Here is a 57671-nt window from a genome sequence, read left to right on the forward strand (position 1 = left end):
TCACAACTTCCAGTAAAAGTTTGTAAAGACTCAAGGTAGTAGGTTTCTCCATGAGTATGAGAGGTCAGAGTAAGAGCAGGAGCTGTGGTGTCCAGTTTATAACTTCCCACAGCCGTACAGCCACCCGCATTGGGTGTGCCATGAGAGTTGTGTAGAATAGCATAAAAATGTTTATCGCCGTCATCTGAGCCATCATTTTGATAATTAAGACTTGTGATATTCACATTCCCATTAGAAGGAACACTGTAGCTTTGCACTAACTGCGAACAACTGGGATCAGAATAAATAAAAAGAGTTCCTAAGGTGGCTAGAGACACTGTGCCCGTGATTGTAGGTGTAGTGTCGCGTGATGAAGGGGGAGTTGTGGTGTAAGTGGGGTGTCCTGCATCGTGATTTAAAGTTAAAGTCGTGGGATTAGCAGGGGCCACCTGATAGCTCACTGTGCTGGTGTAAGTTGTGTTGGTATCAGTTTTAATTTGTGTGGCAGTCAATGTGGGATTAGCTACAGTCGAAAATTGCAAGGAGGTGCTAAACGTTCCCCCATAAGCACTTCCGTCACTGATACAGTTCGTGGTTGTTGTGCCCACAACGCTTCCAGTAAAGGTGATGGTGCTATTCATCACAGGGTGAGACGTACACGTTCCTGACACTGTGACAGGATTAGAAACGTCAATCACGCTCCCTGAGGCGGGAGAAGTGATAGCGATTTCAGGATTTGTGGGAGGCCCTAGAGTGAGTGTGAAGGTCACAGACTCACTGGTGTTTAAATTAGCTAGGTCCGTTTGGGCAAAGGTCGCAGTGGTGGCGCCTGTAGATCCTGGTAAATTGAGCGAAGTGGAAAAGGCACTTGAACTGCATGGGGCCTGATGAGTGCTGCCATCTAAAGTGATGTCGACAGGAGTTCCATTCTCACAAGTTCCCGAAAACAGAAGACTGCTTCCTGCGTAATAAGACTGCCCATTTTGAGGTGAGGCCACAGTAATAACAGGAGGTGTGGTGTCCAATCTGTACGATAATAAAGTGCTATAGCATCCCCCTGGATTTTGCACTCCGTTGACGCCTGTTACTCGAGCATAAAATCTTTTAAGCCCATCAGCACTTCCATCGTTGGCAAAACTGATGTTGGTGATATTGAGATTTCCTCCCGAAGGAATGGTTTGTGAACCTATGACAGGAGTGGCACATAATGAATCGGCAAAGATCTCAATGCTTCCGCCGTCAGCATCTGCAACGGTACCTGTAAGAACAGGAGTGTTGTCGGCACTGACACGAGGGTCAGAAGGGAAATTGGGATTTCCTGCAGAAATATTTAATGTCAAAGTTGGATGTCCAGGGACTGTGTTGTCAAAATCATAAGTGGCGCTATCTGTTCCTGTGTTACCTGCAAGATCAGTTTGCGAGGCGATAAGTTCTCTTTGTCCCACAGTGGGCAATAAATTAAATTGGACTGTGGCAGTGAACTGTCCAGACTCAAGACAAGGGATGTTGATGCCGCTTTGTAAGTCCCCAGTCAGAGCCACCAGAAGACCTGCTTCACAAGTTCCAGACACACTCACTTGCACACCGACAAAACCACCATTAGCAGGATGAGTGATGCTCACTGCAGGAGGAGTGGTATCAAAAATGATTTGGGCTGTAGCACTGTACGTGTCTTGTGTGGCTTCTAGATCGGTTTGAGCTTGATCTACGGTGATATCAGCTTCGTATTGACCGTCTGTACACGTCAGTGTCAGAGGGGAACCCGTAAAATTGCCAGTGACTGTCACTGTTAAGTCGTCAAGTTTATCCTGACAGACCCCCGAAATATGAACCGCAGCCACATTGGTGTGTGAGGGAGCGACAAGAGTAAATCGTTCAGCGCTGTTATTACTAGTAAAGCCACCGCAACCAGTGACAAAGGATAAAAGTATTACTCCCCAGAGCAAACGGACCATAGCAACGTACCTCAGTGAATAGGTTATAAATATGAGATTTCATCGGAACTCTAGCGCAAATGTATTAGGTTTTGTGAATGAAGTTTTGGTAAATTATCAAATTAAGATTTTCACTTTTTCAGAGGCCACGTGTTGGAATTGAGTGTCTCAAAACACAGCACGACTTTGGGCTGTGCACAACATTTTTGAAACGCAGATCCTCTGCTGTACGGTGCTGAATTTATTCTTCTTCTGAAGAAAAATTGTCTGTTTGGGGGGCTTGAGTTTGGTGTTTTGCTTTGAGTTCTTTTTCCCAGATGAGGTAGTTTCTAAAGGGGAAAGCGATTTTTAAATTGTATCCTGTTTGGACAGGATGTTTTTCTAGGATTTGTCCTAGTTTGGTGATTTCGTAAATGCGATGTTCTTCTTCGTAGGGGATAAATGTTTCGACCTCTTTACTGATTGAATGAATTTCAGCCACGATTTTGGTTTTTAGAGCAGGAATGCCTTCTTCGGTTTGAGCACTCACCACGCAGAAAGGACGTTGTTTAATTCGAAATTGAGCTTCAATGGGAGCCGCATCTTTTTTATTAAACACATAAATGATGGGCTTTTCATTCCACTTAAACTCTTCGATCAATTTATTTACAGCTTCAATCTGAATTTCAAAATCTGGATTTGAAAGATCAATCACATGCAGCAAAATATCGGCTTCACTGGTCTCTTCCAAAGTCGCCTTAAAGGCTTCGATCAGATGAGTGGGAAGCTTTTGAACAAATCCCACAGTATCCGTTAGAATCACATTGGGGGCTTTATCCAAGTGCATTTTTCGAGTCAAAGGATCAAGGGTGGCAAACAGTTGATCTTCAATTAAGGGTTCAGAACGGGTCAACGCCTTTAACAAAGAGCTTTTCCCAGCATTGGTGTATCCGATCAAGGCCACTTGTATGGCCGCAGAGCGACTGCGGCGAATCTCCTTGCGATGCTTTCGGACTTTTTCTAATTGTTTACGGATGACTTGTATGCGTTCGCGAATACGACGGCGGTCCATCTCCAAAGCCTTTTCCCCTGGGCCCCGAGTTCCGATTCCCGCGCCTAGTCTGGAAAGTGAGCCTAACCATCCTCCCACCATACGTGGTAATTGATCAAGATGTTGAGCCAGTTCCACTTGCAGTTTTCCTTCATGAGTCTGTGCACGTTGAGCAAAGATATCAATGATGAGCTGACTGCGATCTAAAACTCGCACGCCAATTTCTTTTTCTAAGTTTCTTAACTGTACTCCAGAAAGTTCGTGGTCAATGATCACCACATCTGCGGAAAGATCAGAAGCCAAACGTTTGATCTCTTGTACTTTGCCTTCACCAATAAGTGTAGCTGGTTGGATCTTTTCGGTGTGCTGATAGACGGAGGCAATGACTTCGCCCCCAGCAGCCTCGATAAGCTGTTCTAATTCAATCAAATCCAATTTTACACGTTCTAAACTTTGGCTTTTTAAACCAAACCCGACAGCGATCACGCCATCAGGTGTGGGTTTATTATTTTTATTGATATGATCAGTGGGCATAGATTTCTGGTTGAGTCTGACGTTGGGTGATGTCATGAGCAACAAGAGCTAGGGCGTTGACAATGTCACCGACAAGACCTGTGCGCTGAACAATGTTGCAAGGTTTTTTCATACCTAATAAAAGCGGGCCCACCACTTCGGCGTGAGAAAGCTGCTGAATGATTTTGTAAGAGATATTGGCCGCATCCAGATTAGGGAACACTAAAATATTAGCACCACCATCTTTGAGTTCAGAAAATGGAAACAGACGGTTGAGAATGGTAGGGTTGACGGCAGCATCAGCTTGCATCTCTCCGTCGACAATAAGATCAGGACGATATTTTTTAGCAAGTTCTGCAGCAAATTTCATTTTTGCTGCCCCTTCTGTGTCGCCAGAAAAATTAGTGTAAGACAGCATAGCCACGCGTGGTGTTTGTCCATAACTGGTGGCAAGATCTGCGACATCTAAAGCAATGTGGGCTAAAGTTTCTGCATTAGGGTTAATGCACATGGTGGTGTCGGCAAAGAAGAACATTTTACCGTCAATCAAAACAATGTTAGCTCCCGCAGCGCGCCTGTCTTTACACACACCCACTGCTTCAAGAAGTGGTTTTACGCATTTAGCGTAACTTTGTGATGCTCCAGATACAACACCATCAGCGTCTCCCATTCTGACCATCATGGCTGCAAAATAATGGGGATCTTTAAGAAGCGAGTCCACTTCGGATTGTAAAAGTCCACGACGACAACGAAGTTTAAAAAGTTCCTGGGCGTACTCTCTAAATCTGGGATGATCTTCGGGGCTGATGATTTCAGCATTTTTGATCAAATACAGTTCGTTTTTATCGGCTCTTTTTAAAATGGTGTTTCTGTTTCCAATGATGACAGGGTGGGCAAAGCCTTCTTCTAAAACCTGTTGCACGGCGCGGAGTACTTTACGACTGTTTCCTTCTGGTAAAACAATGCGGGGTTTCGTTTTAGTTTTTTTATTATAACTTTTAACTTTGTTGATCAACGGTCTTATAAATGTTTTCTTTTGACTTAAGTAAGACTCAAGTTGATCTACATACTTATCAAAGTTTTCAATAGGTTTTTGGGCTACGCCAGTGTCCATGGCGGCTTTTGCTACGGCGGGAGCGACTTTTAAAAGTACACGAGTATCAAAAGGTTTGGGAATGATATAGTCTTTACCAAAGTGAAACTCTTGGTCTTTATAAGCTGAAGAGACCTCGTCTGGGACGGTTTCTTTGGTGAGTTCTGCTAGAGCACGAACAGCTGCAAGCTTCATCTCTTCATTGATGGTCGTGGCGCGCACATCTAGTGCTCCTCTGAAAATATAGGGAAAACCTAAAACGTTATTCACTTGATTGGGAAAATCACTGCGTCCAGTGGCCATAATCAAATCTGATCTTAAACTCATGGCGTGATTGGGATTAACTTCAGGGTCTGGGTTTGCTAGCGCAAAAATGATGGCATTAGAATTCATCGACATGATCATGTCATCAGTAAGAATGTTAGCAACGCTTAAACCCACAAAGACATCCGTATTTTTAATAGCGTCGGCTAAAGTTCTGTGTGGTGTTTTACGGGCAAACTCTTCTTTGTATGGCCCCAAATCAGTTCTTTCTGTTTGAATGACACCCTTAGAGTCACACATAATGATGTTTTCTTTTTGAATTCCTACTTTGACAAAAAGTTTAGCACAAGTTATTGCAGCCGCGCCTGCTCCGTTAATCACCACTTTGGTTTCATTCATTTTACGATTAGTCAGCTCACAGGCATTGGTTAAAGCTGCGGCAGAAATGATGGCGGTCCCATGTTGGTCATCATGAAACACAGGGATATTCATCTCTTCTTTAAGGCGTTTTTCAATTTCAAAACAAGCAGGTGAAGAGATGTCTTCCAGATTGATCCCTCCAAAAGTAGGTTCAAGACTTTTTACAATCTGGATGAATTTTTCAGGATCAGTTTCATTGATTTCAATATCGAACACATTGATATTGGCAAACTTTTTAAATAAAACACCTTTACCTTCCATAACTGGTTTTCCCGCCAAGGCACCAATATTGCCAAGGCCTAAAACGGCAGTTCCATTGGAAATGACTGCCACAAGATTACCTTTAGAAGTGTACTCAAAAGCAAGTCCAGGGTCTTTGGCAATTGCACGACAAGGCACTGCCACTCCAGGAGAGTAAGCAAGTGCTAGAGCATGCTCAGAACTCACATCTTTAGTGGTGTTGACTTCTATTTTTCCAGGATAAGGGTAGGTATGATAAGTTAAAGCCTCTTCTTCAAAGGATGCCAATTTAGATTTGTTCTCACTAAAGATCGTGGACATAAATTCTCCCAAAAACCGTGCATGTTTTAAAATTGCTTATTTCAAAACTGGTAATATAATCAATAATTACAGACTTAGCACCACTTATTCACTATTTTAAGAAACCAGACAAGGGCAATTCCTAATAATGTGTTTATCAAGCTACAGATTGACAGTGGGAATTAGAGTTTTGGACAATAGACACTTAAAGCATCCACGGAGGATAAACTATGAGCCAAAGAGAAGTTGTGATCGTTGAAGGTGTGCGCACTCCATTTGCAAAATCAGGCGCTGATCTGGCAGGGGTTCACCCCTCAGAATTGGGAACGGTGGCTTTAAAGGAGCTGCTTCAAAAAGTGGCTTTGGATGTGGGTCTCATTGATGAGGTGATCATGGGCAATACAGGGTCGCCTTCGGATGCGGTGAACATCTCAAGAGTAGTGGCCTTAAATGCGGGAGTCCCTCTTAAAACTTCGGCTTACACTGTGCATAGAAACTGTGCATCAGCCTTAGAAAGCATTGCCTCAGGTTATGAAAGAATCAAATCAGGCACTATGGATGTGGTGGTCTCTGGTGGAACTGAAAACATGTCTCAGATGCCTTTAATTTGGAATCATGAACACATGAAGCGTTTTAACAAACTTGCTGCGGCAAGAACGGGAGGGGCTAAATTGAAAGCTCTCTTGTCCCTACTGATGGCCAACATCGGTCAGGTGAAAGAGATTGCCACAACCTCACCTATGAAAAACACAAGACTCAAACCCCGCATCTCCTTAGTGGAAGGACTCACAGACCCTTTTGTGGGCATTAACATGGGACAGACTGCTGAGATTTTAGCCAAAGAGTTTGGTCTAAGCCGTGAAGAGCAAGATCGTTTTGCCATGAATTCTCATCACAAAGCGGGAAAGGCCCAAGAAAATGGAAACCTTGCTGAGGAGATCACCCCAGTTTATCTACCGCCTAAATATAATAAAATCGTAGAGCAAGATGTGGGTCCAAGAAAAAATCAATCGATGGAAGCTTTGGCAAAACTCAAACCCATTTTTGATCGCAAATATGGAACGGTCACTCCTGGAAACGCCTGCCCCATCACCGATGGCGCGGCTGTGTTGCTTTTGATGGACTCAGAAAAGGCCAAAGCCTTGGGTTACAAACCTCTGGCTAAAATTAGATCTTACGCTTTTGCGGGGCTTGAACCAGAGCGAATGGGACTGGGACCTGCTTACTCCACACCTATAGCTTTGAAGCGTGCGGGTTTGACCTTAAAAGACATCGACAGAGTGGAACTCAACGAAGCTTTTGCCGCCCAAGTGATGGCCTGCCAAAAGGCGATGGCCAGTGACAAGTTCTGCCAAGAAAAGTTAGGGCTCACTTCGGCTGTGGGTGAACTGTCAGATGACATCCTTAACGTCAACGGAGGAGCCATTGCCCTAGGACACCCCGTGGGTGCTACAGGTACAAGATTAGTTCTGACACTGATGAAAGAACTTAAACGCAGCCAAAAACAATTTGGTCTAGCCACCCTGTGTATCGGTGGTGGACAAGGTGGCGCTATGGTGATCGAAAACTTAAACTAGTGGAGTGGAGAAAGTAAAAGCATTGAGTGCGCGTCCAACCCCAAAATTGAAAATGTGAACAACTGGATGACAGAGTAAAAAAATAGTAAAAATTTATATCCAGATTAAAATTGAAGTGAAGCCAAAAAGGAAAGTCATATATGAGCATGGAAGAGAGTTTAAAATTAGTCAGTAAAGGCGAGTACGTTGTTTTAGAGTTAGATTTACAAGGGGAGAAAGTGAATAAGCTTTCCACTCCTGTGATGCTGCGTTTAGAAAAGCTCCTCGAAGAGGTCAAGAGTTCCAGCTATAAGGCTTTGGTGATTTTGTCCAAAAAGAAAAATATTTTTATCGCAGGGGCCGACATCGAAGAGATTAAAAGTTTTACCGACAAAGACGCTTTTTCTGAGGCAGTGGAGCGTGGGCAAAACATCATGAACCATATTGAAGACTTAAAAATCCCTGTGATCGCAGCCATTAATGGTGCCTGTATGGGAGGGGGTACAGAGTTAGCCCTAGCCTGTGACTATCGTGTAGCCTCCGATGCGGACTCGACAAAAATTGGTCTTCCTGAAACTCAGCTAGGGATCATTCCAGGCTTTGGAGGTTGTGTAAGGCTTCCACGTGTGGTGGGACTCATTCAAAGTTTACAGATCATTTTACCTGGAGGATCCGTGCGCGCGGATAAGGCTTATAAGATTGGTCTTGTCGATGAAGTGATCCCTGAGACCGTTTTTGAGTCTAAGGTGGAGGAGTTTGTAAATGCCATTCTTAAAAAAGGAGCTAAGAAACGCCGTAAGGTCTTTTCTCCTAGTTTGACAGGTAAGCTTATGGAAAGCCCGCTCCTTAAATGGAAGATCTTTTCTGAATCCAAAAAAGGTATAATGAAGCAAAGTAAAGGTCACTATCCTGCACCCTTAAAAGCCCTTGAGGTGGTGCAAAAGACCTATGGCATGTCTAATCGAACAAAAGCTTTGCGTATTGAAAGAGAAGGCTTTTTAGAAGTTGCACTCACAGACATCAGTAAAAACTTAATTCAACTTTTCTTTTGGATGGAGAACATTAAAAAACGCAATGGTCTTCCTGCGGGAGCCCCTGCTGTAAAGCCTCGTGAAATTAAAAACATGGCGGTTTTAGGTGCAGGAACTATGGGCGGAGGGATTGCTCAGCTCGCTGCTGATAAAGGGGTCAATGTGCGTATGAAAGACCTCTCTAACGAGGCTCTTAAAAAGGGCTTTGAGGCCGCTGCGGACATTTGGAACAAAAAGGTCAAGCGTCGTCGTATGACAGAAAAAGAGCTGCAAACTAAAATGGGACATTTGACAGGCACGATGGACTATTCTGGATTTCAACACATGGATCTAGTTGTAGAAGCCATTGTTGAGGACATGAACATCAAAAAGAAAGTGATCGCCGAAACCGTAGCTCAATGTCCTAAGGACTGTATAATTGCCACAAACACTTCGTCTTTAAGTGTGAATGAAATGTCAGAGGCTCATCCAAGACCTGAGAACTTTGTGGGTCTGCATTACTTTAACCCAGTTCATAAGATGCCTCTGGTTGAGGTCATCCGTGGGAAAAACACCAGCGATGAGGTGACTACAACAGTATTTGAATTCGCAAAACGTATGGGCAAAACCCCAGTGGTGGTGAATGATGGTCCTGGATTTTTGGTCAACCGCTTACTGTTACCGTGGTTGTCTGAAGCTCTCTTCATTCTTGAAGACGGCATGGATATCAAAACCGTGGATAAATATTATACCCATATTTTTGGTATGCCCATGGGGCCTTACAGACTGATGGATGAGATCGGCATTGATGTGTGCATGAAGGTGCTAAAGATCTTTAAATCATCGTTTGGAGACCGTATGGAAGTCTCAAAACTGGTAGAAAAGGTTTCACAAACAGATCGTTTAGGCAGAAAAAATAAAAAAGGTTTTTATAAATATGATGAGAAAGGCTTTGCCACTGAAGTGGATACGTCCGTGTATGCCGACCTAGGGCTACCAGCACCTAAAGCAAATATCCCAGCGGGCGAGGTGATTGATCGCGGTGTGTACGCTATGGTCAATGAGGCGGCTTTGGCTTTGTTAGAGGATAAAATTGTAGAGTCCGCAGAAGAAGTGGATGTGGCTATGATTTTTGGTACGGGTTTCCCTCCTTTCCGTGGTGGACTGCTGAAGTATGCTGACAGTGTGGGAGTGAAAAACGTCGTAGAGCGACTTGAAGCTTTTGAATCCAAATACAGCTCAAGGTTTAAACCCACAGAGCCTTTGAGAGAGCTTGTAAATAACAATAAAACGTTTTACTAAATGAATATGAGTCCATGTCCTGTTGTCGTCGTCGGCGATATTATTTTAGATGAATATTGGTATGGGGTTTCAGAGCGTATTTCTCCAGAAGCTCCTGTGCCTGTTGTTCTTAAAAAACAGTCCACGAGCCGTTTAGGTGGAGCCGCTAACGTCGCTTTAAATATCAAGACTCTAGAAGTTCCCGTGCATCTAGTAGGAGTTCTAGGCCAAGACGAAGCGGGGGCGAAAGTGAACGCTTTACTCCAAGAGCACGAGATTGGGACAAGTTTGGTGCAAGAACCAGGTTTAACCACGATTCAAAAGCTTAGAATTTTAGCCAACAATCATTACATTGGGCGAGTAGATTTTGAAGAGCCCTTTACGCCCGAGCCTCAAGAGCTTTGGGCTCGTATTCCTGAGTCTGTGGAGTATTGTGTTCTTAGCGATTATGGCAAAGGGACTTTGACCAGCAGCAAACATAAAAGCGTGGTGTCTTTACCCGAAGGCCTCATTCAAAACTTAAATGCTAAAGGCTGCAAAGTGCTTGTGGACCCCAAAGCCAGCTTTGATAACTACCAAGGGGCATGGCTGATCAAGCCCAATAAAAAAGAATTTGAAACCTATGTGGGTGAATTTTACTCCCGTGAAGACCTGATTCAAAAAGCACAAGAGGCTCTTAAAACCCATGGCATTAGTAATATGCTTGTGACTCTGGGTTCTGAGGGGATGATGCTGATCAGCGAAAACCAGCACCAGCACTGGCCTTCAGAGGCTTTGGATGTCTTTGATGTGACAGGAGCTGGGGACACGGTCATCGCCACATTAGCAAGCTTTATGGCAAAAGGGTCTTCACTGGTGGAAGCGGTGGTCCAAGCAGGTAAAGCCGCTGCCATAGCTGTAGGCAAGAAGGGTGTATATAACGTGAAATTACAGGAGCTTAGCTAACTTTTAAAGTTGATCTGGTTCCAAAATGGCACACAGCAAAAATCGCAAAAAAACCAAGCAAAGTTTTCACGACATGGAATTTAAGAAAACCCTTGTTTTTCTGTAACCCAGATGGATTTATCTAAGAAAAACAGTAGTTTAAGCGTAAAATTTCAACACATAATTATCTTTTATATCATCCATATAAATTTTGCTTATCTCTAAGCCCCTTATTTCTTGACAGAAACGCGCCCTTAAACAAAAACTCTGGTCTCAATTTGGGTTCATTTAAGAATCTGATTAGAAATTTAAGAACCAATAAAACCGTGAGGGGATAAAATATGGAATTTATAGCAAGCATGTCAGAAGCATTTGTAAAAGGTGGATTTTGGATGTGGGTGATTTTAGGTCTTCAATTAGGATCTTATGCCATCATCATCGAACGAACCATCTTTTTATACAGAAAAAGTAAAATTGGACAAAGAAAGCTTGTAGACAACTACGAGAAAGACATCAGAACTGGACGCTTAAATGAAGTCAAGGATGCTGCGCAAAAAACAGAAGAGCCTGTTGGCCAAGTTGTTGCTGCGGGTGTTGAAGCGGCTATCAACTGGGGTGGTAAAGATGAGATTCGTGGTAAAATGGACGAAGTGCTTTTGGATACCAACTCTCAATATGAAAAGCGCACAAACTTCCTAGCCATGCTTGCTAACGTTGCCACTCTAACAGGTCTACTTGGAACCATCACAGGGATGATTAAGTCATTTACTGCGGTATCTACTGCAAGCCCTATGGAAAAAGCAGTTCTACTTTCTTCAGGTATTTCTGAAGCGATGAACACAACAGCTTATGGTCTGATTGTGGCGATTCCAGCTCTTGTCGCTTTTGCGATCTTAGCTAACAGAGGAAACCAATTGTCTGAAGATTTAAACCAGGCTTCATTAAAAGTTTATAACTGGTTGAGCTACTCTTATGATCCAGCAGAAAGAGCTGTTGGCATTGATGCTCCTAAAAAACCTAAGGCTCAAACTGTAGACGCTTAATTTAAAACGAAAAAGGCCTATATGTGTCTAAAAGACCATGTGGGTGAAGGTCTAAGGAAGTATCTCTCACGGTTCAGTAAAAAACTTAAGAGATACAAGAAGAGAGAGTAAGAGCTTAAAAATCAAGCTCAAAAAAACGTCCTAGAGGGGTGTAAGTTGAAAAGAGATAAGAAAAACCTAGATGTGGAAGTGGATTTAGTATCCTTTATTTCGCTACTCTCAGTATGTATCTGTTTCTTGCTATTAACAGCAGTGTGGATACAAATTGGTTCTCTTAATGTAAAGCAAGCAGTAGGTGGTCAGTCTGCAGCAGAAACTAAAAAAGTTCCTGCAGTGTGGACGCAGATGCAGAAAGATGGAAGTTTGGTTCTTAAATTTCAAGATTTCCCCAACACAGCTTTACGTTCTTTAGGGAAGCAAACTGTAGTGAATCCTGGTGAAGAAGGAAAAATCAATTATGAAGAGCTTGAAGCCAAGCTCGCCTCTTTAATCAAAGTGGTTCCAGACCTTAACACAGGTTTGATTTTACCTTTAGGTGACACAGAATACGAAAATGTCATCCAGCTTATGGATAATTTAAAAAAATCAGGGCTTACTAACTTAGGCGTATCTCCGCTTTAAAAAGGAATGAGGGGTAATTGTGGCAGAAAGTGTTTTAGAACAAACAAGTTTAAACAGTCCTATTGAAGGAAGCTCAACGCTAAATCCAAAAGGACAAAGGTTCAAAAAGAATCTAGTCCAAACGGTGATGTTGACTTCACTAGTAGATGCCTTTTCAATTCTAGTGGTTTACCTGCTGATGAGTTATAGCAGTTCTGGTGAGATCATGTACATCTCTAAGGACATGGTGTTGCCCACGGCTATGGAAGCAGAGACTTTAAACCGTCAAATCACCATTAAATATGAGGATGGTAGCTACTTCGTTGAAGACATTCAAGTGACTAAGGATGAGCTATTCCCAACCTTACTAAAAATGAAATTAGACTTTAAAGAAAAGTATCCTGAGTTGGATTCAGAAAACCAAATCATTATCCAAGCGGATAAGGGCGAGAAGTTTATTGATTTAAATTGGATCATTCATGCCAGTGCACAAGCAGGTTTTGAAGAGATTAAATTTGCGGTGTTGACTGCAGGGTAAGGGGACATAGATGAAACAAGGGTTGATTTTCAGTCTTTTAGCGATCTTGATGATGCCTACTGCACACGCATCAATGGATGAGGCCACTCGTGAACGTCTAATTGAGAAGTTCACTAAGGTTTACCAGCAAATCGCTGATGAAGAAGAGGCTAAAGTGAATGTGACACTCAGATTGGGTGACATGTTGGCTGAAAAAGGTCGTGACCTTGCCAATAAAGAATTAGGTGAAGGTTGTGGGGTTTGTACTGCGGGTGATGAACCTCGAAAACAGGCTCTAAGATATTATAGCGAGGCTGTGGGATTCTTAAAAGATGACAGAAAAGCTTCAGTTCAATTGCAAATGGGACACTTACAAGAGCTTTTAGCACTAGAATTAGACGCTATTAAGTCCTATGAGTCTGTCTTTAAAAATGCAAAAAATGAAAAGCTCACGGCAGAAGCCAACTTTTCATTAGGTGAACTTTATTTTAAGAAAAGAAACTTTCCGTTAGCTGCATCCTACTTTCTAAAGGTGATGAATGCTTCAGACGGTGTAGGTAGAAAAGGTCTTTCTGCTTATAGAAAAGCATGGTGTGAGTTTAATGCTGGGAACTACTCTAAAGGCACAAATGAACTTGTAACGATATTGCAGTCACCCAAGTTTTTAACTCGTTCTGCGGATACAGGCGTTGTTTCTGTGGATGAAGAGTTTAAAGATGAGATCACTAGAGACCTAGTGGTTTTTATGGTTAAACGCGGCTACCAAGCTAACGATTTTGACGTCATTTATAAATTAGGAAAAGACGACACAAAGATTGATCACTTGACCAACTTTGCTGAAGAGTTAGAGCGACTAGGTGAAGTGAACAACTCTATTGAAGTTTGGAACAAATTATTAGGAAAATTAAAAGACCCTATTCAAAAATGGGGTGGACAAGTCAGATATGCGAACTTGTTAAGAGAAAATAAAAAAATCGAAGACTCTTTAAAAGCCTTTGACCGTGCGTTGTCTTTTGGGGCGGGTCAAGATTCATGTCAAACAGACACATGTAAAGAAATCAGACTTAGAGAAAGAAAGTATGTTTTAGATTGGCATAATAGCATTAAGAAGAATCCTACCGAGGATCTTTCTAAGGCTTATGCGATTTATAACCGTTATAATAAAAACGAGCCTGATATGATGTATTGGGCGGCTGAAATTGATTTGACTCTTAAAAAACCAAAAGAAGCTTTTACTGGTTTTGCTAAAACTGTAGAAATTTATCCTAAAGCACAAGCTGAAGATGAAAAGAAACAAAAAGAGTTAGCCCAAATGTATGAGGCTTCTTTGCTTAAAAGAATCGAGATTGCGGAAGATCAAAAACTTCCTGAGCTAGCAAAAGTGTATGAAGCTTACTTAGCGGGCTCTAAAGATAAAGCTCAAGACGTCAAAGTGAAGTATCAATTGGCGCGTTTGGCTTATGACAATAAAGACTACATCAAAGCTTTTAATCAGTTTAAAGATTTTGCGATAAAAACTAAATCTACTGATGCTGAGGATGTTAAGCTAAAAGAACAAGCGGCGGATTTGGCGTTAGACTCTTTGGTTCTAGCTAAAAGAGATGATCTTATGATCTCTGCTGCAGAAGAACTTTCAGAAGCTCTTCCGCAAAAATCAGCAGAATACCAAGGTATTGTTCGTAAGGCTGTGATCAACCAGTCTTTAGAATTAGCACAAGATAATGGTGGTAAGGCTCAGGCAGGAAGTAAAAAGGCCTTAGACTTACTTAAAAAAGCGGATTTTAGTGGTGCTACAGAACAAGAAAAAGAAGTGATTTTAAAGAACAAAATCATTCTTGCTGAACAGATGGGTCAGATCAGTGAAGCTATTGGTTATGTGAATCAATACCTCACTTTACCGAAGCTCTCTAAAGAAAATCAGCAGTTTGCATACACTAAAAAAGCATGGCTATCAGAGCTTGTATTTGATTTTTCTGGCGCACTAGAAGCCACAAAAAATATTGAAAGCTTAAAAGAGCCTGCACGTACATTACAATTAGCGCTTTTAACGGATTTAGCTGGCGGAGATTCTTCTGTTCTGTTTAAAGAGTATATTGAGAAGAACCCTAAAGCCGCTGAATCTCCAGAAATGGCTTTAGACCTTATTAAGAAATCAAATGCGGCGTGGGCAGAGTTTAATAAATACAAAACTGTATTGGAAAGTAATCCTGCACTTTGGAAAGACGCTTTGCTGGTCTCCTATGAACAGAATCCTTCTTTACCAGAGCTTGCTAAAGTTCTGAAATGGAACGAAACGGATAAGAAGTTCAGAGTTGAAATTTTACAGACTCAGATGATCAAACCTGAAATTGCCACTCGTGCTCAAGCTTTAGCGGCGATGGCAGTGGATACAGAAGATCAAAACAAAATGGGCAAAGACATTCAAGCAAGAACCAAAGCCATTAAAGATTATGAAGCCTTTGTGGCCGACATCTTAAAAGCGGATATTTGGTTTGGACAAGTCTATGCTCTTGATGTTTTGGCTAAAGAATCACAAAGATTCTATGAAGAGGTGATGAGCCTTCCTATTCCAGAGGAACTGACTCCAGAAGAGCAAAACCAGTATATGAACTTACTGGCTCAAAGTGCTTCTCCATACCAAGCTAAAAATCAACAGATCACAACAAAGCTTGCTGAGATTTGGAACGAAAAGAAGGCCGTAAAATCTGTGTTCTCTGAATTAGGTAAACAGCCTAAGTGGGTGCAAAACCTTTGGGTGAAAGAATATCAAGACCTAGCAGGTGTCGCTCCTAAGGAGTTCAACACTTTCGTGGCTTCTGAAGTGGGCAAGTTCCAAGGTGCTGAGGTTGTAGTGGCTAAAAAATCTGCGGATGTTCCTTTGAAAGACATGATGAAGGTGCGCTCCAAAGTTATGGCTGAGCCTTTTAACAAAGGTGTCTTAGGGCAATTATTAGATATCGAAAAACAAAGAAAACAAGACAAGATGGTCATTTATTTAGAACAAAGACTATCAAAGATTGATCAATTAAAAGGTGGGGTAACGAAATGAGGATACTAATCGCAATTCTATTGTCACTGAGCTTTGCAAGTGTAGGTTTGGCAGCTCCCAAAAAGAAATCAACAGAAGTCAGTTTTGATGAGCTGTTGATTCAAGGTCAGTACCACTTTTCTGATGAGATCGTAACTACAGTGGAACAAGATAAAGTTTTGGACGCGTTACTAGGTTTAAGAAAAGACTTTAAAGATAAAATGAAAAGATCGGCAAGTAGGTACTAACACATGAAGAATTTATGTTTAAAAAATAACGAAGGAAAGGTAGTCAGACTGATACCTGTAGATGCGGTGGACGAGATCTTAGTTGTAAGATCCCCATTGGATCAGCGGTTATTGTTTCGACCTGCTTATGAGCAAGAGCTTCTTGAGTCTGAAGGCTGGGAAGTTCTAAAGAAATTTTCTAGTGAACAGGCTTTAAAGTCTCCTATCGTCTTAACGCCACAGTTATCTTTGGCAGCTTGTGATACAGACGAAGTGATCGTGAATTCTGCTATCTCTGAAGAAGATAACAGAACGTGGAAGATTTCTGCTATTTCTACTTTGCTTTTGGGTTTTTTACTGATGGTGGGTGTTTTGAGAATGCCTGCTCCAGAACCCCAAGAAATCAAAGAAGAGCAAAGACAAGAAGTGGTAAAGATTGTTAAGTTGCAAAAACCAGAGCCAATTAAAATTAAGAGCACGCATACAACCACAACGACTGTGACTCAAACTCCAACAACGAATGCTCCCAAAGTCAGATCCACTCAAACCATTAAAAGAATGGGAGCGTTGGCTGCTTTGGGCAATGCGACCTCGAACAATGGTCAGCAAGGTGGTTTAGATTTGGGTGCGGTTAAGACATCAGCAGGTCCTGGACTTGGTGGTGGTACTGAAGGAAGTGGCGGAGTGCAAACTTCTTTATATGGTAAAGGCATTGTCTCTGCTCCTGTAGGCGTAGGTGGAAACTTGCAAGGTGCTGGTGGATACGGAACAAAAGGTAAAGGTGGTGGCCAAGCAGGTTACGGAACGTTATCTTTAGTAGGTTCATCTGGAGCTTCAGTGATTCCAGTCGGTGAAGAAGTCATCGCTGGTGGTGGATTAGATCAAGGCTTAATTTGGGATGTGATCCGTAGAAACTCTGGTCAAATCCGTTTTTGCTACGAGCAAGGACTACAATCTGATCCTAATCTTAAAGGGCGTGTTGTGACGGATTTCACCATTGGGTCCAATGGACAGGTGACATCTTTAAAGATCGCAAACACAACCATCAATTCAAAAATTGTTGAAGACTGTATTTCTCTTAGAATTAAAGCTTGGAAATTTCCATTACCTGAGGGCGGAAAATCAGTCAGCGTTAAAGTTCCATTTAATTTAAACAGACAAGGAAGGGGTTAATCTGTGAAAACAAAACCTTTATTATTAACATTACTAGCCGTACTTGGATTGGGCGTATCTTGTAGTTTTTCAAACGACCCTTTTGAAGACTATGATGATTCTATCCGCGAGGCCACTGTTGAAGAGACTAAGCCTCCTGTGCCTCCAGGGATCAACTCAAATTCAGTTTTGATCAATCCTTCTAAGCATGTATTTCTTTTTACAGAAGGAGTGCAATCTGCTTATGAAGTGGAAGCTAAGGTCTTTATTCCAGACGCCGAATTCACTATGGAGCTTGTTGATCCGCCTCCAGGGATGACCATTGAGTTGGTGACAACAGCTGCTGATGACTTGGCTGCTACTGGGCCTGTGTTACCTGGCGATACTGATGCTGATGCTGATGTGGCTGATGAAGATGAAGTGGTTGTGCCGCCTCCATCAAACTTGAATAGAAAAGTTTTTGTGATCAAGTGGCAACCAGACCATAACACAATCACTGATGATAATATTGGCAGTATCGTAAAACACATTTCAGTCAGAGTGCTTGTAGATGATGACATTCTTGTTCCCAGAGAGATCCCTTATGTGGTCTTCCAAAGCGAAAAAGAACTTAAGGTCACCTCAGCAGATATTCCCAATGAATTTCTTGAAGGTGAAAAGACACAGTTTAAAGTTTATGTGGATTATCCAAACTTTATGGGATCAAAATTCCCAGCTATGGCTGTGTTCACTAAAGGGAACTCTTCTGGTGTTGTGACAGATGGTTGTGCCAACCTACAAAATTGGATTAAAACTACAGGGCAAAAGCTTATCAACGATCCTACTGACCCTAATAACGGGAAGATCGAATACACTTTTGAAGCGAACTTCACAAAATTAGATATCACAACGTCAAGAACGACTTGTACTATTGAAGTGAAAGTCAGTGACACAAGAAACGTTTCGGCTCCTTACGAAATTGCTCTACGCGTGAAGAACACGATTAAAGCTCCAAAAACATCTTGGAGTGAGTCTATGGTGTATGAGTTACAACAAGGAACACAAACCATTGTGCCTTTCTTCTTCTTTGGAATTCAAGACGAAGGAACTGTAGAGCTTACTTTTGAAACTCCTTGCATCACACTTTTTGGTGGAATGTTAGATTGTTCTTGTAAACAAGAATCAGGGGTTAGCAACCGTCATATTCTTAACTGTACAATTTTTGGTACGCATAAGGTATTTGACCGTGCAGTAGAGTACAACTTGGTCATGAAAGCTAAGGTCAAAAACCTAAGTGAAGAGTCTGAGCAGATTACATTTAGAAGAAAAATTAAATTTTATCCTCCTGGCACAAAAGCAGACAACTCAATTGGAGTCGGCATGGGCGAAGACAGTGGTTCAGCAAATGCTAACCCAAGTCCAGTTATGGATACTAATAACTACGGAGGAGGAATCTAATGAAAAAGTTAATACTGATTTTAGCGACTTGGATGGGATTGAGTGCATCCGCTTTGGGTTCTGAAATTTTAAAAGATTTTGACTCTTTAGGTGGAAACGCAGACATTTATGAAAAGACAAGTGCTTTGAATCCAGAGATTAAAACTCAAGTGATTCAAAACAGAATCGTAAATCGTAGAATGCGTTTTGAACTTTCTCCTTCAGTGACTTCATTTTGGGGTGGAAACCCTTACATGAAAACAAGCACTGTGGGCTTGGATGTGAACTTCCATCTAACACCTAGATGGTCTATCGGTGTGGCTTATAACTTTCATGCCATGAACGAACTTTCTGGTGAAGGTGATAGAATGATTCGCATTGATAGCCGCGTTCAGGATGTGGACTATCTTAAGCAAAGTGTACTTGCCAAAGTATCTTACTACCCATTTTATGGAAAACTAAACTTATTTAACAATATTGTTCACTTTGACATCTATACATCTTTAGGTGGTGGAACTGTGATGCTAAGACATGGCAACCAACAAGCTTTAGCGGCTGACATTGGTCTGGCCGTTTGGTGGAGCCAACATTTAACAACACGTATAGGTTACCAATACATGACTTATGAAGCGCAACTTTTAAATGGACCAGTAAGACTGGATCTGTCTTCAGCTGTGCTTTCTGTGGGGTATTTACTATGATAAAGTCACTACAATATGTACTGGCAGCACTGTTGTGCATGCCGCTCACTTGGAATGCGGCCTATGCTGATGATATTATCAATCTCTTAGGTGGAGCCAAAGACGAGGTTAAGATTGGTCAAGATACAAGCTTAACTCAGCAGCTTCGTAAAGCGGTGGGATCTTTGACGGCAGAACAGACCATCCTATTTAACTTTATCGACAATAAAGAGTTTAAAAAAGCTTTTTATCAATGGGGTGCTGCTTTTGATGGTAAAACCTTTGAAAGATCGGCTACAGGCCAAGCTTTAAAAGCGTATTTATTTTATAAAGTAGGTCTTGAGATCAATGGTCTTGAGATGCTTATGCAAATCAAAAATCCTGAAGCGATTCACTCTGAAATGGTGGCCTTCTGGAAAGAAGCTGCTCCTGTAGATTCTAAAGCGTGGAAGCTTGCGGATTTTGATTGGAACCCAAAATGGACTAATATTTTTGGTCGCGATGCTGAGGTTCAAGTCAGAAGTCGTAAGGTGTTTGATGCGTCTAATTACGCTCAGATCGAAGAGCTTTTAAGAAAATCTAAAGAGAACACTGAAGAAAGAGCGTGGTTAGAGTGGCAATTGGCTCTTTACTTTGCACTTAATGATGATGCGGGTAAAGGCGCTCAGGTACTAAGCCTATTGATGAAGGAAAAGCAAAACTTCATCGATCATGACCTAATGAACATTACAGCAGCTAGAATGCTTTATGAAAAAGGCTATCTTGATGCTGCAATCAAGTACTATAAAGAAGTTCCAAAAAAATCTGACTATTGGACAGAAGCTCAAGAAGAGATGGCGTGGTCTTATATCAGAAAAGGTGAACCGCAAAACACAATGGCTGTCACAAAGTCCCTTGTTCACCCTGCATTTAAATCTTTAATTGGACCAGAGACTGTGTTTTTAAGAGCACTTTCTCAACTTAAGGTTTGTGATTACCAAGGTGTAGCGCAATCTCTAGAAGACTATAAAACGTTTTTTAGACCTAAAGCTGCGAACCTTCAAAAGTTACAAACTGATGATGTTGAGCCCATCGACTTTTTCTACAAAAGCATTCAAGAAAAAGGCCGTATGCCACTTAAGAGTTTAAAAACTTATGCAGCTAAACTTCCTAGATATATCACTCGAGATGAAGTGTTATATCGCTTGGCTCAAAGATCTGCGGGTTTAGAGACAGAGTCTAAAATTGCACTCGATCTTTACACTCAAAGTCTACAAGGTGGAACGGCTAAAGTGGGCTTCCAAGCTGATATTGATAGAGTGAAAGTGGCAACAAAAGATAAATCTCAAACTGCAAAAAATGCCTTTTACAGCCGTGTAAAGAGATTGGCTGATGAAGAAGTAACGGAGATTGGTCAAATTCTGCAAAAGATGCACATCGTTGAAGCCGAGCTTTTACAGCAGATTTCAGTTTCAAGTGCCATTGCAGCGACTGACAAAAAAGACATTGATGAGAAAAAAGGAAGTACAGGTGCTGAAGGACGTGATGTCTTAAAGTTCCCTGCCTCTTCAGAAGTTTGGTTTGATGAAATTTCAAACTTTAAGATCGATGTGAAAAAAGGGTGTCAAATATCTACTAAAAAGTAGTGAAGGATTAGGAAAAGAATATGACTTTAAAACTTAAAAGTGCATTTCTAGCTTTAATTTTAATGGGTGCAGGAGGTTGCTACTCAAGTGATCACACCCTTGTCCCCAAGCCACCACCAGAAAGAAAAGTCCTCGAAGAGAGCTATGCTGTAAAATACCAACCTATGGTGGACATTCTATTCGTGGTGGATGACTCAGGAAGTATGGGTACGCATCAGCAGAACTTAGCTACTAACATTTCTAAGTTTACTGCAGCGATGGAGAAGAATAAATTTTTAGATTATCATATTGGTGTTGTATCTACGAGTATGGATAAGCCTGCGCTTGCGGGTGTCCTGAGAGGCAATCCTAGTTTTGTGACCCGTGAAACGGATTTTGTGTCTCAATTCTTAGCCAAAAATATTACAGATCTAGGCACTAGTGGGGATTACATTGAAAAGATGGCTGACCCTATTTATGTGGCTTTGGGACCTAACACAGCTCAAATCAACCCTGGTTTTTTAAGACCTGAGGCCTTTCTAGTTGTGATCCTGATCACTGATGCCGAAGAACAGAGTGAGCTTGTTACAAATTATAAAGCTTACGATACCATGCTGCGCTCTAAGTCGGGGGATGAAAATAAGGTTCTAGGTTATGGCGTGCTTTCTTACCCTGATCTTTTCGGTGATCGTTGTGCTTCTGATGGTAATGGGCAGCCTGTGATCAATGAGATGTTTATGTCAATGTTTAGCAATGCCCATAACTCACTGGTGTCTACAAATACCCCAGGGCCTCTTCCTGGATCTAGAAATATTTTAACAAATATATTTAGTTTGTGCGATGCGGATTATGGTCAAAAATTAGCAAATATTGGGGAAGACATTCGTATCCGTGTTTCTAGAAAGTTACCTTTGCCTCGGTTACCCGTCAGAGGAACTATACACCTTAAATATGGTACACAGTTTGTGGACCCCAAGTGGTGGAAGTATGATCCTACCTCACAAAGCTTGATTCTTCTTCCAGGTATTGAGCTGGTAGAAGAAGAAGGTGCCCAGTTTTCCGTTGTGTTAGATCAATCTAACCCTAACGAAACTATCGGTGTGCCACCTGAAGGTGAAGTTGTGGGTGGTGGAATTACTTTTATGAATTCTCCTGCAGATCAAGAAGAGTAGTTGTTTAGGAGTCGGGAGGACATTTAAAATTTAGCTCAAATTTTATAAGCAACTGAAGCTGCCAGTGAAAACTGGCAGCTTTTTTATTTAAGACGCTGCGTTTTGAAACCTAGACCTTAGATGAGTTTTTGTCGCCTGCACATTTGTGCAGTCCTTTGTATTGAAGCTAGACCTTACAGATTCTGTAAGCCGCTGAGGTGAGATTGTACAATGTTATAAAAATAGTCATACTTGAAAAGGATAAGCAGCAAGGGGGGCACTTGAAATTTAATTCCATTTTTAATTTTCTATATATAAGTGGTTTTTTGACTCTCATCTTAGGGTGTTACGCCAGTGATCAGACTTTAGTTCCTAAACCACCCTATGAACCCACTTCCATTCAAGAAGGGTACAATATTAAATTTGAACCCAAGGTTGATATTGTATTTGTCGTGGATGACTCGGGAAGTATGTACACCCATCAAAGAAACCTCTCTACAAACTTAGGGCTTTTTACGGGTGCAATGGAATTGAACAAATTTTTAGATTACCACATTGGTGTGATGAGCACGTCCACAGACAGTTGGAGTTGGTCCTCTACCGTCCCAGGTAAGTTGCAGGGTACCCCACACTTTGTGACTCGTGAGACGCCCCAAGGTTTAATGACTTTGCAAAGAAACATCGAGGCTCTTGGAACAAGTGGATCAGCAACAGAGCGTATGTTTGATCCTCTTTATGCGGGTCTTGTGCGTGACCGCGATAAGATCAACCCTGGCTTCTTAAGACCCGAAGCCTTTTTGGTGGTGATCCTTGTGACAGATGCTGAAGACCAGAGTGCTCTGATCTCGGGATCAAAAGTCTATAACGAGCTTTTGCGCTTAAAATCTGGAGATGAAAAGAAACTATTAGGTTACAGTGTTTTGGCCTACCCCAACTTTTTTAACGATCGTTGCTCTCAGGACGGTTGGGAAGATCCTACTGAGGTCGTGAAGTTTATGTCTCTCTTTTCAAATGTCTATAACTCTCGCATTTCAGGTACATCAAACACCAGCTCGACGGGTGCGTTACAGCCAACAAATATATTCAGTTTATGCGATAACAGTTATGGTCAAAAGCTCTCTAATATTGGGGAAGACATTCGTTATAGAGTGTCGCAAGTTTTACCTCTTCCACGACTTCCAGTTAGAGGCACCATCCGCTTAAAATATGGCAGTAACTATGTCGACCCTAAGTGGTACAAGTATGACCCGACAACACAAAGCTTAATTTTACATCCTGACATCGAGTTGATCGAAGAAGAAGGGGCTCAGTTTTCTGTAGAGATGGACCTTTCTAATCCTGATGAAACGATCGGTGCTCCGCCTCCAGGTGAATTGTAAAGATTCATCTTCATTTTTTGTGAAGAGCTCTATTTTTTGATCCATTGAGCGAGAACATGTCTCGCTCAATCTGCGAAAGGGAGAGGTTTATTCTTAAGAAGGAACACGGGAATAGGTTGACACCCCTCCCATAGAGGTCTAAAACTAAGTCTCTAGGCGCGGGATGGAGCAGCCTGGTAGCTCGTCGGGCTCATAACCCGAAGGTCGGGGGTTCAAATCCCTCTCCCGCAACCAATTTTCCAATATACCACCCAACGACAACAAATTTTTAGAAGCCTCTTTAGGATCACCTCACATAACTGCATAGAACGCCGCGCACCCTAAGAAATTCCTAGGAAATTTTCCCCTGAATCAAATGTCCTTGCGTAGAGTCTTTAGTTGCTTTTAACGGCTATTTTGCTCACACTCACTGTTACAGTCTGTTTATAGTTTTGCCTTAAAGCGAGGTTTAAAATGGAAAAGTTTGCGGCACCCGATTTACTTTTATTAGAAGATGAATTTTCTCAAGAAGAAAGAATGATTCGAGACAGTGTGCGATCGTTTGTCGATGAAGAGCTTTTACCCGTAATTGGTGAGGCCTTTGATAAAGGGATATTTCCAAAAGACTTAATAAAACCTTTAGGAGAAATGGGGACTTTAGGTGCTAGCCTTCATGGCTATGAGTGTGCTGGTGTGTCCTCAACAGCTTATGGCTTGATCATGCGTGAGCTTGAAAGAGGGGACTCAGGGATCAGAAGTTTTGTGAGTGTGCAGGGGGCTCTTTGTATGTTCCCCATCCATAGCTATGCTTCAGAGGAGCTTAAAAATAAATACCTTCCGAAGATGGCCAAAGGGGAACTGATTGGCTGCTTTGGTCTTACCGAAGCAGATTTTGGTTCTAATCCCTCAGGTATGCGAACCACAGTCAAAAAAGACGGTTCGGATTATATTTTAAATGGTTCAAAGATGTGGATCACCAATGGAACTATGGCCGATCTTGCCATAGTCTGGGCTAAAAATGAAGAAGGTCGCATAGAAGGTTTTATTGTTGATAAGGATCTTCCTGGATTTAGTGCTAATGACATTCAAAAAAAATTCTCTCTAAGAGCTTCTGTGACTTCTGAGTTGGTCTTTGAGGACTGTCGTGTACCTGCTTCTCATAAACTTGAAGTGACAGGACTTCGTGGGCCTTTTTCTTGTCTGAACGAGGCTCGTTACGGGATTGCTTGGGGGGCATTGGGCTCGTCCATGGCCTGTTATGATGAGGCTCTTCGCTACGCTAAATCCAGAATCCAGTTTGATGATAAACCTATTGCGGGCCACCAGCTTGTGCAGGCGAAGCTTGTAGAGATGTACTCAGATATCACCGAAGGACAGCTCTTAGCTCTTCGCTTAGGACGTTTAAAAGAAGAGGGGAAGGTGATCCCTCAGATGATCTCACTGGCAAAGATGAACAATGTCTCTCGTGCTCTTAAACATGCAAGGCTTACAAGGGATATTTTAGGGGCCAGCGGGATCACCTATGAGTATCAGTGTGGGCGCCATCTTTTGAATTTAGAAAGTGTAAACACCTATGAGGGCACCGAAGACATTCATCGCTTGATTCTTGGGCAACATATTACTGGGCTGCCTGCTTTTCAATAAGTGAGGTCTTTGATTATGAAAATGCCAGTTTTTTTTATCGGTCATGGGTCACCTACAAATGCGCTAGAAGATAATGCCTTCACACGCAGCTTGCAAGGAATGCGCAAGCTTTGTCCTGAGGACCCTAAGGCGGTTCTTTGTATTTCTGCTCACTGGTTGACCGAAGGAAGTTGGATTACACATATGAAAACACCTAAAACTATTCATGACTTCTACGGATTTCCACAACCACTTTTTGAAGTGCAATATCCTGCAATGGGCTCCCCAGAGCTGGCTGACCTGATTGTGGACAAGATATCTGATCCACACATTCATCCCGATGATGATCTGTGGGGCTTAGATCATGGCACATGGTCAGTGCTTCGACATATTTATCCCGATGCCGAGATCCCCGTCTTACAGCTGAGTATTGATCTGACTCAGCCCGCTCAATACCACTATGATCTTGGAGTGAAACTGCGCAAGTTACGGGATCGCGGGGTGCTGATTGTGGGCAGTGGTAATGTCGTTCACAATTTACGCAAAATCCGTTGGTCTAAAGAGGCTGAGCCCTATGATTGGGCGATTGAATGTGATGAGTGGGTGAAAACTGCTCTGTTGAGTCGCAATGATAAAACTTTAATTGAAGACTTTGCCGCCACAGAGGCAAGAAGATTAAGTGTGCCTACAACGGACCATTATTATCCTTTGCTCTACTCTTTAGGAGCGGCGGAGCCAGATGAAGTCCCTCAATTTACTTTTGAAGATATCCAATTGGGTTCTATTTCTATGCTGACCATGGCATTTGGAGCTAATTTTATATAAAATTTACAAAAAAAGTTTAAAAATTGCGCTTTTTTGTCACTTTGCCGTATGATCCAGTCTTTAAAAAAGAAGGAGATCAAGGATGATTAAAAAAGCCTTTGCATTTTGGATTGTATTGATGAGTCTAAGCCTACAAGCAAGAGCTTATGAGGGTGTTATTAAATTCTACAACAATTCGAGAGGATTTGGTTTTGTCACTCCCACTTCTGATTCGGCTAAAGTCATTGGATATAAAGATCGCGTATTTGTAGCGGCAAGTCTGCTTAACCTCACTGAAGATGTGGATGTTTTTGATCTGCATGGGTACTGTGTGCGCTTTGATCTTTCTGATGATCCTCAAGGTACAGTGCAAGCCCCTGATCTTGATATGTCCCAAACTCTATACGCGATTAACGTGTACTTGATTCAAGACTGTAAAACGTCTTTATAAATTTAAGACAAAAAAACTTATTAAGCTCAGTGATATTAAAATAAGAAAAAACTAAGATCGAAACGCAGGTGAATTAGAATTGTATTTTAAACTTGAATACACTGAGTTTTAAAAAAGAGCCAGACATCAGTTGAAAGCTAGGGTGTCTGGCTTTAATATAAAGACTTCTGTAGGAGTCTTCCCATGAGTCTTGAAAATGTAAAACTCACTGCCCTTGTGAATGGAATCGGTTTCTTAAAACTCCCTCTGTTGGCTTTTTGCTTTCCGAAAGTCAAAGAGCTTTCAGAACATAAAAGTGTGATTAAGATCAGATTGGGGTATAGAACAAAGAATCACATACGATCTATGTACTTTGGCGCTTTAGCCATTGGGGCTGAGCTGTCCGTGGCCATCACCGCTGTGGATCAGATTCAGAAGAGTAAAAAAAGAATTGATTTTATCTTTAAGGATTTCAAAGCTGAATTTTTAAAAAGAGCAGACGGTCATGTGCTTTTTATTTGTGAAGAGGCAGGTGGAGTAAAGCAGTTGATCGCCGAGGCGGCTGAAAAAGAAGACCGTTTAGAAAAGGAGTTCCGTGGTTATGCCGTTGTAGAAGGTCGTCCCGAAGACAAGATCATGACCTATTCTCTCACACTTTCAGTGAAAAAAAGAGGATAAGTAAGTACACCCAAAAATCTATTGTGGACTTGTTTTTGAATTTGTATGGCGTCCATAGTAAAGCGAAACAAAGCTTGTCCTATTCTAAAATAAGAAAACAAAACCCTTTAGGGTTATAAGAAATTTTACATCTGCGAATGTGGTCAAAATTTATAAGGACGTCGCAGGTGGCAAGAATATCCGTTGGGGAACTTTTCTAAATACTTTTGATGATCCTCTTCGGCACGCCAAAAGGCGTTTGCTGATTTAAGTTCAGTCACCACATCCTTTTTCCAATCCTTAGAACTATTGACTCTTTGGATGACTTTTTTAGCCACTTGCTTTTGCTCGTCGTTTTCATAAAAGATCGCTGATCTATACTGGGTTCCTTTGTCATTGCCTTGTTGATTTACGGTTGTAGGGTCGTGAATGCGGAAGAATTCTAAAAGGAGGTCTTCGTAGGTGATAAGCTTAGGATCAAACAGCACTTGTACGGCTTCGGCATGACCTGTTTTTCCTGTGCGTACATCTTCATAGGTGGGCTTTTGTAAAGCCCCTCCTGCGTACCCCACTTGGGTTTCGATCACGCCTTTTAATGAACCTAAAAGTTTTTCCATTCCCCAAAAACAACCACCAGCAAGATTTGCAGTTTGCCATTTTTCTTTGTCTTTAAAATGAAACAGAAAAGGACCGTATCCTTGTTTTTTCATGTCTTTAAGGGGAATAAATTTAAGGGCGGCAGAGTTCATGCAATATCTTTTTCCACCCCGATCCTTAGGGCCATCATCAAACACATGTCCCAGATGAGAATCTCCAGAGTAGGATTTCACCTCTATGCGCTCCACGCTGAGTTTGTGGTCTGGAACAAGCTTAAGATGTTTAGGGTCAATGGGTTTGGTAAAGCTTGGCCATCCTGAGCCTGAGTCATACTTATCAAGAGATAAAAATAAGGGCTCACCCGTAGCCACATCCACGTAAATGCCATCTTCTTTATTATCCCAGTAGGCGTTCTTAAAGGGAGCTTCTGTGGCTCCCTCTTGAGTGCAGGCATACTGCTCCTTAGTGAGTTTAGTTTTGAGTTCATCAAGAGTAGGTTTTTTATATGGGCTAGAGTGAGATTTTGTATCCATCTTTGTGTGTCCTTCGTGAAGGGGTAATAAAATAAGCAGCGCAAAAGTTATAAAAGCAATTATAGAAGAGTCTTTAGACCATTGTAGAAAGCTAAATTTAAAAGCTAAAAGAGAAGGCATAATTTCAGTCCTGTTCTAGCCCTCCATTATAGCAGAAGTTAAGGGTGAGAAAAAGGGAGGGGCGGCCTACTGTATTGCACGGCGCAGTATTGTGCATTTGACACTACTGTATGGTGCAAGGTACTGTGTGATGTATAAAGGATGAGCTATGAATACACAATTTAAAAAGGGCGTGATCGAAATGTGCGTTTTAAATCTTGTGGCTAGTGAAGACCGCTATGGTTACGAGTTGATTGAAACCATCTCTAAGTCCATCGAGATTTCTGAGGGCACGATCTACCCCATTTTACGAAGGCTATCAAAAGAAGGTTATTTTGAAACTTATCTGGTGGAGTCCACAAGCGGGCCCCCGAGGAAGTACTACAAGATCACCAAACTGGGGAAAGAAGCAGCCCTAGATTTAACAAAAGAATGGAAAAGTTTTGCAGAAAAGGTCAACCAAATTTTAAAAAGTAATAATAACAGGTGAAAGGAATCATGAAAAAAGAAGAATTTATATCCCAATTAAAAGTCGAGTTGATAGGAGAATTGAGCACCTCAGAAATTCAAGAGATTCTTGAAGATCAAGTGGAGTTCATCCACGAAGCCATAGCTTCTGGTCGTAATGAAGAAGAGGTGATTGCAAGTTTAGGGAATCCCAAAAATTTTGCCGACTCTCTGAAGCTAGAAAATCAAGTCAAAAAGATCAAGAGCACAGAAGACATGTGGGGAAAGTCCAAAGAGACATGGAAGGCCACAGGACTTCTAGTTGCCCTTATGCCCTTAAATTTGTTTTTGATTTTAGTTCCAGGAATTGCTGTGCTTAGTTTTTTATTTTCTTGGTTGAGTGTCGGAGCCACTTTGGTTTTTGCGGGCACAATCCTAGTGTTCATTTCCTTTTTTAGTATGCTTTTGGGTTTCACATTTCCGCAGTTCATTGGGTTTGTGCTTTTAAGTCTGGGAGTTTTTAGCCTTGGGGTGAGTGCCTTGTCCTTGCTTTATAAAGTGTTACAAGTGGGATTTGATTTATTAGTAAAGTATTTTAATTGGAACGTGAAGGTATTTAAAGGAGCAAATTTATGAAACTTTTTTTAATTTCTGGTGTTGTGGGGATGTGTGCTGTGGTTGTAGGAGCCATGTTGATAGGGACAGGTGACTTTACGGGAGTGAATGAGAATTTAAAATTTTTGGAAAATTTGGATGTTCGTGTGGACGAATCTGGAGATAAAACCAATGTCAGTGTGAAGTTAGGTGATGGGACAAAAGGAGGAAAAGGTACTATTGTGGTTCGTGATGACGACCGTATAGAAGTGTCTTTAAATAAAAACACCAAATTTACAGAGGAAAACTTTGTCTTTGAGGATTCAAAAATCAAAGAGATCAAGATCAAGGGATTTTCCGCTAATATAGAAATCTCGGGCAGTACAGATTCCAAGGAGTTCACTATAGAAATGGAATGTGCCAAGGAGTACCAAGACACCTGTCAAAAGATGATCCAAGAACAAGCAGGGGTGTTAAGCATTGAAGGCCCAGGGCACAGTGGATTTAAATTTGGCAAAGGTCAGATTGTTAAAAATATTGAGATCGAGTTTCCTGCCAGTAGCACTAAAAAGTTAAATATGGATTTGGGTGCAGGAAATATTGAGATTGAAGAGGCCGCCTTTTCTGAAGTGCAGCTTAACACAGGGGCTGGCAATATCAGTATGGATGAGGTCAGTGTGAATCGTCTTGAAATTAAAAATGGAGCAGGAAAGATTGCTTTAGAAAGTTTGGACGCCAGAGGTGAGGTGCTCATCAGCAGCGGTACGGGGGCTATTAAAATAGAAAGCTTAAATCCAGAACCTAATATTACAGTCAAAACAGGAGCTGGAAGTATTGAATTTAAAAATAAAGCTAAAATGAGCGATTATAAAATCAAAGCCAAGACAGGGATCGGTTCTGTAAGTCTACCCCAGGCCGATAAGGTCGTAAATGGCTACAGCTACTTTGGATCAGGCAAGGGCACTGTGGAACTTAAGACAGGAACAGGGTCTATAAAAGTCAAATAAATTAAAAAAGCGTGATGGCTTTCTCACGGAAAGTTTCTTCACGCTTTTTTTGCAAAATAAAGTCCTGTCATCAATAAGAGGGACTTGTAGCTAAGATCAGTAAGTGTATCGTCCTTTGATGTGACAGCCGTTGCTAAAGTGGGCGTGGTCTCGGTGACCAAGGGTGATATGCTTCCCGTTTCTATAAAGAGTCTTCATCTGACCTCGCATGCAACCCACAAACTCACTGAATCTTCCACCGTTGATGGCCTTATAGGTTTGACCTTTACAGATGATGGCCCCGACATCCACGGCTCGACCCGAAGGATGGCAAGAACGCCCTCCACGTTTTCCATAAGTGCCATAGTTAGCAGGAATACATCCAGGTGCACACTTTTTAAAATTGGTAATAAAAGAAGGCCAGATGGGAGCGGAGTTACTGGGCATCTTTAAATTCGCTTTATAAATACGAGCTTCTCTTTTTAGAAGAGAGTCGTTACCGTTCTCGTGGCTAGAGTCCAACTCATAAGAGGTTCCATTGTCTAAGTCCTCCTCCTCTAGATCATTCTCCTCGGTATAGGAGAGACCATCGCTTAGATCATAATCCTCATCATGAAAATCGTAGTGCTCCCAATTTAAGCTATCCAAAAATCGTTGGTCAATGGTGTCTTCTGTATCTAACTTAAGGGCCTCTCTAAGCTCGCTGTCTGAAAAATCACAAGTCAGGTCTTCTCCTGTGCATGGAGTTGCAGAGTTTGGATTAGCTTGAAACTTAAAAGCGTAAGTGGACAGTGGCAATAACGACATGATGTATATAAATACTGTTTTCTTCATAATGCTCCTCGTGTTGGTTATGTTTTTTTTGTGTCTGAACTATAAGAGCAGCAAGGAACGGATTAAAAGTTAAAACTCATTTGTGTAGGAATCTAAAAATTAAAGATCGAATTTATAAAATAAATTCTGCTTCTGACCTGAATCCAAGCATCAGAGGGGCAAGATAAAAAGGCAAACATGATTTGGCATGATTCATATTTGATTATAAGGTGAGCTTAAATGTCGTTGGGTTGAAGCTATAAGGGCACGCCCCCAGTATTGAAGGAGCTACGAGCTTACATGTAAAGTTTGAAAGTGAGAGTTAAAATTTGCTGAGGATATCTAAGCAATAAGACAGTAAGGCCAGCAGAGTGAAACCGAAAAGAAAAATTTCATCAGGTAAAAACATGTCTGTGACCTCGATTAAGCGTTTTTGACTTTATTTGGTAGAGATGAAAGCTTTTTGTATTCTCGTTTAGCATCCCAATGGGTCTTAGTGCTCTTATGTCCCATCTTATAGTGATGGCGACAGTTTTTAGAGCAGGTTTGAATAGAGGCATCCTCTTGATGGTCATCCAGGCAATGGTTGCACACAATGGCGGGCTCATGGCACTGAACGCACTCTAAGGGATCTAATGAAGCAGGTTGACCGCAGTGAACGCAAAGCCCGTAACGCAGCGAAGGTTTAAGCTCTTGATCGACAGCCACACGGTGGTCAAAAACAAAACATTCCCCTTCAAATTCACCATTTGGACGTTCTTTGATGTAGTTTAAAATTCCACCATCAAGTTGGTAGACATTTTTGTAGCCTTGACGGCGCATTTCGATCGAAGCCTTTTCACAGCGGATCCCCCCTGTGCAGTACATAAGGATAGGTTCTTCTTTATCAAGTTCCAGCTCCTCGACAAGCTTAGGAAATTCGGTGAATTCTTTCATGGCCCAGTCTTTGGCGGTTCTGAACTTGCCGATCTCCATTTCGTAATCGTTTCTGACATCTAGGACCACAGGGTTTTTAGTGCGGATAAAATTCTCCCACTCTTCTGGGCTTAAATGCGAAGGGTCTTTTTCTGAAGCAGGCAGAACGGTTTCATCCCCCAGGGTGACGATTTCTTTTTTGACCTTTACTTTGGCTCGTCGAAAGGGTTGGAAGTCAGACAGGCTCTCTTTGTATTCAAAAGTTAAAGGAGCGCAAAAAGATTGCAATTTGGCTAACCACATATCGCGGGCCTCTTCACTTGGACAGGACATTGTGCCGTTAAAGCCTTCTTTTCCAATTAAAAGTAAGCCTAAAATCCCATGCTCTGAAGCCCAGTTTTCAATCTCGGTGGCTTTAGCTTTGAAGTCTGTGCCTTCGGGCCACGAGAAAAACTTATACGAAGCAATGATTCGGTACGGATTTGTGTGTGTCATGCTCTCTTATATCCAAAAAATGTGAAGAATTGTCAAAAAATAATAACAGACCTTGTAGGGGATTCATAACGCAAAGGGGACTTCGGTAGGGATTTCTTTTGTCAGTGGAGTGCTCTTTTTTGTATGATAGGGGTATACTGTAAAAACTTGGGGGATTTTAAGGATGATGAAAACAGTAAATGCACTTTGTATTGGGATTTTAATGTTAGGAGTTTGGGGATGTAAGACTGCGGAAAAGCAAAGCGGGTCGGCGACTCCTATTGCGAATTCTGATAATACAGCCGCAGGGGGAACCGAATACGGGGTGTGTGCAATTAAAATCGAAGAGCAGACCATGAGCCCTAAAAATTCCCTCTTTCTTTCCATGAACCCTAAGATGAAGTGTGGGGAGTATCAACGCTGTTACCACATGACCTTAGAGGGCACCTGTGATGTGCAATTCACTCCTGTGATTTATGTAGAAGCTCAAGAGCGCAACACGGAGAACTTTTCGCCTAACCCTGAAAAGAATGGAAGCTATAGATTTAAGAAAAACGCGCCATGCGTCGACGGCACATTCCGCGTAGGAGTCTGGTTGCAGCTCAAAGGGACCGATTCTTTTGAAGTGAAAACCAAGCATTTCCAAAGTCTTAAGGCTTTACAGGCGGACACCTCTGATTATGTGATGATGAACACCAGCCTTTTTCAGCCTGATTTTGATGCAGGCACAGGGGAAGTTAAGGGGTTTACAGATAGCTCTTCAACTTATAAGAGTAAGCTGTCGCAATGTCGTCGCAAGTTTCCGACGACATATTTAAAGCAAAGACAGTAAACTTTAAAATAGGTTGTAAATGTTTAATAATCTTTCAGATAAGCTCTTAGGGTCGATCAAAAAAATTTCAGGTCGCTCTAAGATTTCAGAATCTAATATAGAAGAAGTTTTAAAAGACATTCGCATGGGGCTGTTAGAGGCCGATGTGAACTTTAAGGTGGTCAAAACCTTTATTGATAATGTCAAAGCCAAAGCTTTGGGGCAGGCCGTTTTAAATAGTGTTACCCCTGACCAGCAATTTACAAAAATTGTATATGACGAGCTAGTCGCACTTTTAGGTGGAGAAGCCCCCTTTATTGATGTGAAGAAATCACCTTCACACATTATGCTTGTGGGGCTACAAGGGGTGGGGAAGACCACGACCACGGCTAAACTGGCAGTTTACATTCGTCAAAAACTCCAAAAACGTGTGGGACTAGTTCCTTTGGATGTCTATCGACCTGCGGCCATAGAACAGCTGCAAACCTTAGCAAAACAAATAGATATCCCCTGCTTTTCCAGTCAGTTAGGGGAAAAACCTCAAGAACTTTTGCGACAAGCTGAAGAGTGGCGTAAGCAAAACGACCTCGAAGTTTTGATCTTAGACACCGCGGGACGTTTGCAAATTGATGAGACCCTGATGGATGAACTGCAGGGGCTTAAAGAACTCGTTCAGCCCAAAGAGATTCTGCTTGTGGCCGATGCCATGTTAGGACAGCAGTCGGTCAATGTGGCTAAGGGCTTTCATGATAAATTGGGACTTTCAGGTCTGATTTTGACTAAAGTCGATGGGGATGCGCGTGGTGGGGCGGCCTTAAGTATTCGTGAAACCGTCGGTATACCCATTAAGTTTTTAGGTATAGGCGAAAAGGTTTCAGCCCTTGAGGTGTTTCACCCTGATCGTTTAGCCTCTCGAATTTTGGATCGTGGGGATGTTGTGGGTCTAGTGGAAAAGGCCCAAGAGATGATCAATGAAAAAGATGCTAAAGAGGCCGCTCGTAAACTTTCAAAGAATGAGTTTACAGTGGAAGACTTCCTCAAGCAGATTCAGATGATGAAAAAGATGGGGGGGCTGGGAAGCATTATGGGTATGCTCCCTGGTATGGGGCAGGCGATGAAGCAGCTTAAAAATCAGGCGATGCCCGATGATGAGCTTAAAAAAGTAGAGGCCATCATCAATTCCATGACGCGTCAGGAGCGTCAGAATCATAAAATTCTTTCAGGGTCTAGAAGGTTACGAATCGCGAAGGGCTCTGGAACGCGAGTGCAGGATGTGAATAAATTTGTAAAACAATTTGAGCAGGCCAAAAAGATGATGAGCACCATGATGAAGATGGGCTTTAAAGGTGGCCGTATGCCATTTTAATGGGATTTGAAGAGGCGTATTTTTCTGGTTGAATTATTTTAAGTCTACAGGTAAAACTTTAGCCGCTAGATGGCATTTTGCCATAGGAATTAAGGAGTTAAGTTAATGGTTGTAATTCGTTTATCTCGTGTTGGAGCAAAGCATAGTCCTAAGTATCGTGTGACTGTTGCTGATTCTAGAAGAGCTCGTGGTGGAAAATTTATCGAAGTGGTAGGAAGTTACAATCCTATTCCTAGCGGTAAAGCTCCTGAAGTGGTCTTGGATATGGACAAGGTCAATGCTTGGATCGCAAAAGGTGCACAACCTTCAGATACAGTGAGATCCTTGATCAGAAAAGTGCAGGCGGCAAAGTAAATTTAATTATTTTGTCATGCTTTGACTTCCCTTAAATGATATAGTTTATCTATTAGGGTTACGTTGAAGCAAAGGCTCTTAAAGTTAGGTCATAACTTAAAAATCGACAGCATGACAAAGCTTTACAAACCTAGCATCAAAACTGAGCGACTGACTGTAATATAACTATAATAACGATGGGTAAGTGTAATTTTACTACGGGATGATAAAGAGGGAGTTATGGAAACAAGTTTAAAAGATCTAGTTGAGTTCATGGCCAAGTCATTGGTGGACAAGCCAGAAGAAGTGTTTGTGAAAGAAGTTGTGGGCGAGCAAACTACGGTTGTTGAGCTTAAGGTGGCTAAAGAAGACCTGGGTAAAGTGATTGGAAAGCAAGGACGTACGGCAAGATCAATGCGCACGATCCTTACTGCTGCGAGCACTAAACTGCAAAAGCGCAGTGTTCTTGAAATCGTTGAATAGTTAAGCCTGCGATTTATAAAATTTTACGACTTTGAAAAGACCAAGACGTTTTGTCTTGGTTTTTTTATTTTAGAGCTTTATATGAGTTAAAGATCAAAGAGTGGAGAAGTATGTTGGTTTGTATAGGTAAAATTGTAGATGCTCATGGTTTAAAGGGTGAGGTGAAAGTTAGATTTATCTCTGAAGACCCTGAGTGGATCGAAGATCTTTTTCGCCTCTATATCCATCCCGAGGAGTCAGGCAGTTTTTTAAATGCTGCGGTCTCGTCCTCTGAGATTTATGCTGCAGATGAAAAGTTGAAGACTCACAACGGACAGAAAGACAAAGGGGTTCCAGCCACGGACACCTCTCTGCCCGTTTATGATGTGGAAGAGGTGAGATACACCAACCAACTTTGGATTTTAAAATTGTCGGATGTGCATGATCGCACTCAAGCGGAAGCCCTTAAAAATCACTTTGTTTTTGTGACGCAAGATTTTTTTAAAACTTCAGATCAAGAAGCACCCTACTTGCTTGAACTTAAAGGTTACCAAGTAGAGGTTCAGGGGCAGGAGTGCGGAGAGGTAGTGGGGTTTTTAGAAACCCCCGCTCACAGTCTCATACTCTTAAAAACCCTAAGTGGTGAGTATGAAATCCCTTGGGTTTCAGATTTTATTGGGGAGATTGATCGTGAACAGAAAATTATAAAAATGACATTTCCCTTAGATCTTTTGTCTGAGGATTTTAATACTAAAAAATAAAAAAGGTTTTTTAAACGTATGAAGTTTGCAGTGCTGAGTCTTTTTCCAGAAGTGATCACAGGAGGTCTTGTCGGCCTTGTGGGAAGTGCTAAAGAGAAGGGACTTTACGAACTTCAAGTGTGTGATCTACGCGCTTTTGGAAAGGGCACCCATAAAGCTCTGGATGATGTTCCTTATGGGGGTGGTGATGGAATGCTCTTACAAGCCGAACCCCTTAAGGAGGCTCTTGAGCATATCCGAACTTCTGATCCTAGTTTTAAAGAGGCAAAGGTCATCTGTTTAAGCCCTAAGGGCAAACTATGGACTCAACGCGAGGCCTTGCTGTGGGCCAAGGATGCAAGCCCTAAGATTTTAGTGTGTGGGAGATACGCGGGCCTAGATCAGCGTTTTATTGAGGAGTGCTGTGATGAAGAGATCTCTATAGGAGATTACATTCTCAATGGGGGAGAGTTAGGGGCTTTGGTCATTATGGAGTCTGTGATTCGTTTACAGGAAGGGGCTTTGGGCAATGCCCAGTCTTCGTGTGTGGATAGCTTCAGCCAAGACGATGGACTCTTAGAGGCCCCCCAATACACGCGTCCAAGGCAGTGGCAGGGACGCGAGGTGCCCGAGGTGCTACTTTCAGGCCATCACGATCACATCACCAAATGGACGCGCTATATGGCTCTGTTAGAAACAGGTTATCGTCGCCCTGAGCTTCTGACTTTGGCGGTGTGGGAAGAGTTGTGCGAGCTTTTAAACTCCAAAGACACTTTGGCCGTACAGACTTTGAAGGACTTCGGCGAGTCTAAAGTGCAAGAGCTCAAAAAACGAGTTCGCAATAGAGGAGAGTCTTATGGCAGGGGCTGAGATTCATGTGGGACTGGTCCACCACCCTGTTTATGATCGCCAAAAAAAGATCGTAGCGACAAACATCACCAACTTTGATGTCCATGATATTGCGCGCGTGTGCCGTTGTTATGGGGTGAAATCTTACAGTTTGATTCATCCCTCAGAGGAACAACTGATGTTTGTCTCACGCATTCGAGACCACTGGGTGACGGGTTATGGTAAAAAATTTAATCCACTCAGGTCAGAAGCTTTGGATTATATCTATACAGCCAAATCCATTGCGGAAGCGGCTAAAAATCATGGAATCACCCAAATTTATGCCACTAGTGCCAGAGTTCATGAGGGCTTTAAGAGCCTAAGCTTTAAGTCCCTCAAAGAGCAGATTCTCACTGAGGAATCTCAGGAACAGATTTTATTATTATTCGGAACAGGCTTTGGCTTATCCAGAGAGGTTTTTGAGCAATGTGATGGCATTCTGGAGCCCATTGCGGGGAGTTCTAGAACGGATTTTCGCCACCTTTCGGTGCGTTCAGCCGTAGGAATTGCTCTTGACCGACTCGTAGGGTCATGATAGCTAATCACCTTTGGCAATTCATTATTTTTTTGAAAGTTAATTATTATTTGAGGTGCACCATGAACTTTGTAGAATCTGTTATTTCTGCTCTGACTCCTAAACCAAAATTTCCAGCATTTAAAACTGGGGACACTTTATCTGTTCATGTGAAAGTTAAAGAAGGTGAAAAAGAAAGAATTCAGATCTTCAAAGGGACTGTGATCAAGGTTCAGGGTTCTGGCCTAGGTCGCTCGTTTACCGTAAGAAAGATGTCTGACGGTGTAGGTGTGGAAAGAACTTGGCCGTTCACGAGTCCTGCTGTGGACAAAGTGGAGCTTCATAGCATCGGTAAAGTTCGTCGCTCTCGTATTTTCTATCTTCGCAAGCTTAAAGGTCGTGCCGCTCGTCTTGAGTCTGAGTACGCTCCCGCTGTTAAAGATAACCAGAACGCTAAAAACTAAAAAATATAGTGTAATTCACCATGGATTTGATTCAATGGTCCTCTACGGAAACTGGGCTGCCTGTGATCGGTGTCGATGAGGCAGGACGGGGTTGCCTATGTGGGCCTGTGTATGCGGCGGCTGTGATTTTTAACTCCAAAGCAGAAAAAGGGTTTTACAAAGACTCCAAACTTTTAAGTGAAAAAAAACGAGAAGAACTTTATGAACAGATTCTTGCCACCCATAAAGTCGGAGTGGGTTTTGCCACAGCTAAAGAGATAGATCAGATCAATATTTTACAAGCTACCTTTTTAGCAATGAAAAGAGCCATAGCAAGTCTTTCGGATGTGACCGAGGCCCATGTTATGATTGATGGCAATCAACTTTTACCGCAATTTCAAAGCTTTCCACAGAGTGCGATTATAAAAGGGGACCAAAAGGTTCCAGAAATTTCTGCGGCCAGCATTGTGGCCAAAGTGTCCAGAGATCGGTACTTAAAACAGATCAGTGCGACCTATCCTGAGTACGAATTTAGCAAACACAAGGGATATGGAACCGCAGTACATAAAAAACTCATTGAAAAATATGGGCCTTGTCAGGAGCATCGACTCACCTTTAAAGGCGTTCGCGAATTTTATAAACCATCCGCCCAATGATTATTACAAGGGACTGACTTACGAACTGTTAGTGGCTTCAGTTTTGTGGGCTAGAGGTTGGGAACTGATCTATCACAGAAAAAAAATCGCAGGTTATGAAATTGATTTAGTCCTAAAATGGGGTTCATCACTTCGTGCTCAAAATCAGATTTTACTTATTGAAGTGAAGTCCAAACCTCCAAGTCCTGTATGGCATTGTTTTCCGCGTTTTGCATTTGATCAAAATGAACGATTTAAAAATGTAGTTTTAAAACTGCAAAATAAATATCCCCATCACAATATCATGGGAGTGCTGGCTTTAGTGGACCAGCGCAGGGTTGAGTTTTTGTTTTTAGACGAGGTTTAAATAGCCTAACACTCAGAAATAGATTAAGTTTTTAAGAAAGAGGACGTTTAAAAACTTAGCTAATGAAACATAATACTTCTTTTCTGTTTTTGCGAGGTCTTGGGCGGAACCAATATCATTGGGGGGATCAAAGTGCTTTTAGAATGGCCTTTGGCAATCAAGTGTATTTTTTGGATCAGCCAGGATTCGGAGAAAACATCAATGTCAGGTCCCCAGCTTCGGTGCCTGCGATCACAGATCGTCTGAATGAACAGTGGGAAAGTTTAAACGTCGATAAAGATTCAAAGAAAGTTTTAGTGGGTTTGTCTTTGGGAGGCATGGTCTCCATGGACTGGGTGAGCAGATATCCTGAGACTTGGGACTATTTGATTTTAATCAACTCCAGTGTAAAAGATTTAAGTCCATTTTGGCAGCGTTTGAAAATGCAAAATTATATCTCCTTGATTAAAATCTCTATGATGAGTGATCCTCTTGAAAGAGAAGAAGCTGTTTTTGATCTGACATGTAATATGAGTGACAAAGAATCTACACTGAATTGGTGGGATGAGATCTATCAAAAATATCCTCCTGATATTGTTGACATCACCAACCAACTTTATGCAGCCAGTAAGTTTAAGTCACCTAAGAGTTTACCTGAACGTCTTAAAACATTAGTGTTGACTTCCAAGGCCGATCGTTTGGTGTCATACAAGTGCTCTGTGGCTATTTCTAAAAAATATAATACGGATATAAGGTTTCATAACCAAGCAGGGCACGATCTTGTTCTAGATGATCTATTTTGGTGTGTGGCCCAGATTAAAGAGTGGCTGAACACTCAGGACGATTTTAATTTTTAGAAAGATATTTGATTTTGTCGCTGGATTTTTAAAAATTCGAACCTATTTTATTTAAATGGGGATTAAATCAAGTCAAAAGTATAAAAATGATTTACTACTCAAAGCGAGATGGAAATTAAACGGATAATATATGAAAGAGTTTAAATTAAATACTTTTTTAACATCACAGGCCCAAGATAAACTTTATGGACTAGGTGATGATATTGAGTTGTGTTTAAAACAAACTCAAAAAAATTTACATATTCCCCATAGACCCGCCAGAGACGTAGAAGTTTTGGATATTTTTAAGATGCCCCCAAAATCTAACTTAGACTCTGTGGATGGACAAATGCGTCTTATTCATGATCTAGCACATATTGAAATGCAAGCCATGGAATTAGGTTTAAGAACTTTAACTGAATTTCCTGAGGCACCCCTAGAATTTAAAGAACAACTGATCGAAGTGATCTTAGATGAATCCAGACATTTAAAAATGCTATTGGACTGTTTGGAGCACCACAAACGACCGTGGGGGAGTTACCCTGTTCATTTAAGTCTTTGGTTTGCAACAAGTTCAGAGGACAGTTTATTAGATCGCATTTTGATTGTGCATCGTTATTTGGAAGGTTCTGGTCTTGATGCGGGAGAAAAGATCACCAAAAAACTTTGGGGCGCAGGACAAAAAGGACTTTTAGATATTGTTAAAGTGATTGTAGATGAAGAGGTGTCGCATGTGAGTTTTGGATCTAGGTGGTTTAAACAGTTATGTGAAGAACAGAAAATGGATTCAGACCATGTCTTTACGCAAAGGATGCAAGCGCTTCATCATCGGCTTCCTAAACGTGTCCTTAAACTAAATCGTCAACTAAGGACAGAGGCTGGATTTACAGAAACCGAAATGAATGTACTTGAAGGATTAAATTCTGTTATTTGATATTGCAAACTACAGCGGCATTGGCCCAGTCGCCTGCGGTGTAGATCATTTTTTTGCTAGCAAGTTTGATTGCCGCATTAAGTTCATTCTGAGTTTGGAAAGGTCCATACTCTTCAGCAAAGTTAAGGGCTTTAATATTTAGTGTAGACAGACTGAGGGTGAGTTTTTGTTTGTTTCTTTTCACACCTGAAGTCGTAGCGTAAAAATCGGAAACGGCAGAATCATTACTACGAATGTATGTCAGTAAACTGTAAAAATCTTGTTTGCTGGCACTGTTGTCGCTGTGTAAAACCCTGACTCGAACCATGTGGTTGCCACCTAAAAACACATCTTTGATATTTTCTTGATTCTTTTCCACATCCAAAGATAATGTTCTGCTGATTGTTTCTTGAGTGGGTGCGCCTGTTTTTTTATCGAAGGCATTGATACTTAAAGAAACATCACAGGCTACCTTTTGTGCGGTGTTGGCAAAAGATAGGGTAGGCATGATCATAAGGGTTATAAAAAGTACTAATAATTTGTGGCTCATGGGTTCCTCTTTTTAGCTTCCATTTTTAAAATGGGAGACTTATTTTTCTTATAAACACTTCAATATTGATGCCAAAGCCACTGAATTTTTGATCTCAAAATGAGTCATTGAAATGACATATATTTTATTTGATGGGGATTTACAGTGTATTTTGAATTTAAGCTCTAGATGTAAACAGAATCATTAACAGTCTTTAGAGCGGGTGTTTAAGACTTGGACAGCTTTTTTAAAGCGGGCAAGTGATCAATTATAATTTATTACTCTTGACGTTCTAAGAGATTTAAACTTTGACGTTACAGAGAAGGGGAAGTTAGGGCCTTGTTAAACTAGATCGTGTGTGTGTTGGGATCTAAAAATTGCCATTTGCCTTCAGGTAGGTCGTTCAGATGTAATTTCCCGATGCGCACCCGTAAAAGATCTATGACTTGTAAATCCACGAGCTGGCACATTCTGCGAATTTGACGATTTTTTCCTTCACGAAGAATGAAACGTAATATTTTTTGGTCCTTATTCACCAAAGTGACTTCAGCTGGTTTTAACTTTTGACCATCTAAGCTTAAACCAAACCCCAATTTTTTAAGTTTATCAGGAGTAATAGAACCCCTGACTTTTACAATATACTCTTTATCAATTTCTGAGGCTTCACCAATAATTTTTTTAGCTAAAGTTCCGTCTTGCGTGTAAAGCATTAAGCCTCTTGAAGGAGCATCTAGTCGTCCTGCAGGTCCAAGCTTTACAGGGTCAAATTCTTTATAAGAAAGGGAATAGCTGGAAGTGTCTGCATCTTTAGGAGTGTAGAAGTTCTTTTTCTGGATCAGCGATAAAGCGTGGGCGTACTTGGGATCATTAAAGGTGGATACAAATCCAGGAGGTTTATTTAAAATCACAGTCACCTGGTCAGAGATTTCATGTTGGGCCTTAACGTTGACTAAGATCAAAGAGCGAGGATCAATAACTTGTCCAGGAGATTTTAAGATTTCACCATCTACAGAGATCCATTGATTTTCCACCCACTTTTCTGTGGTTCGACGGGATGCAATCTGCTTCTCAGAAAAAAGTTTAGAGATGCGCACCTTATCCATAAAAACAGGGACCTCTATCTAACAGCTCGATGATGCGTGGAAAAATTTGACCTTTACTCATACCAGTAAGATGCCTCCATCCACAGGCACTAGAGTTCCAGTGATCCACTCACTAGCATTTTCAGCATAAAAGCAGACCACTTTAGCAATGTCTTCAGGCTGTCCAATACGCCCTATAGGTTGAGCGGCGTTGAGTTGCTCTCTGAGTTTTGCATCTTCTGTTTGATAAAACTCTTGGATTGGAGTTTCCACAATACCAGGACAGATGGCATTGACAGGAATTTTTAAAGGAGCCAGTTCAAGAGCCAAAGCTTGTGTTAATGAGTTTAATGCGGCTTTGGACGCCGAATAAATGGAGGTATTAGGGATGGGTCTTAATCCTAAAGAGGAAGAGATGTTAATGATCCTTGCTTCTTTTTGGTCTTTTAAAAAAGGCAGAAGACCTTGAGTGAGAATAGCAGGGGAGAAGAGGTTGACCTGAAACTGTCTTTGCCATTCTTCCATTGAGTTTTCAGAAAAAGGCATTCGAGAAACAACACCTGCGTTGTTCACTAAAACCACTCTATTAAAATTTTTGTCTTTAAAGCTACCAGCCAGACTGCTGCTGATTTTGGTCACTTGATCTACATCATCTAAATCACATTGGTAGTATTCGCTGCCAGGTAAAGACGTAGATACGCTTTTAAGACGCTCAGTGTTTCTTCCCAAAAGAACAAGATGGTATCCTAAAGGATGTAGGGCCTGTGCTATAGCGTGGCCAATACCCGAGCTGGCTCCTGTAATAATGGCAAGTTTAGTATTCATAGAGGTGTCCTTCTGTTTGATTGTGGAGTTTTAGTCATTGTGGGTCGAAAGCTCTTCTAAATTTAACATATTAAACGAATTGATACTCCAGTTTTTATATCTACCGTTGGACAGAAAGGCAAAGTACATTTCACCAAGGGGAATAAAGGAGTAGGTTTTTTTTAATTCCATTAGACCTTTTGAGCACAGATCTTGCTGTTTTTGCCTCTGATCTAAGGATAAAATCTTAAGTTGTTTTACAATTTGGTCTAATTTGGTGTTTTGAATTTCAGTAAAGTTATTTACAGAATCTGATGTAAAAGACTCCAGAGCTTCAGCGCATGTAGGGGTCAGCAAAGGAAGACCTTTTCGGATGATTTCAAAGTTTCTGTCTCTGATTTTTTGAAAAAATTGCCCCGACTCCAGAGGAAGGATTCTGACCTCTAAGCCTAAATGCTTTTTCCACTGATAGGCGATCCACTCCATGCCTTTTTGGATGTCTGTGCCGCCGACCTCAGAAAAGTTAAGAGTGAAGGCCTTAGTTTTGAGTGCTGAAGGGACTTTATCGTAATGGGCTTGGGCTTTTTTAAGATCAAAAGTGTAACAGTGTTCTGACGCTTCAGAAGAAGGTGAGGACTTATAAAACTTGCTGGGCAAAGCAGGACATCCAGGGAGGCCCTTGGACTTATAAATGGTTTGCAGTTCAGAAAAGTTGAGGGAGTAGCTAAGAGCTTTTTTGAGGTCCATATTATCCACAGTCTTAGAGAGACCAATGCCATCCATACGCATCATGGTTTGAAAGTGGAGCTGCTCTTTGTATTTATTAAAAAATGCGCGAGGGACATTTTTAATAAAATCTAACTTTTGCGACTCAAACATTCTAATGGCCGTTCCTTCATCCTCAATAAAATAAACGGTCACGTTGGGGCGGGGACTAGAGTTAAAAACTTCATTGTTGATGGTATTTGCGGTCAGAGTGACATGCTGTCCTTTCTTATAACTTAGAACTTTATAGGACCCCGACGAGATCAGCTCTTCAGGTTTCTTGTAAAACATTTTTTGTGGACGAGGAGAAAATTCAGTTTTGGCTAACAGGTAAATGTCTTGAGGGGAATATGTTTTAAATGCGAATTGCAGGGTCTTGTCATCAGGTGTGAGAATGTCGAGATGTGGGTCTTGATTTTTAAGATTAAGGAAAAATCCCGAAGTTTCAGTGACCTGTTCAAAGGCAAGTTCAAAGGAATATTTAAAATGCTTGGAAGTGATAGGGGTTCCATCTTGGAATTTGAGGTGGTCTTTGAGGGTGCATGTAAAAAGGTTTTGTGAAGTCCATACACATTCTTTAGCGGCATTGAAATAAAGCTGGTCCCCAGCATCTATGCTGACCAAAGGGCGAAAAAGATGATTGAGCAAAAACCAAGAGGAGGTGCCTTTTTGTAAAATGGGATCAAAGGTAAGGGGGGTTACAGGGATATGATAGCGGAACCCCAAATCCTTTTGAGTGAGATGAGTGTTCTTGGAACAAGCGGTTGCCACAAACACGGTAAAACAAATCACAGCAAGATACTTAATCATAGTAGGGTTTTAAGATGGAATTATGTTATTGGCTATTCAAAAAAGTGCATGCCCTTGAAGTGGTAGGCGTACATAGGTTTAAGATGGAATATGTATTTGGCTATTCAAAGGCGTGTAGTTTGATCTCTTTTTGGCCAGCCAGAGTATTTCTGTATTCTGTACCGTTGATATCCCGACCAATCACAGCAATCACAAGGGTGTGCTGCTGATTATAACGAGGATCGCCTGAAGGATAGGCCCCTGTGATGTCCACTTGAAAACGGAATCGACCGCTTTTACAGCCATTAAAGATTCTTTGACTGGTATGAACAGGATACGAGCTTTCTGTGTGAAATAGAGACCATTCGATATAATTTTCGGGAAAGTCGCCTTCGTTACATAAGCCATTGATGTCAAAGCGTCGGGCCGCGGCTCTATTGATCACATGGGGGTCATTCCCTGCGATAAAGATACCTAGGAGCCCAGCACCTGTAGCAGACTCACACTCAGCCCCACTGGCCTCACATTCGCTGATATCCGTATTTAAGCTATAGCCCTCTTGGTACACATCACAGCCTATGATTCCCCCCAAAAGGGAAAGGATAAAGGTACACATAAAAAGGCGGTTCAAACTATGATTTACCACACTACTTTATCGGTAAAATAGAAGATGAAATTGAGGGTATTGGGACGTTTCAGTAGGGAGGCGTAGGGCTCAAATCAAAGAAAAAAGGGGGTAGTGTCTTATTTTGAGGCAATTGACGCTTAGTTTCATGCGCTAGACTGGCCTCTAGTCTGGAGTCTAAAGCAATTAGACTTATTTGAAAGAAGACCTTGCATTTTTTTCATGCAATTTCTTAGAATATAAGTGGGGGGGCGATGTTGACCAGAAGGACGCTTGAAGCACGGATGCTTCACATCGCCTTTTTTATATCTAGGGTAATTAGCAGTTTTCTACTTCGAGTAATGATTTAGATTTAAACAGAGTTAGTAATTCTGCATAAATTGTTTCGATCTCTTTTTCATCAATACTACGTTTGCTTAAGTTTGAAGTTAAAACAATCTCCGCTGCTTTTTGCATTTTGTTTAAGCTGTACTCAAGATTTTCATTTTCTAATTTTTCTTTTAAGCGAGAGCCTATGAAAGAAAACATAAGATCAGCAATCTCTTGGGTCTTTGCGTTTTGTGTAGAGTTGTTTTTAATTGCAATCGCTGCAGAAAGAACCGTCTCTACATAAGTTTCAACTTTAGAAATTTGAATGTTTGAGTTTTTGTTGGTGTTGTGAACTCTAACGGCTTCAATAAGAGATTCTAGTGATCTGGCAAACTTAGTTTGAGATTGAACATCGAATCGTCCTGATTGCTCGTTAATGGCACGGCTGATTTCGGAAGACACTCTTTGCGCGCCTAAGTCTCTTAAAGTCATGGCGACTTTATCGGCAACACGTGCACGACTTTCTGCGCTTTTTAGGTCCTTAACCTCAATCTTAATTCCACCACCACGATTTGCAAAAGCAGGAATCGCCAAAGTCATCGCTGTGCAAACCATAATTAGTTTTTTAATCATATACCCTCTCCTATTCATAAAATACGAAATCTTTTAAATTCCTCTGTAAAATAAATCAAGCAAGCCAAATGCCAAACTGTTATTGCTCAAGTTGTAAATTATTCAAGTAGAACTTATTTCCGTGTATCCAATCGTCTAAATATTGCGCTTTTAACTCTCCAGTGAGACCTAAAAGGTCACCTCTTAGCCTTTGAACCAACCAGTCCTTAAACAGGTCAGACGTAGAGGCTTCGGCTAGTGTTATCACTCCGTTTTCATTATCACTTAACAGCTGTTCAAAAAGGGCATCAGGGGTGATCTCATCATTATCAAGTTTGTAAAATAAGGGTCTTAAATACTGCTCAAGAGCGCCCATATCTTTGGGTTCAAATAAGAGAGCATTTTTAAGATGGTAGTTGTTAGTACCGAAAAGATCGGCAGGATCAGGGTTGCGATCTGAGTCGTTTTTCAGAGTCACAAAGTAGTCTACGATTCTGATGGCCACAAGGTCATCCACCTTAGTGAGCGCATCTGCCACTTTCACCTGAGACATGAAACGAGCACGGTCTTCTCTGTTGATCCAATCAATGGGTGAACCAATGCCATCAAAGGTTTCATTGATCAGATTGGTAAGGTGTTCGCTGCGCTTTTGCATGATGTTGTCATGGTAGGCCTTTTTCACTTTCATCTCTTGGATAAAAGCATCACCTTCTAAGGTGTAATCCACCGCTGTTCTTTGCATGGTGGTGATGTAGAAGTTTAAAGTCGAAAGAATATTCTCTGCTTTATCGTCGCTAAGATCTGAAACTTTTTGTACCAGTTGCAAATACAAACGGGCTTGTTGGATGAAACTTTCTCTTAAATTTTTAGAGGTAAACTGCACATAATGAGACATTGGAGTATATTGCAGGTCTCCATAAGATCCCGTAGGCACCCAATTGACCATATAATCGTAAGCATTATCCATACGATCTAAATTAGCAAAAAGGTTAATTTGGTCTTTACCCTTCATGAGATTATTATAATCAAGGTAGTAATCATCCTGTTTAAAGAGTGGCAGTAATTTATCAATGATCACTTTTTGGTAGTGTTTATATAAGTTTTGAGCGATCTCTTTGGCTGTAGGGAAGACATAAGTGTTCCAATAAGCTTCAAGAGAATTGATGTCGTCACTGATGATCCAAGGGTTAGAGGGATCAGTGACGAGCCCTAAAGCACCGTAATAGGTTTTATTATTCACTCGAATTAAACTTCTGTGTAAGTCCATGGTGTCGCTAGGTGAGAACTCAAGGTCACCAAAGTTATAAGAGATAGACTTACAAGCAGGAGCACCTTTAAGTAAATTAGGCGGAGTGAAGACGGCCGAGAAGTTTTCTGAATTATATAAAGGCCCAGAGCCTACAAAGTTTTTAGGTCCATCTGTCGTACTTAAATAAGGTCGGTTGGAAATCCCACAAGCCATGTGAGCTAAAATTTGATCACTGAATTGTGGAGTTTTAAACCTAGCATTATAAGGATTGCCGTTAGCATCTTTAAGCCCCTTAGAAAACCAACATGTAGGATTGTCAGAACCAAATAAACTAAAAGTGGTGCAGTTAGGATCAAAGGTATTTGGAAATTCATATCCCGCACTTGCGATCACGCCATCAATGTTGGATCTGTCTCCAGAGGAGATATCGTAACCTAAATCTACAGACACACTGTCCATCATTGGAATATAGGAATCCACTAAATCTAAAATCTCTTCAGGAGTTAAAGAACACACACCCTCACCTTCAAGTGAACCTTTACATTTTTCATTCTGTCTCAGCACTAGGAGTTCTTCTTGTTGACTGGGTTCAAGTTCCATAAAGTGCTTGTTGATGGGTACTCTGTGGGCGGTGGCTGCTCCTAGATAGTCACTCATAAATGGAAAAACAGGAGTAAAGACGCGTCTTAATACAGAAGTCATAGGTTTTGTAGCGTAGTGCCCAGAACCTTCAATCATGTGTCGGAGTTTGATCAGCCCTTCAGCAAGTAAGAGTGGGTCCCTCACATCCAGAAGTTTTTCCAGAGCAGGTTTATGATGGGTCTTCCAAGTGATTGTAGGACGGTTGGCAAATCTTTTATCAGCAGTGGCAATGCTGCTTCGAATCCATTCATGGACGTTGTTGACCAGTTGCACGTGGTCAACACCCATACCATGTTTACCATATACGGCATCCTTAGCATTTAGGATTTCTGCTTCAAATCCATAAAGAGGATTAAAGAGTTCATCAAAAACTTCAACAGAAGAACGTTTGGCTAAATCAAAACCATATTTTTGATCCATGTCTACGGGACCTAAACGCTCACGATGCTCTCTGCGGTATTGCGCCAGTTGGTCTAGCATTTTCATAGAGGCCATATAGTTGTAATAAAAACCTGACCATTTATTTTGCCAAATACTAATAGTAGAGCTGACACCACTTAAAATGTTTAAGTTTCTATGCTCAGACATGGCCAAGGAAAATTCTGTAAGAGCTTGGTCTAACAAAATGGGATTGTCACACTTCGCTTTGCCTTCAAACACACGTTTGACATAGTTGTTCTCAACTAAATAATCATAGAAGTTAGAAATTCTTTCTTTAAGGCACAATTCGCCTTCTTCGCGCTCGCTGATGGGGTTTGCCCACTTGATCTGTTCTTGTCGATGCACAATATCTATCATGTTATCTAGCGAATGACGGATGGCGCGTGGTTTAGAATAATTGTACCACCAGGATTCAATATAAGGTGAAATCATGTGATCAAATCTTAAGAATAGATATGTGCTGCCCACATAGATCACAGCTCCAGCAACCCAACCTGCAGGTCCTAAAGGAATCAAGCCTAAGGCCACATGCATACCTGCACGAACACCGTGGGTGATGGCCTGCTTAGCAGCAAAAGCACCCACACGAGCCGCGTGCACAGCACCCTGTAATGGGATTTGCGCTACTGTATTCATGGCAAAGGCTGAAAGCAAAGAGCCTGCACTGATGATCATGCGGTCTTGCGCTGCCGAGTTGATCAACAAAAAGTCCTTATAGGCTTCCGTACAGTAGCCGCCAAACCAACCCGAGGCTGAGATATCTTTAAAGCAAGCTTTTAAGTTTTGGTTCTCTTTAAGTTGATGGATGTAATCAGAAACCGTCAAACCCGCAGCCATACCTAAACCATTTGCTGCAATATTTGTAACAAACTTATAAAATGCAATCTGTTTTTGCAAAAAAGGCATTTTAGAATTTGATAAAGCCGCACCTAGTTTTTGAAACGCGAAGTTGGACAGTCTTGGAGCTAAAGCGTGGTTGGTCATGATGAAACCATAAAATCCCAGCCAGCCGATAGGGTCTTGTAAACTTTTGATAAAATGCTCTTCACATAAAGGGTCTTTTTTCTCGCCCAAAGTTTTTGTTCTGTATAAGGACTCAAAAGATAAAACCGACTTTCCAGAAAACCACTCGACTTGGCACATCTCCCAAGTCACGGCAAAGGACACACTCATGAAGCGCAGATACTCACGAGGAAAGAATTGCACGTGTTGGGGATTAGCTGAATTTTTAACGTTTTGTAAAACACTGACATCACGAACATGGGCATTAAAGTGTTCTTCGACAGACACTAAACTTCCGTGTTCGATATTTCCACTTTTAAGCGGTGGGAAGGCCATATAGTTTTTCCCATCTTTAGAACGATAAAAGAAAGGATTACTTGGATTTACAGCGCTTAGATTTTGTTTGAAAAACTTTGTGGATTCTGCATCTAAATTTAAGATCTGTGAAGCTTGGTTCATATACCAGCGATTGATCTTGTTGTGGTCTGGGGTTTGTTTTTTTAATTCTTCTTTAACCAGTCGATTGTAGGCTTGAATCAACAAAGAACTTTGGGCTCTGGAATTATTAAGCCCTTCTCTTTGCAATTGACTGATTTGGGCTTGGGCATCAAGCATGATGGTTTTTGAAAGCTCAATACCTTCTGCGGGGAAGATCTCTTCAGCTGCAAATGTGGCTTGAGAAAAACCCAAAACAAGAACAAGCATACACAGTGCATGCTGTACCAAATTGAGACGAAGAGAGGGTCTATGTTTCATTAAATTTTCCCTTATCACAAAGCCATTTCATGGCTTAAAAGTCGTTTTTAAAGCCACAGCTTTATGTCTAGTTGCTAAAACCATGCCTTATGGGAGTTCAAATAATTGCAAATGAAGGCATTTTGACGAGAGTGAACTGTCAAAACTTTTGACAAATTTTAGGTGCATGGACAAATAAAAGTAATACTAGAGGGAATAAATATAAGTAGCTGAAAACTCTTTGAAAACAGACTATGTAAAAGAAACAAAAAATAGGGTTAAAGAATCAAACGTCTTAGCTCTTGTTGTGAGTACACATAGTCGGCATAAATCATGGTGTTGGCAATATTTCGATGCCCAAGAGCCACTTGAAGCAGACGAATGTCACGGGTTTTTTTATAGAGACGAATGGCAAAGGTGTGCCTAAGAGAGTGGAACTTTTTATGAGTAGGGCGGTACATCAGCCAAATTTGAATGAGCCTAGGGTAGGAGATATCAAAAACCAAATCTTGCGGGGACTTGTCTTCGCAGTGACGAATCAAACTATTAAACAGTGTTTTTTTAAGTGGCAATTCTCGATCGTTGCTGCCTTTGATTCCAAAAATATAGACGCTGCCTTCTTTTTTATCTAAATCTTTGACCCTTATATTTAAAAGCTCAGTGGCTCGAGCGCCCGTAGCCAGAGCTAACTTCAGTAATAAAACGTTGCGTGTGTCTTGAGCTTCAAAGTGATCCAAAATCCCCATTAAATACTCAAACTCTTCATCGAGTAGATATTTATCTTTATTTAAAGAGTAGGGCTTTTGTCTCATGTGTGTAAATCCTGCTGCTTCTTAGAGTATATCATTAGCCACAGAAGCCTGACTATAGAGATGTCTATAGTGCAAAAAAACTTAGCATAAAATATGTGAAAGACCTCCTTTTAGATTCAGTTAAAAAATTGCGTGTATGAAAAGAGCCTTACTACCTATTTAAAAATTAAAATGTGAATTTATTAAAAAAAAGGATTTAAAAATCTGCCGAGTGAAAATCATTTTGCTAAATTTTAGCACGACCTTTGTCGATAAAGAGATGCAGGAGACGAAGTATAAATAAATACCTATTATATTTCAGTGCTTTAGGTATATAGCTTATAACTATAAGCTATAGGTTATTTCAAAAAATAGGGTACCTACGCCTATAGAATTAAAAAGCGTTGCGATTTTAGATAGTTATAAATCCACGATCTGCCGAGTCTAGATTTGCTGATATACTCAACGATATTTATTGAATTATTCAATAAATAATTGAAAATAGAAATATATAAATAGAGGTTACAACTATGGAATTCACAACAGACGAACCCAAAGCTAAGGGGTTATATTTCGCCGAAAAAGAACAGATCAAGAAAGAAGTGGGCTCGCTTGAGGATATTAGGCAGGCCTTAGGCTTAAGCCGTCGTAAAGTCTGTCAGATGCTGTTGGTAGATCCTTCCTCATGGACCAAGTGGACTAGAGACGGGCAGGATGCGCCTGCCTATATCTATCGTTCTTTGCAGTGGGCTTTAGCGATCTTAGATAAATATCCCGAGACTCACCCTTTGGCTTTGCAGTTATTAAGGGAAAAGTCGGGAAAGATAGATCATATTTCTGAAAAGTTAGAATCTAAGCTTCAATTGCATAAATCCATACTTTTTGATCTGGATATGAAGGTGGAAAAGGCTCAAAAAGACAGGGAATTGCTATTAAAAGAAAATGCCAAAATGAAAAAAGTGTCTTTCATTTTGGCGTTGGGTTTAGCGGCTATGGCTGTGTTTTTAATTTGGCGAACACACTAAAACACGAATGTCTAAACCTGTAGTCATGGAAGGAATCATGCTTGTGATGATCACAAGTTTGTGGCCGTCTTCATCTGTGGCATGAAGAAACCCAAGTTCTGGTTCTTTTCCTTGTAACTTTGTGACTTTAAAAGATTCATCGGGAGCATATTCTGTAATTTCAGCTGTATTAGGTGTGTTGAAATCTTTAGATTCTTGAAATGTGGCGGTGATCAACATCGCTTTTTGTCCTGACTCCAGACACATATAAACGTCTGTCCCAGCAGCAAAGACCGTTGTGGACAACAAAGTTCCTAATACAAGACCTAGAAATTTCATAAAACCTCCTGATTTTATTTTAAAATGGATCATTTGAATGAGTCAGAAGGTACCATAAAGGCGTAAATTTCTAAATATTGGAAGCTTAGGATGAATTATTTTTATGGGCGAAAGAGATGATCTCAAAATTAAAGGGTCAGAACGCAATAAAAAAAGCGACCCCATAGGAGTCGCTTTTAAATTTCGTTCTTAAGAACTTAGAGCTTAGTCTAAGAAACCAGAGAAAGAAAGTAAGTTAAGAGCGATAACATGTCCTTCATCAATGTCACCAGCTACGTTAAGAACTACAGTTAAGTTTGGAGTCCAAGTAAGTGTGTCAGAAATAGCAAATCTCTTACCAGCTTGAACCATAACACCGATGCTGTCACCAGGTCCGAAGTCAGTGTAAATTACTCCGCCACCAACAAAGATAGAGTTTCTTAACTCGCTATCTAAGTTGTATCTAGCAGCAACACCTAGTGACATAGCCATATCAGCCATAGAGTCACCGTCAGCAAGAGCAAGCATACCACCTACTTGTAGGTTATCGCTTAAACCCCAGTAAGCTTCGCCAGATAGGCTCCAGTCTGTACCGTCAGTAGCGCCGTTATCCCACATTTCGAAACCGCCGCTTGTGCCTAAGCCAGATCCGTTGATTTGTATTTCGATTCCAGCAAATGCACTTGCAGAGAATCCTAGAGTTACGATTAAAGCTAAAACGTTTTTCAACATTGTTGTCTCCTTTGTTGTTTTAGTTTGTTGTTATTATTGTTGTTCTGTACACAATTAGGGTCTTAGTCTTTTGCAATTTGGTCAATAGGATTTACGCGCGGTGTACATAAATCGACAGACATTTTATGTTTTTGTATAATTACTCAGCAAAAATATAGAGAAACTAGGTTTATTTGATTTTTATAAACACTATATATAACGATTGCTTTGTAAAAAGCAAAATAACAGACCCAAACCGTCATTTTTTTTACTCTTTTGGGCTTTTTGAATTTCTTTATAGAATAACCGAATAAGATTTTGATTTCTTAATAAGTGTTGCACAATCTCTACAGTCACTTTATGTGTTGCAAAGTAAAGGGAAAAGTTGTTTGCGGTGTGAGCGGGAGTTTATTCTATCTCTTTAAAAATCTATCAATTAGATCCGCAACTTCCTGTAGAAGAAGAGTACTTCATAATATAACAAATACGAACTTGTTTAAATATAGAAAGTTGTCCTGGATGAATATGGTGTGTCGTGTGCCAGTTGGTGTAACCTCTAGAGTTCTGAGAGGTCATAGTTTCAAATCCTGCAGCTCGGCGCATGGCTTTTTGCATCGCAGATGAATTGATAGCTCTATTATAAACGTCATTTATTTTTGGAGCATATTTACTAGGATCAAATGAAGCATCTAATTGTTGTCCATTTTGATCAAAACCTACTTTTCTGGCGACTTGCTTAGTGACGGTTCCAGGTTGTGCGGGGTCGTTAGAAAGGATGGAACCACTGCTTCCTTCACCTTCTGATCTACTACTGTATAAGGTTTTGTCTTTCTTTTTAGGTCGACGAACGGTGCGGCCAGAAGAAGCAGGAGGAGTACCTCCACTTGGAGCTTGCCCCATCATTCCACCTGCCATCATAGAGCCGCCTTGTCCGCCTCTAGGTGCTGCGCCACCTTGGTTATTATTGAAGTTTTTAAAGTTAGCTCCTTGACCATTGCCACCTTCATCAAGAAAAGGCTCGTCAAAGTCCATCTCACCTGTATTGCCTGTATTGAAATAATCTGGAGAATCAAAGGCACTGCGATAAGGTTGGGCCCCATACTGCTCTATGGGTTTTGCAACTGAATAGTCAGTTCCAGGAGCGTAATTTGTTGTAGGCGGCATCAAAAAGGGTTGAGCCATCTGGGCCAATTGATTGACCGTATTCATGCCTTGAGTGACAGGGTTTGTATTGGTCTTTTCTTTCTCTTCCTTATCCTTCTCTTTATCATCATCAGGAGGGTTTGCTGGAGGATCTGGCGTGGGAGGAGATGGCTGCTGGCATTGCTGTTGAGCCAGAGCTTGTCTTTTGTGAGCATTATAGTTGGTTAACAAAGATTCAAAACTATTTATACGATCTACAGGTGTGCTCCATTTTTGCGCGCAACCACGTTCAAAGGCTTGAGTTGAATGCTCTGCAATCATGTTGGCATATATGGTATAGTTTCCACTTACTCGGTAATGCACACGTTCTGTCTCACACTCCAATTTGCATGAGTAGTAAGTCTTTACGCAGTCCAATTCATTAAAGGCAGTAAATTCAGGTGAAGTTTGTTCGCATCTGTCATGCGCTCGCTTTGCAGCATCTATGTGCGATATGGCCAAATTAAGTTGGGCATGGGAGCAGGCGTTTTCCATCTCATTAGGGCGTCTTTTGGTACACTGTAGAGCTTTGGTTTGGTATTGCTCCATAAGCTTATCTAAGTCACGACAGTTGACTTGTCCGTTTTGAGGGCGACCTTGTTCGACAGTGTCATTACAACTGTCAGAGCAAGCGCTTCGGCAAAGGCTGTTTACATCACTAGTTTCATTATTGACCCAACATCTTTTACACTCATCATTGACTCTGGGTGTGATCTGATTCTGCGAAAATGCCGCATGAGGCAATAACCCTATTGTAAGGAAATTTAAAAGTAAGAGTGTGGAGATGGCCTTCATTTTATCTCTTTTCGGTACACTTTGCTCTAAGCTTGAACAGAATGGGGACTAAAATGTCTCAAAAAGACTGTGTCGGCTAAACTTTCGCAACACTATATAACATCTTGCCAATTTTGCATTTTAAAGCGAAATTATGAGCCTCATATAAGGGAGAGGGTATGTCATTTGAATTGATTGAAGCCAATGGCGGTCATGAGAAAGTTGTTTTTTGCCATAATAAAGAGGTGGGGTTAAAAGCCATCATTGCCATCCACAACACCAACTTAGGTCCAGCTTTGGGTGGAACAAGGATGTGGCCCTACAAAAACGACCAAGAAGCTCTAGTGGATGTCTTAAGACTTTCCGCAGGGATGAGCTATAAAGCGTCCGCAGCAGGTTTAAACTTAGGTGGCGGTAAAGCTGTGATCATCGGTGACCCTAAAAAAGATAAAAGTGAAGGGCTATTTCGAGCCTTTGGGACTTTTGTGAACTCACTGGGTGGAAATTATATCACCGCAGAAGATGTGGGAACCACAGTGAAGGATATGGAGTATGTGTTTTGCGAAACTCCTTACGTGACAGGAATTCCTGAAGCTCTTGGAGGTTCAGGTGATCCAAGTCCTTATACAGCGTATGGTGTTTTGATGTCGATTAAGGCTTCGGCTAAAACCAAATTTGGGAAGGACTCTTTAGAAGGTCTTAAAATTGCGGTTCAAGGTTTGGGAAATGTTGGAAGTAATCTTGTAAAGTATTTAGTTGAAGAAAAGGCTCAGGTGATTGTCGCTGATATCGATGCGGCAAAAGTCGCAGCCGTATGCAATAAGTACGGGGTGGAGAACATGGATCCTGATGAGATCATCACTTCGAAGTGTGACATCTTAGCCCCTTGTGCCTTAGGGGCCGTGATTAACGACGACACGATTGATCGTTTGCAATGCCAAGTGATCTCAGGCGGGGCGAACAACGTGTTAGCGCGTGCAGAGCATGGTGAACTTTTAGAAAAAAGATCCATCCTTTATGCCCCTGACTTTGTGGCTAATGCAGGCGGGTTGATGAATGTGTATGTGGAGCTAGAAGGTTACTCTAAGGACAGAGCCTTTGAAAAAGTAGAAGCTGTGTATGAGAATATGATGAATGTTTTTAGCATGGCTCAAAAAGAAGGAATCTCTACCGCAAAAGCAGCGTTGAAGTTTGCAGAAAAGCGCATTGAGACTATCGGGGCTTTACACAGAACCCATCAAGCTCGTAATGGAAGACCATTTTCAACACTTAAAGAAGTTTTAGCAAGGAAGGGCTAGTATATGGCAGCACAGAATAAACCAACACCTACAGTAAAAAAACAATTTTCAATTATTGATTTCTTTGAAGACCTTGGGACATGGGCAGAAAACAATGCCACAGCTTTAGTGATCGCTTTTACTGGCGTGGTCGTGGCCTGTATCTTTGCTGTAGGTCTTAGCATTTATCAAAACAGTGTTGAAGAAAAACGTTTTGCTGAAGCTTACGAGATTGAAAAGCAATTTGTAGAACTGATGACGGCCGCAGAAGCCAACAATCCAGAAAATCCCACACCCATGATGAGTTCTCTCACACCTGCAAAAGTGGAAGAGGTTCAACCTAAGGTTCTTGCTTTTGTAAAGGCTCACCCTAAATCTGATGCGGCTAGAAATTTAGCGATCAAGTGGGTTTCAAAACTTTATGATATCAAATCTTACGATCAGGCAGTAAATATCATGAACGAACTTAAGCCTAATTCAAAAAGCAGCATTTCAGGTTTGGCTTTACTCCTTAAGGGCACCACACTGATGGAAGCAGGACAAAACTCTGAGGCCATCAAAGTGTTTCAGGACATTTTAAAGCAAGACAATTGGGCGTATGTTCACCCTGAAGCCTCTTACCACTTAAGCATGGCACAGATTAAAGACAACGATCCTGATGCCGCCATTTTAAGTTTAAAAAATATCCATGATACTTATGCCGACAAAAAAGAAGTCAGTGCCCAAGCCACAAAAGTGATGCGTTGGTTGCAATATCAAAAGGCCCAAAAGTCTAAGGCAGAAGCGGCCACGAATTAAATTAAGGGAGCCTTTAAAGTATGTGGAGTTGTAAGCTCATTATTGTTACTGCGGTTATATTTGGTCTATTTACTCAAATGGGCTGCACTTCGACTTATAAAAATGAGGATGTCTTTTTACGACGGTGGGTTCGAGATACAAAATCTCAAAGCTACACTGGCAACTACAACAATATGGTCTTTCACCCTTTGGTTTTTGATGATCTAGTTGTGGCGGGCAACAATGTAGATGGACTGGTGGCCTACTCTAAAGTGATGGGTCTAAAAAAATGGACTTATAAAGAAGAGGGTGGGGTTTCTAATCCTGGCATTGCTGTAGGGTCTTATATCTTTTTCAGTACTTATAATGGTAAAGCCATAGCCCTTAATGCGGCCAATGGAAAATTATTTTGGTCTACTGACATTAACTATCCCACATTTAAACCTTTTGTATTTGATAACGGTAGAATTTATATCCACACTCAGAATGATGAAATGATCAGCCTTGAAGCGTCGTCAGGTGAGCGTATATGGACCCATAAACATGGTGGCGCACAAAACATTCAAGTCAGTTCCACCAACACTCCTGTGCTGTTAGGCTCACTCATTGTCAGTGGGTTTTCTGATGGAAGCATTGTGGCTTTAGAAAAAACCAGTGGACGTGAACGCTGGAGC

The 57671-nt window shown here is 41.3% G+C and carries 54 protein-coding genes, 1 tRNA gene and 1 pseudogene (2 of these 56 cut by a window edge); 38 read left to right on the top strand and 18 right to left on the bottom strand.

Annotation, left to right across the window (positions count from 1 at the left end):
- From M9899_09740 to M9899_09755, 4 genes and pseudogenes are all read right to left on the bottom strand, one after another.
- Window positions 1-1934, bottom strand: the 5' portion of a protein-coding gene (locus M9899_09740; GenBank protein ID MCO5114442.1) for a hypothetical protein. The gene continues 1774 nt to the left of window position 1, outside the view; 1934 of the gene's 3708 nt are visible here — the first part of the coding sequence; its start codon is at window positions 1932-1934; the stop codon falls past the left edge of the window.
- A 220-nt stretch (window positions 1935-2154) separates the two neighbouring features.
- On the bottom strand, window positions 2155-3477 hold the full coding sequence (hflX, locus tag M9899_09745; GenBank protein ID MCO5114443.1) for a GTPase HflX: 1323 nt from the start codon (window positions 3475-3477) through the stop codon (window positions 2155-2157).
- Window positions 3467-4471: a phosphate acyltransferase gene (locus M9899_09750; GenBank protein ID MCO5114444.1), complete on the bottom strand. Its 1005-nt coding sequence runs from the start codon at window positions 4469-4471 to the stop codon at window positions 3467-3469. Before M9899_09750 ends, hflX begins: the two co-directional genes overlap by 11 nt.
- A gap of 66 nt (window positions 4472-4537) precedes the next feature.
- Window positions 4538-5794 (bottom strand): annotated as a pseudogene (locus M9899_09755) (NADP-dependent malic enzyme).
- A 209-nt stretch (window positions 5795-6003) separates the two neighbouring features.
- On the opposite strand from M9899_09755, the gene M9899_09760 reads away from it, so the two are divergent.
- The 19 genes from M9899_09760 (at window position 6004) to M9899_09850 (ending at window position 26855) form a co-directional block, all read left to right on the top strand.
- Window positions 6004-7350, top strand: coding sequence for a thiolase family protein (locus M9899_09760; protein MCO5114445.1), 1347 nt, complete (start codon window positions 6004-6006; stop codon window positions 7348-7350).
- Window positions 7351-7490: 140 nt separating this feature from the next.
- The gene (locus tag M9899_09765) at window positions 7491-9641 is read left to right on the top strand and encodes a 3-hydroxyacyl-CoA dehydrogenase NAD-binding domain-containing protein (protein MCO5114446.1); all 2151 of its coding nucleotides are present in this window, start codon (window positions 7491-7493) and stop codon (window positions 9639-9641) included.
- Window positions 9642-10565, top strand: a complete 924-nt coding sequence (locus M9899_09770) for a PfkB family carbohydrate kinase (protein ID MCO5114447.1) — start codon at window positions 9642-9644, stop codon at window positions 10563-10565.
- Between the two features lie 320 nt (window positions 10566-10885).
- Window positions 10886-11587 carry a MotA/TolQ/ExbB proton channel family protein gene (locus M9899_09775; protein MCO5114448.1) on the top strand — a complete coding sequence of 234 codons (702 nt, stop codon included), beginning with the start codon at window positions 10886-10888 and terminating at the stop codon, window positions 11585-11587.
- A 156-nt stretch (window positions 11588-11743) separates the two neighbouring features.
- Window positions 11744-12208, top strand: coding sequence for a biopolymer transporter ExbD (locus M9899_09780; protein MCO5114449.1), 465 nt, complete (start codon window positions 11744-11746; stop codon window positions 12206-12208).
- Between the two features lie 19 nt (window positions 12209-12227).
- Window positions 12228-12725, top strand: a complete 498-nt coding sequence (locus M9899_09785) for a biopolymer transporter ExbD (protein ID MCO5114450.1) — start codon at window positions 12228-12230, stop codon at window positions 12723-12725.
- Between the two features lie 10 nt (window positions 12726-12735).
- A complete protein-coding gene (locus tag M9899_09790; protein ID MCO5114451.1) occupies window positions 12736-15753 on the top strand; it encodes a tetratricopeptide repeat protein in 3018 nt (1005 codons plus the stop codon).
- Window positions 15750-15980 (top strand): hypothetical protein, encoded by a 231-nt coding sequence (locus tag M9899_09795; protein MCO5114452.1) that lies wholly within the window; start codon window positions 15750-15752, stop codon window positions 15978-15980. Before M9899_09790 ends, M9899_09795 begins: the two co-directional genes overlap by 4 nt.
- A gap of 3 nt (window positions 15981-15983) precedes the next feature.
- Window positions 15984-17132, top strand: a complete 1149-nt coding sequence (locus tag M9899_09800; GenBank protein MCO5114453.1) for an AgmX/PglI C-terminal domain-containing protein — start codon at window positions 15984-15986, stop codon at window positions 17130-17132.
- A 3-nt stretch (window positions 17133-17135) separates the two neighbouring features.
- Complete coding sequence (locus M9899_09805) at window positions 17136-18548, top strand: hypothetical protein (GenBank protein ID MCO5114454.1); 1413 nt, start codon at window positions 17136-17138, stop codon at window positions 18546-18548.
- A complete protein-coding gene (locus M9899_09810; protein ID MCO5114455.1) occupies window positions 18548-19228 on the top strand; it encodes an outer membrane beta-barrel domain-containing protein in 681 nt (226 codons plus the stop codon). Before M9899_09805 ends, M9899_09810 begins: the two co-directional genes overlap by 1 nt.
- Window positions 19225-20832, top strand: coding sequence for a hypothetical protein (locus M9899_09815; protein ID MCO5114456.1), 1608 nt, complete (start codon window positions 19225-19227; stop codon window positions 20830-20832). The genes M9899_09810 and M9899_09815 overlap by 4 nt, the downstream gene beginning before the upstream one ends.
- A gap of 20 nt (window positions 20833-20852) precedes the next feature.
- Window positions 20853-21983 carry a hypothetical protein gene (locus tag M9899_09820; protein MCO5114457.1) on the top strand — a complete coding sequence of 377 codons (1131 nt, stop codon included), beginning with the start codon at window positions 20853-20855 and terminating at the stop codon, window positions 21981-21983.
- A gap of 260 nt (window positions 21984-22243) precedes the next feature.
- Window positions 22244-23341, top strand: coding sequence for a hypothetical protein (locus M9899_09825; protein MCO5114458.1), 1098 nt, complete (start codon window positions 22244-22246; stop codon window positions 23339-23341).
- Window positions 23342-23498: 157 nt separating this feature from the next.
- Window positions 23499-23575 (top strand) — tRNA-Met (locus M9899_09830).
- Window positions 23576-23794: 219 nt separating this feature from the next.
- Window positions 23795-24964, top strand: a complete 1170-nt coding sequence (locus M9899_09835; GenBank protein ID MCO5114459.1) for an acyl-CoA dehydrogenase family protein — start codon at window positions 23795-23797, stop codon at window positions 24962-24964.
- Window positions 24965-24979: 15 nt separating this feature from the next.
- Window positions 24980-25768, top strand: coding sequence for a 4,5-DOPA dioxygenase extradiol (gene ygiD, locus M9899_09840; GenBank protein MCO5114460.1), 789 nt, complete (start codon window positions 24980-24982; stop codon window positions 25766-25768).
- An 82-nt stretch (window positions 25769-25850) separates the two neighbouring features.
- Window positions 25851-26198, top strand: coding sequence for a hypothetical protein (locus tag M9899_09845; GenBank protein MCO5114461.1), 348 nt, complete (start codon window positions 25851-25853; stop codon window positions 26196-26198).
- A 183-nt stretch (window positions 26199-26381) separates the two neighbouring features.
- Window positions 26382-26855: a DUF4442 domain-containing protein gene (locus M9899_09850; protein MCO5114462.1), complete on the top strand. Its 474-nt coding sequence runs from the start codon at window positions 26382-26384 to the stop codon at window positions 26853-26855.
- Window positions 26856-26998: 143 nt separating this feature from the next.
- On the opposite strand, the gene M9899_09855 is transcribed toward M9899_09850, so the two are convergent.
- Window positions 26999-27964: a bifunctional methionine sulfoxide reductase B/A protein gene (locus tag M9899_09855; GenBank protein ID MCO5114463.1), complete on the bottom strand. Its 966-nt coding sequence runs from the start codon at window positions 27962-27964 to the stop codon at window positions 26999-27001.
- A gap of 268 nt (window positions 27965-28232) precedes the next feature.
- On the opposite strand from M9899_09855, the gene M9899_09860 reads away from it, so the two are divergent.
- From M9899_09860 to M9899_09870, 3 genes are read left to right on the top strand one after another with little or no spacing between them, the layout of a single operon-like run.
- Window positions 28233-28553, top strand: a complete 321-nt coding sequence (locus M9899_09860) for a PadR family transcriptional regulator (protein MCO5114464.1) — start codon at window positions 28233-28235, stop codon at window positions 28551-28553.
- Between the two features lie 8 nt (window positions 28554-28561).
- Entirely contained in the window at window positions 28562-29146 is a 585-nt protein-coding gene (locus M9899_09865) for a DUF1700 domain-containing protein (protein ID MCO5114465.1), read from the top strand.
- Complete coding sequence (locus M9899_09870; GenBank protein MCO5114466.1) at window positions 29143-30111, top strand: DUF4097 domain-containing protein; 969 nt, start codon at window positions 29143-29145, stop codon at window positions 30109-30111. The genes M9899_09865 and M9899_09870 overlap by 4 nt, the downstream gene beginning before the upstream one ends.
- A gap of 96 nt (window positions 30112-30207) precedes the next feature.
- On the opposite strand, the gene M9899_09875 is transcribed toward M9899_09870, so the two are convergent.
- Together M9899_09875 and M9899_09880 are read right to left on the bottom strand one after the other, a co-directional pair.
- A complete protein-coding gene (locus tag M9899_09875) occupies window positions 30208-30924 on the bottom strand; it encodes a hypothetical protein (GenBank protein ID MCO5114467.1) in 717 nt (238 codons plus the stop codon).
- A 402-nt stretch (window positions 30925-31326) separates the two neighbouring features.
- The gene (locus tag M9899_09880) at window positions 31327-32313 is read right to left on the bottom strand and encodes a rhodanese-like domain-containing protein (GenBank protein ID MCO5114468.1); all 987 of its coding nucleotides are present in this window, start codon (window positions 32311-32313) and stop codon (window positions 31327-31329) included.
- Between the two features lie 163 nt (window positions 32314-32476).
- Between M9899_09880 and M9899_09885 the strand changes: the two genes are divergently transcribed.
- The 12 genes from M9899_09885 to M9899_09940 all read left to right on the top strand — a co-directional run bounded on the left by M9899_09885 (window position 32477) and on the right by M9899_09940 (window position 40600).
- Window positions 32477-33124: a hypothetical protein gene (locus M9899_09885; protein MCO5114469.1), complete on the top strand. Its 648-nt coding sequence runs from the start codon at window positions 32477-32479 to the stop codon at window positions 33122-33124.
- Window positions 33125-33143: 19 nt separating this feature from the next.
- The gene (gene ffh, locus M9899_09890) at window positions 33144-34469 is read left to right on the top strand and encodes a signal recognition particle protein (protein ID MCO5114470.1); all 1326 of its coding nucleotides are present in this window, start codon (window positions 33144-33146) and stop codon (window positions 34467-34469) included.
- A 105-nt stretch (window positions 34470-34574) separates the two neighbouring features.
- Window positions 34575-34823: a 30S ribosomal protein S16 gene (rpsP, locus tag M9899_09895; GenBank protein ID MCO5114471.1), complete on the top strand. Its 249-nt coding sequence runs from the start codon at window positions 34575-34577 to the stop codon at window positions 34821-34823.
- 219 nt (window positions 34824-35042) lie between these two features.
- Window positions 35043-35285 (top strand): KH domain-containing protein, encoded by a 243-nt coding sequence (locus tag M9899_09900; GenBank protein MCO5114472.1) that lies wholly within the window; start codon window positions 35043-35045, stop codon window positions 35283-35285.
- A gap of 110 nt (window positions 35286-35395) precedes the next feature.
- Entirely contained in the window at window positions 35396-36025 is a 630-nt protein-coding gene (rimM, locus tag M9899_09905; protein ID MCO5114473.1) for a ribosome maturation factor RimM, read from the top strand.
- Window positions 36026-36043: 18 nt separating this feature from the next.
- A complete protein-coding gene (gene trmD, locus M9899_09910) occupies window positions 36044-36874 on the top strand; it encodes a tRNA (guanosine(37)-N1)-methyltransferase TrmD (GenBank protein MCO5114474.1) in 831 nt (276 codons plus the stop codon).
- Entirely contained in the window at window positions 36861-37427 is a 567-nt protein-coding gene (locus M9899_09915; protein ID MCO5114475.1) for an RNA methyltransferase, read from the top strand. The genes trmD and M9899_09915 overlap by 14 nt, the downstream gene beginning before the upstream one ends.
- A gap of 62 nt (window positions 37428-37489) precedes the next feature.
- A complete protein-coding gene (gene rplS / locus M9899_09920; GenBank protein ID MCO5114476.1) occupies window positions 37490-37870 on the top strand; it encodes a 50S ribosomal protein L19 in 381 nt (126 codons plus the stop codon).
- A gap of 20 nt (window positions 37871-37890) precedes the next feature.
- Window positions 37891-38505: a ribonuclease HII gene (locus M9899_09925; GenBank protein MCO5114477.1), complete on the top strand. Its 615-nt coding sequence runs from the start codon at window positions 37891-37893 to the stop codon at window positions 38503-38505.
- A gap of 31 nt (window positions 38506-38536) precedes the next feature.
- On the top strand, window positions 38537-38851 hold the full coding sequence (locus M9899_09930) for a hypothetical protein (GenBank protein ID MCO5114478.1): 315 nt from the start codon (window positions 38537-38539) through the stop codon (window positions 38849-38851).
- A gap of 62 nt (window positions 38852-38913) precedes the next feature.
- A complete protein-coding gene (locus M9899_09935; GenBank protein ID MCO5114479.1) occupies window positions 38914-39687 on the top strand; it encodes an alpha/beta hydrolase in 774 nt (257 codons plus the stop codon).
- A gap of 130 nt (window positions 39688-39817) precedes the next feature.
- Complete coding sequence (locus tag M9899_09940) at window positions 39818-40600, top strand: ferritin-like domain-containing protein (GenBank protein ID MCO5114480.1); 783 nt, start codon at window positions 39818-39820, stop codon at window positions 40598-40600.
- Here M9899_09940 and M9899_09945 read toward each other — a convergent pair.
- From M9899_09945 to M9899_09980, 8 genes are all read right to left on the bottom strand, one after another.
- On the bottom strand, window positions 40593-41129 hold the full coding sequence (locus M9899_09945; protein MCO5114481.1) for a hypothetical protein: 537 nt from the start codon (window positions 41127-41129) through the stop codon (window positions 40593-40595). The two genes, M9899_09940 and M9899_09945, sit on opposite strands and share 8 nt — an antisense overlap.
- Before the next feature lie 326 nt (window positions 41130-41455).
- Window positions 41456-42211: a pseudouridine synthase gene (locus tag M9899_09950; GenBank protein MCO5114482.1), complete on the bottom strand. Its 756-nt coding sequence runs from the start codon at window positions 42209-42211 to the stop codon at window positions 41456-41458.
- A gap of 57 nt (window positions 42212-42268) precedes the next feature.
- Window positions 42269-43015 carry an SDR family oxidoreductase gene (locus M9899_09955; GenBank protein ID MCO5114483.1) on the bottom strand — a complete coding sequence of 249 codons (747 nt, stop codon included), beginning with the start codon at window positions 43013-43015 and terminating at the stop codon, window positions 42269-42271.
- 30 nt (window positions 43016-43045) lie between these two features.
- Complete coding sequence (locus M9899_09960; GenBank protein MCO5114484.1) at window positions 43046-44569, bottom strand: ABC transporter substrate-binding protein; 1524 nt, start codon at window positions 44567-44569, stop codon at window positions 43046-43048.
- A gap of 100 nt (window positions 44570-44669) precedes the next feature.
- On the bottom strand, window positions 44670-45164 hold the full coding sequence (locus tag M9899_09965; GenBank protein MCO5114485.1) for a hypothetical protein: 495 nt from the start codon (window positions 45162-45164) through the stop codon (window positions 44670-44672).
- Between the two features lie 327 nt (window positions 45165-45491).
- Window positions 45492-46115, bottom strand: coding sequence for a hypothetical protein (locus M9899_09970; GenBank protein MCO5114486.1), 624 nt, complete (start codon window positions 46113-46115; stop codon window positions 45492-45494).
- Between the two features lie 79 nt (window positions 46116-46194).
- Complete coding sequence (locus M9899_09975; protein MCO5114487.1) at window positions 46195-50184, bottom strand: hypothetical protein; 3990 nt, start codon at window positions 50182-50184, stop codon at window positions 46195-46197.
- Window positions 50185-50441: 257 nt separating this feature from the next.
- Entirely contained in the window at window positions 50442-50975 is a 534-nt protein-coding gene (locus M9899_09980) for a site-specific integrase (protein MCO5114488.1), read from the bottom strand.
- A gap of 509 nt (window positions 50976-51484) precedes the next feature.
- Between M9899_09980 and M9899_09985 the strand changes: the two genes are divergently transcribed.
- Window positions 51485-51979, top strand: coding sequence for a hypothetical protein (locus tag M9899_09985; GenBank protein MCO5114489.1), 495 nt, complete (start codon window positions 51485-51487; stop codon window positions 51977-51979).
- Here the strand turns inward: M9899_09985 and M9899_09990 are convergent.
- The 3 genes from M9899_09990 to M9899_10000 all read right to left on the bottom strand — a co-directional run bounded on the left by M9899_09990 (window position 51959) and on the right by M9899_10000 (window position 54964).
- Window positions 51959-52297, bottom strand: a complete 339-nt coding sequence (locus M9899_09990; protein ID MCO5114490.1) for a hypothetical protein — start codon at window positions 52295-52297, stop codon at window positions 51959-51961. The two genes, M9899_09985 and M9899_09990, sit on opposite strands and share 21 nt — an antisense overlap.
- A 204-nt stretch (window positions 52298-52501) precedes the next feature.
- The gene (locus M9899_09995) at window positions 52502-53008 is read right to left on the bottom strand and encodes a hypothetical protein (GenBank protein ID MCO5114491.1); all 507 of its coding nucleotides are present in this window, start codon (window positions 53006-53008) and stop codon (window positions 52502-52504) included.
- Between the two features lie 411 nt (window positions 53009-53419).
- Window positions 53420-54964, bottom strand: a complete 1545-nt coding sequence (locus M9899_10000) for a hypothetical protein (GenBank protein ID MCO5114492.1) — start codon at window positions 54962-54964, stop codon at window positions 53420-53422.
- A 158-nt stretch (window positions 54965-55122) separates the two neighbouring features.
- Here M9899_10000 and M9899_10005 point away from each other — a divergent pair, with 158 nt between their 5' ends.
- The 3 genes in view from M9899_10005 to M9899_10015 are tightly spaced (at most 20 nt apart) and all read left to right on the top strand, a layout consistent with a single transcriptional unit that may run on beyond the window.
- Complete coding sequence (locus tag M9899_10005; GenBank protein ID MCO5114493.1) at window positions 55123-56241, top strand: leucine dehydrogenase; 1119 nt, start codon at window positions 55123-55125, stop codon at window positions 56239-56241.
- A 3-nt stretch (window positions 56242-56244) separates the two neighbouring features.
- Complete coding sequence (locus M9899_10010; GenBank protein MCO5114494.1) at window positions 56245-57018, top strand: tetratricopeptide repeat protein; 774 nt, start codon at window positions 56245-56247, stop codon at window positions 57016-57018.
- A gap of 20 nt (window positions 57019-57038) precedes the next feature.
- Window positions 57039-57671, top strand: partial view of a PQQ-like beta-propeller repeat protein gene (locus M9899_10015; protein MCO5114495.1) — the 5' portion only. Its footprint extends 606 nt past the window's final position; 633 of the gene's 1239 nt are visible here — the first part of the coding sequence; the start codon lies at window positions 57039-57041; its stop codon lies off the right edge, out of view.

The organism is Pseudobdellovibrionaceae bacterium, assembly GCA_023954155.1.
GTDB lineage: Bacteria > Bdellovibrionota > Bdellovibrionia > Bdellovibrionales > UBA1609 > JAMLIO01.

Coding starts and splice junctions, on each gene's coding strand:
- M9899_09815 (MCO5114456.1), top strand. CDS start 19,225: ATGATAAAGTCACTACAATATGTACTGGCAGCACTGTTGTGCATGCCG.
- M9899_09880 (MCO5114468.1), bottom strand. CDS start 32,313: ATGACACACACAAATCCGTACCGAATCATTGCTTCGTATAAGTTTTTC.
- M9899_09845 (MCO5114461.1), top strand. CDS start 25,851: ATGATTAAAAAAGCCTTTGCATTTTGGATTGTATTGATGAGTCTAAGC.
- M9899_09925 (MCO5114477.1), top strand. CDS start 37,891: ATGGATTTGATTCAATGGTCCTCTACGGAAACTGGGCTGCCTGTGATC.
- M9899_10005 (MCO5114493.1), top strand. CDS start 55,123: ATGTCATTTGAATTGATTGAAGCCAATGGCGGTCATGAGAAAGTTGTT.
- M9899_09935 (MCO5114479.1), top strand. CDS start 38,914: ATGAAACATAATACTTCTTTTCTGTTTTTGCGAGGTCTTGGGCGGAAC.
- M9899_09975 (MCO5114487.1), bottom strand. CDS start 50,184: ATGAAACATAGACCCTCTCTTCGTCTCAATTTGGTACAGCATGCACTG.
- M9899_09820 (MCO5114457.1), top strand. CDS start 20,853: ATGACTTTAAAACTTAAAAGTGCATTTCTAGCTTTAATTTTAATGGGT.
- M9899_09790 (MCO5114451.1), top strand. CDS start 12,736: ATGAAACAAGGGTTGATTTTCAGTCTTTTAGCGATCTTGATGATGCCT.
- M9899_09945 (MCO5114481.1), bottom strand. CDS start 41,129: ATGAGCCACAAATTATTAGTACTTTTTATAACCCTTATGATCATGCCT.
- rimM (MCO5114473.1), top strand. CDS start 35,396: ATGTTGGTTTGTATAGGTAAAATTGTAGATGCTCATGGTTTAAAGGGT.
- M9899_09865 (MCO5114465.1), top strand. CDS start 28,562: ATGAAAAAAGAAGAATTTATATCCCAATTAAAAGTCGAGTTGATAGGA.
- M9899_09860 (MCO5114464.1), top strand. CDS start 28,233: ATGAATACACAATTTAAAAAGGGCGTGATCGAAATGTGCGTTTTAAAT.
- trmD (MCO5114474.1), top strand. CDS start 36,044: ATGAAGTTTGCAGTGCTGAGTCTTTTTCCAGAAGTGATCACAGGAGGT.
- M9899_09800 (MCO5114453.1), top strand. CDS start 15,984: ATGAAGAATTTATGTTTAAAAAATAACGAAGGAAAGGTAGTCAGACTG.
- M9899_09990 (MCO5114490.1), bottom strand. CDS start 52,297: ATGAAATTTCTAGGTCTTGTATTAGGAACTTTGTTGTCCACAACGGTC.
- ygiD (MCO5114460.1), top strand. CDS start 24,980: ATGAAAATGCCAGTTTTTTTTATCGGTCATGGGTCACCTACAAATGCG.
- M9899_09955 (MCO5114483.1), bottom strand. CDS start 43,015: ATGAATACTAAACTTGCCATTATTACAGGAGCCAGCTCGGGTATTGGC.
- M9899_09980 (MCO5114488.1), bottom strand. CDS start 50,975: ATGAGACAAAAGCCCTACTCTTTAAATAAAGATAAATATCTACTCGAT.
- M9899_09940 (MCO5114480.1), top strand. CDS start 39,818: ATGAAAGAGTTTAAATTAAATACTTTTTTAACATCACAGGCCCAAGAT.
- M9899_09995 (MCO5114491.1), bottom strand. CDS start 53,008: ATGTTGAAAAACGTTTTAGCTTTAATCGTAACTCTAGGATTCTCTGCA.
- M9899_09970 (MCO5114486.1), bottom strand. CDS start 46,115: ATGATTAAAAAACTAATTATGGTTTGCACAGCGATGACTTTGGCGATT.
- hflX (MCO5114443.1), bottom strand. CDS start 3,477: ATGCCCACTGATCATATCAATAAAAATAATAAACCCACACCTGATGGC.
- M9899_09770 (MCO5114447.1), top strand. CDS start 9,642: ATGAATATGAGTCCATGTCCTGTTGTCGTCGTCGGCGATATTATTTTA.
- M9899_09855 (MCO5114463.1), bottom strand. CDS start 27,964: ATGGATACAAAATCTCACTCTAGCCCATATAAAAAACCTACTCTTGAT.
- M9899_09765 (MCO5114446.1), top strand. CDS start 7,491: ATGAGCATGGAAGAGAGTTTAAAATTAGTCAGTAAAGGCGAGTACGTT.
- M9899_09965 (MCO5114485.1), bottom strand. CDS start 45,164: ATGTGTACCTTTATCCTTTCCCTTTTGGGGGGAATCATAGGCTGTGAT.
- M9899_10000 (MCO5114492.1), bottom strand. CDS start 54,964: ATGAAGGCCATCTCCACACTCTTACTTTTAAATTTCCTTACAATAGGG.
- M9899_09795 (MCO5114452.1), top strand. CDS start 15,750: ATGAGGATACTAATCGCAATTCTATTGTCACTGAGCTTTGCAAGTGTA.
- M9899_09885 (MCO5114469.1), top strand. CDS start 32,477: ATGATGAAAACAGTAAATGCACTTTGTATTGGGATTTTAATGTTAGGA.
- M9899_09960 (MCO5114484.1), bottom strand. CDS start 44,569: ATGATTAAGTATCTTGCTGTGATTTGTTTTACCGTGTTTGTGGCAACC.
- M9899_09760 (MCO5114445.1), top strand. CDS start 6,004: ATGAGCCAAAGAGAAGTTGTGATCGTTGAAGGTGTGCGCACTCCATTT.
- M9899_10010 (MCO5114494.1), top strand. CDS start 56,245: ATGGCAGCACAGAATAAACCAACACCTACAGTAAAAAAACAATTTTCA.
- rplS (MCO5114476.1), top strand. CDS start 37,490: ATGAACTTTGTAGAATCTGTTATTTCTGCTCTGACTCCTAAACCAAAA.
- M9899_09850 (MCO5114462.1), top strand. CDS start 26,382: ATGAGTCTTGAAAATGTAAAACTCACTGCCCTTGTGAATGGAATCGGT.
- M9899_09875 (MCO5114467.1), bottom strand. CDS start 30,924: ATGAAGAAAACAGTATTTATATACATCATGTCGTTATTGCCACTGTCC.
- ffh (MCO5114470.1), top strand. CDS start 33,144: ATGTTTAATAATCTTTCAGATAAGCTCTTAGGGTCGATCAAAAAAATT.
- rpsP (MCO5114471.1), top strand. CDS start 34,575: ATGGTTGTAATTCGTTTATCTCGTGTTGGAGCAAAGCATAGTCCTAAG.
- M9899_09870 (MCO5114466.1), top strand. CDS start 29,143: ATGAAACTTTTTTTAATTTCTGGTGTTGTGGGGATGTGTGCTGTGGTT.
- M9899_09835 (MCO5114459.1), top strand. CDS start 23,795: ATGGAAAAGTTTGCGGCACCCGATTTACTTTTATTAGAAGATGAATTT.
- M9899_09915 (MCO5114475.1), top strand. CDS start 36,861: ATGGCAGGGGCTGAGATTCATGTGGGACTGGTCCACCACCCTGTTTAT.
- M9899_09775 (MCO5114448.1), top strand. CDS start 10,886: ATGGAATTTATAGCAAGCATGTCAGAAGCATTTGTAAAAGGTGGATTT.
- M9899_09900 (MCO5114472.1), top strand. CDS start 35,043: ATGGAAACAAGTTTAAAAGATCTAGTTGAGTTCATGGCCAAGTCATTG.
- M9899_09810 (MCO5114455.1), top strand. CDS start 18,548: ATGAAAAAGTTAATACTGATTTTAGCGACTTGGATGGGATTGAGTGCA.
- M9899_09950 (MCO5114482.1), bottom strand. CDS start 42,211: ATGGATAAGGTGCGCATCTCTAAACTTTTTTCTGAGAAGCAGATTGCA.
- M9899_09985 (MCO5114489.1), top strand. CDS start 51,485: ATGGAATTCACAACAGACGAACCCAAAGCTAAGGGGTTATATTTCGCC.